General features: G+C 71.8%; 46 protein-coding genes and 1 tRNA gene (2 of these 47 only partly in view). 23 read left to right on the forward strand and 24 right to left on the reverse strand.

The features are described 5' to 3' along the window. From ACO2TI_RS15780 to ACO2TI_RS15820, 9 genes are all read right to left on the reverse strand, one after another. On the reverse strand, window positions 1–887 hold the start of the coding sequence (locus tag ACO2TI_RS15780) for a hypothetical protein (RefSeq protein WP_423285766.1). Its footprint begins 1,141 nt before the window's first position; the window shows 887 of its 2,028 coding nt (coding positions 1–887); its start codon is at window positions 885–887; its stop codon lies beyond the left edge, outside the window. Then, window positions 887–10,714, reverse strand: a complete 9,828-nt coding sequence (locus tag ACO2TI_RS15785) for a DUF6603 domain-containing protein (protein ID WP_423285767.1) — start codon at window positions 10,712–10,714, stop codon at window positions 887–889. The genes ACO2TI_RS15780 and ACO2TI_RS15785 overlap by 1 nt, the downstream gene beginning before the upstream one ends. After that, on the reverse strand, window positions 10,711–11,313 hold the full coding sequence (locus tag ACO2TI_RS15790) for a hypothetical protein (RefSeq protein WP_423285769.1): 603 nt from the start codon (window positions 11,311–11,313) through the stop codon (window positions 10,711–10,713). Before ACO2TI_RS15790 ends, ACO2TI_RS15785 begins: the two co-directional genes overlap by 4 nt. Before the next feature lie 10 nt (window positions 11,314–11,323). Further along, window positions 11,324–11,542, reverse strand: a complete 219-nt coding sequence (locus ACO2TI_RS15795) for a hypothetical protein (protein ID WP_423285770.1) — start codon at window positions 11,540–11,542, stop codon at window positions 11,324–11,326. 174 nt (window positions 11,543–11,716) lie between these two features. Beyond that, window positions 11,717–11,792 (reverse strand) — tRNA-Thr (locus ACO2TI_RS15800). Window positions 11,793–11,832: 40 nt separating this feature from the next. Next, a complete protein-coding gene (locus ACO2TI_RS15805; protein WP_423285772.1) occupies window positions 11,833–12,843 on the reverse strand; it encodes a class 1 fructose-bisphosphatase in 1,011 nt (336 codons plus the stop codon). 102 nt (window positions 12,844–12,945) lie between these two features. After that, window positions 12,946–15,621, reverse strand: coding sequence for an aminopeptidase N (gene pepN, locus ACO2TI_RS15810; RefSeq protein ID WP_423285894.1), 2,676 nt, complete (start codon window positions 15,619–15,621; stop codon window positions 12,946–12,948). 43 nt (window positions 15,622–15,664) lie between these two features. After that, window positions 15,665–16,769 (reverse strand): peptide chain release factor 2 gene (prfB, locus tag ACO2TI_RS15815; RefSeq protein ID WP_423285774.1). Its coding sequence is split into 2 segments (ribosomal slippage): window positions 15,665–16,687 and window positions 16,689–16,769, totalling 1,104 coding nucleotides; the frame shifts between segments, so codons are not numbered across the junction. An 81-nt stretch (window positions 16,770–16,850) separates the two neighbouring features. Beyond that, complete coding sequence (locus ACO2TI_RS15820; protein ID WP_423285776.1) at window positions 16,851–17,765, reverse strand: alpha/beta fold hydrolase; 915 nt, start codon at window positions 17,763–17,765, stop codon at window positions 16,851–16,853. Between the two features lie 68 nt (window positions 17,766–17,833). On the opposite strand from ACO2TI_RS15820, the gene ACO2TI_RS15825 reads away from it, so the two are divergent. From ACO2TI_RS15825 to ACO2TI_RS15865, 9 genes are all read left to right on the forward strand, one after another. Beyond that, entirely contained in the window at window positions 17,834–18,334 is a 501-nt protein-coding gene (locus tag ACO2TI_RS15825) for a GNAT family N-acetyltransferase (protein ID WP_423285778.1), read from the forward strand. Continuing rightward, on the forward strand, window positions 18,331–19,212 hold the full coding sequence (locus ACO2TI_RS15830; RefSeq protein WP_423285780.1) for a tetratricopeptide repeat protein: 882 nt from the start codon (window positions 18,331–18,333) through the stop codon (window positions 19,210–19,212). The genes ACO2TI_RS15825 and ACO2TI_RS15830 overlap by 4 nt, the downstream gene beginning before the upstream one ends. A 188-nt stretch (window positions 19,213–19,400) precedes the next feature. Continuing rightward, complete coding sequence (locus tag ACO2TI_RS15835; RefSeq protein ID WP_423285782.1) at window positions 19,401–20,174, forward strand: hypothetical protein; 774 nt, start codon at window positions 19,401–19,403, stop codon at window positions 20,172–20,174. A 43-nt stretch (window positions 20,175–20,217) separates the two neighbouring features. Further along, window positions 20,218–22,434 (forward strand): TIR domain-containing protein, encoded by a 2,217-nt coding sequence (locus ACO2TI_RS15840; RefSeq protein ID WP_423285784.1) that lies wholly within the window; start codon window positions 20,218–20,220, stop codon window positions 22,432–22,434. Then, the gene (locus tag ACO2TI_RS15845) at window positions 22,431–22,790 is read left to right on the forward strand and encodes a hypothetical protein (RefSeq protein ID WP_423285785.1); all 360 of its coding nucleotides are present in this window, start codon (window positions 22,431–22,433) and stop codon (window positions 22,788–22,790) included. Before ACO2TI_RS15840 ends, ACO2TI_RS15845 begins: the two co-directional genes overlap by 4 nt. Before the next feature lie 119 nt (window positions 22,791–22,909). Further along, window positions 22,910–25,099, forward strand: coding sequence for a TIR domain-containing protein (locus ACO2TI_RS15850; RefSeq protein ID WP_423285787.1), 2,190 nt, complete (start codon window positions 22,910–22,912; stop codon window positions 25,097–25,099). 3 nt (window positions 25,100–25,102) lie between these two features. Further along, entirely contained in the window at window positions 25,103–25,435 is a 333-nt protein-coding gene (locus ACO2TI_RS15855) for a hypothetical protein (protein WP_423285789.1), read from the forward strand. A 148-nt stretch (window positions 25,436–25,583) separates the two neighbouring features. Next, window positions 25,584–25,916: a hypothetical protein gene (locus ACO2TI_RS15860; RefSeq protein WP_423285791.1), complete on the forward strand. Its 333-nt coding sequence runs from the start codon at window positions 25,584–25,586 to the stop codon at window positions 25,914–25,916. A gap of 155 nt (window positions 25,917–26,071) precedes the next feature. Beyond that, the gene (locus ACO2TI_RS15865; RefSeq protein WP_423285793.1) at window positions 26,072–26,509 is read left to right on the forward strand and encodes a hypothetical protein; all 438 of its coding nucleotides are present in this window, start codon (window positions 26,072–26,074) and stop codon (window positions 26,507–26,509) included. A gap of 88 nt (window positions 26,510–26,597) precedes the next feature. Here the strand turns inward: ACO2TI_RS15865 and ACO2TI_RS15870 are convergent, their stop codons facing one another. After that, complete coding sequence (locus tag ACO2TI_RS15870; protein WP_423285795.1) at window positions 26,598–29,072, reverse strand: ATP-binding protein; 2,475 nt, start codon at window positions 29,070–29,072, stop codon at window positions 26,598–26,600. Between the two features lie 251 nt (window positions 29,073–29,323). Further along, window positions 29,324–30,163 carry a 2OG-Fe dioxygenase family protein gene (locus tag ACO2TI_RS15875; RefSeq protein ID WP_423285797.1) on the reverse strand — a complete coding sequence of 280 codons (840 nt, stop codon included), beginning with the start codon at window positions 30,161–30,163 and terminating at the stop codon, window positions 29,324–29,326. 50 nt (window positions 30,164–30,213) lie between these two features. Here ACO2TI_RS15875 and ACO2TI_RS15880 point away from each other — a divergent pair, with 50 nt between their 5' ends. From ACO2TI_RS15880 to ACO2TI_RS15900, 5 genes are all read left to right on the forward strand, one after another. Next, window positions 30,214–31,941 carry an acyl-CoA synthetase gene (locus tag ACO2TI_RS15880; RefSeq protein ID WP_423285799.1) on the forward strand — a complete coding sequence of 576 codons (1,728 nt, stop codon included), beginning with the start codon at window positions 30,214–30,216 and terminating at the stop codon, window positions 31,939–31,941. 114 nt (window positions 31,942–32,055) lie between these two features. After that, the gene (locus tag ACO2TI_RS15885; RefSeq protein WP_423285801.1) at window positions 32,056–32,604 is read left to right on the forward strand and encodes a hypothetical protein; all 549 of its coding nucleotides are present in this window, start codon (window positions 32,056–32,058) and stop codon (window positions 32,602–32,604) included. 196 nt (window positions 32,605–32,800) lie between these two features. After that, a complete protein-coding gene (ahpC, locus tag ACO2TI_RS15890; RefSeq protein WP_423285802.1) occupies window positions 32,801–33,364 on the forward strand; it encodes an alkyl hydroperoxide reductase subunit C in 564 nt (187 codons plus the stop codon). 145 nt (window positions 33,365–33,509) lie between these two features. Further along, window positions 33,510–35,069 carry an alkyl hydroperoxide reductase subunit F gene (ahpF, locus tag ACO2TI_RS15895; protein ID WP_423285804.1) on the forward strand — a complete coding sequence of 520 codons (1,560 nt, stop codon included), beginning with the start codon at window positions 33,510–33,512 and terminating at the stop codon, window positions 35,067–35,069. A 185-nt stretch (window positions 35,070–35,254) separates the two neighbouring features. After that, on the forward strand, window positions 35,255–36,058 hold the full coding sequence (locus ACO2TI_RS15900; RefSeq protein ID WP_423285805.1) for a TenA family transcriptional regulator: 804 nt from the start codon (window positions 35,255–35,257) through the stop codon (window positions 36,056–36,058). 63 nt (window positions 36,059–36,121) lie between these two features. Here ACO2TI_RS15900 and ACO2TI_RS15905 read toward each other — a convergent pair whose 3' ends face one another. Genes ACO2TI_RS15905 through ACO2TI_RS15915 form a run of 3 tightly spaced genes read right to left on the reverse strand, consistent with a single transcriptional unit; the run spans window position 36,122 to window position 38,578 of the window. After that, window positions 36,122–36,550, reverse strand: a complete 429-nt coding sequence (locus tag ACO2TI_RS15905; RefSeq protein WP_423285806.1) for a hypothetical protein — start codon at window positions 36,548–36,550, stop codon at window positions 36,122–36,124. 38 nt (window positions 36,551–36,588) lie between these two features. After that, a complete protein-coding gene (locus ACO2TI_RS15910; protein WP_423285808.1) occupies window positions 36,589–37,584 on the reverse strand; it encodes an alpha-ketoacid dehydrogenase subunit beta in 996 nt (331 codons plus the stop codon). Window positions 37,585–37,612: 28 nt separating this feature from the next. Beyond that, window positions 37,613–38,578 carry a thiamine pyrophosphate-dependent dehydrogenase E1 component subunit alpha gene (locus tag ACO2TI_RS15915; protein ID WP_423285810.1) on the reverse strand — a complete coding sequence of 322 codons (966 nt, stop codon included), beginning with the start codon at window positions 38,576–38,578 and terminating at the stop codon, window positions 37,613–37,615. A gap of 221 nt (window positions 38,579–38,799) precedes the next feature. Between ACO2TI_RS15915 and ACO2TI_RS15920 the strand changes: the two genes are divergently transcribed. Genes ACO2TI_RS15920 through ACO2TI_RS15940 form a run of 5 tightly spaced genes read left to right on the forward strand, consistent with a single transcriptional unit; the run spans window position 38,800 to window position 41,442 of the window. Further along, window positions 38,800–39,288: an aminoacyl-tRNA deacylase gene (locus ACO2TI_RS15920; protein ID WP_423285812.1), complete on the forward strand. Its 489-nt coding sequence runs from the start codon at window positions 38,800–38,802 to the stop codon at window positions 39,286–39,288. A gap of 23 nt (window positions 39,289–39,311) precedes the next feature. Continuing rightward, window positions 39,312–39,974, forward strand: a complete 663-nt coding sequence (gene plsY, locus ACO2TI_RS15925; protein ID WP_423285814.1) for a glycerol-3-phosphate 1-O-acyltransferase PlsY — start codon at window positions 39,312–39,314, stop codon at window positions 39,972–39,974. A gap of 48 nt (window positions 39,975–40,022) precedes the next feature. Further along, entirely contained in the window at window positions 40,023–40,376 is a 354-nt protein-coding gene (locus ACO2TI_RS15930) for a RidA family protein (RefSeq protein ID WP_423285816.1), read from the forward strand. 31 nt (window positions 40,377–40,407) lie between these two features. Beyond that, entirely contained in the window at window positions 40,408–40,803 is a 396-nt protein-coding gene (locus ACO2TI_RS15935; RefSeq protein ID WP_423285818.1) for a glutaredoxin family protein, read from the forward strand. A gap of 3 nt (window positions 40,804–40,806) precedes the next feature. Continuing rightward, on the forward strand, window positions 40,807–41,442 hold the full coding sequence (locus ACO2TI_RS15940; protein WP_423285820.1) for a GDSL-type esterase/lipase family protein: 636 nt from the start codon (window positions 40,807–40,809) through the stop codon (window positions 41,440–41,442). 28 nt (window positions 41,443–41,470) lie between these two features. Here ACO2TI_RS15940 and ACO2TI_RS15945 read toward each other — a convergent pair whose 3' ends face one another. From ACO2TI_RS15945 to ACO2TI_RS15965, 5 genes are all read right to left on the reverse strand, one after another. Next, on the reverse strand, window positions 41,471–42,100 hold the full coding sequence (locus ACO2TI_RS15945; protein WP_423285822.1) for an L-threonylcarbamoyladenylate synthase: 630 nt from the start codon (window positions 42,098–42,100) through the stop codon (window positions 41,471–41,473). 9 nt (window positions 42,101–42,109) lie between these two features. Next, a complete protein-coding gene (locus ACO2TI_RS15950; protein WP_423285824.1) occupies window positions 42,110–43,069 on the reverse strand; it encodes a DMT family transporter in 960 nt (319 codons plus the stop codon). After that, the gene (locus ACO2TI_RS15955; RefSeq protein WP_423285826.1) at window positions 43,066–43,926 is read right to left on the reverse strand and encodes a 3',5'-nucleoside bisphosphate phosphatase; all 861 of its coding nucleotides are present in this window, start codon (window positions 43,924–43,926) and stop codon (window positions 43,066–43,068) included. The genes ACO2TI_RS15950 and ACO2TI_RS15955 overlap by 4 nt, the downstream gene beginning before the upstream one ends. A gap of 114 nt (window positions 43,927–44,040) precedes the next feature. Beyond that, entirely contained in the window at window positions 44,041–45,450 is a 1,410-nt protein-coding gene (locus ACO2TI_RS15960; RefSeq protein ID WP_423285828.1) for an ATP-binding protein, read from the reverse strand. Beyond that, window positions 45,450–46,121: a response regulator gene (locus ACO2TI_RS15965; RefSeq protein WP_423285830.1), complete on the reverse strand. Its 672-nt coding sequence runs from the start codon at window positions 46,119–46,121 to the stop codon at window positions 45,450–45,452. Before ACO2TI_RS15965 ends, ACO2TI_RS15960 begins: the two co-directional genes overlap by 1 nt. A gap of 213 nt (window positions 46,122–46,334) precedes the next feature. Between ACO2TI_RS15965 and ACO2TI_RS15970 the strand changes: the two genes are divergently transcribed. Next, window positions 46,335–47,402, forward strand: a complete 1,068-nt coding sequence (locus tag ACO2TI_RS15970) for a hypothetical protein (protein ID WP_423285831.1) — start codon at window positions 46,335–46,337, stop codon at window positions 47,400–47,402. 8 nt (window positions 47,403–47,410) lie between these two features. Here ACO2TI_RS15970 and ACO2TI_RS15975 read toward each other — a convergent pair whose 3' ends face one another. The 4 genes from ACO2TI_RS15975 to ACO2TI_RS15990 are packed head-to-tail and all read right to left on the reverse strand — an operon-like array spanning window position 47,411 to window position 52,295. After that, window positions 47,411–48,562, reverse strand: a complete 1,152-nt coding sequence (locus tag ACO2TI_RS15975; protein ID WP_423285833.1) for a PQQ-dependent sugar dehydrogenase — start codon at window positions 48,560–48,562, stop codon at window positions 47,411–47,413. A gap of 35 nt (window positions 48,563–48,597) precedes the next feature. Then, window positions 48,598–50,322, reverse strand: coding sequence for a single-stranded-DNA-specific exonuclease RecJ (gene recJ / locus ACO2TI_RS15980; RefSeq protein WP_423285835.1), 1,725 nt, complete (start codon window positions 50,320–50,322; stop codon window positions 48,598–48,600). Between the two features lie 17 nt (window positions 50,323–50,339). Beyond that, window positions 50,340–51,308, reverse strand: coding sequence for a hypothetical protein (locus ACO2TI_RS15985; RefSeq protein WP_423285837.1), 969 nt, complete (start codon window positions 51,306–51,308; stop codon window positions 50,340–50,342). Window positions 51,309–51,353: 45 nt separating this feature from the next. Beyond that, window positions 51,354–52,295 (reverse strand): hypothetical protein, encoded by a 942-nt coding sequence (locus ACO2TI_RS15990; RefSeq protein ID WP_423285838.1) that lies wholly within the window; start codon window positions 52,293–52,295, stop codon window positions 51,354–51,356. Window positions 52,296–52,402: 107 nt separating this feature from the next. Between ACO2TI_RS15990 and ACO2TI_RS15995 the strand changes: the two genes are divergently transcribed. Together ACO2TI_RS15995 and ACO2TI_RS16000 are read left to right on the forward strand one after the other, a co-directional pair. Next, window positions 52,403–53,680, forward strand: a complete 1,278-nt coding sequence (locus ACO2TI_RS15995; protein ID WP_423285840.1) for a lipoprotein-releasing ABC transporter permease subunit — start codon at window positions 52,403–52,405, stop codon at window positions 53,678–53,680. Further along, entirely contained in the window at window positions 53,673–54,359 is a 687-nt protein-coding gene (locus ACO2TI_RS16000) for an ABC transporter ATP-binding protein (RefSeq protein ID WP_423285842.1), read from the forward strand. The genes ACO2TI_RS15995 and ACO2TI_RS16000 overlap by 8 nt, the downstream gene beginning before the upstream one ends. Window positions 54,360–54,400: 41 nt before the next feature. Here ACO2TI_RS16000 and ACO2TI_RS16005 read toward each other — a convergent pair whose 3' ends face one another. Beyond that, window positions 54,401–55,225, reverse strand: a complete 825-nt coding sequence (locus tag ACO2TI_RS16005; RefSeq protein ID WP_423285843.1) for an alpha/beta fold hydrolase — start codon at window positions 55,223–55,225, stop codon at window positions 54,401–54,403. A 178-nt stretch (window positions 55,226–55,403) separates the two neighbouring features. On the opposite strand from ACO2TI_RS16005, the gene ACO2TI_RS16010 reads away from it, so the two are divergent. Continuing rightward, window positions 55,404–56,073: the 5' portion of a hydrolase gene (locus ACO2TI_RS16010; protein ID WP_423285845.1), read on the forward strand. It continues 14 nt past the right edge of the window; the window shows 670 of its 684 coding nt (coding positions 1–670); the start codon lies at window positions 55,404–55,406; its stop codon lies off the right edge, out of view.

Genomic DNA, 56,073 nt, shown 5'->3' on the forward strand with positions numbered 1-56,073 from the left:
CCGTCGAGCGCGCCGGCCACGCGCGTCACGCTCGCGGCGGCCAGCGTGCCGGGCGCAAGGCCGTCGCGCGGCGCGGCGCGCAGGCCTTGCGCGAAGGCCACGTTCTGCAGCGCGGCGTTGCCGGCGACGAGCGCATCGGCGCCGGCCGCGCTCCCCAGCGCGGCGAGGCCGCGCCAGTCCTGCGCGCGCTCCCAGACGAACTTGTCGATCGGCGGCGGCGGCTTCGGCAGCGCTGCCAGCTGGCCCTCGACGTTGACGAGGCAGGCCATGTAGCGCACCGGCCTGCCGTTGGCCTGGTCGTAGACCGGCAGACGGTTCGCCAGCACCACCGCCAGCCAGCCGTCGTCGTCGCCGTTGGCCAGCTCGGTGTCGTCGACGTCGACCTGGCGCACGTGCGCGAGCAGCGGCAGGTCCTGTTCGGTGGGGAAGATCTTCTTCACCACCGTTTCGGTGACCGACAGGTACAAGCCCTGCTCGACGTCTCGGTCGTCGGCATCGAGCAGCGTCGTGCCGGGGGTCACGCAGTCCTTGACCGGCGCGGCCGTCGACAGCTCGGCCTCGCCTTCGGCGACCACCACCAGCGCGAGCCACGGCGTGTCCGAGGTGACGGGCTGGCCGGCCGGGTTGCGCTCCCACGGCAGCGTGCGCCGCTTCAGCACGATCTGCGGCAGCCGGTCGCTGAACGCGCCTTCGGCATTGGCCGGCGGAAAGCTCGACAGGATCTGCTCGGTCGGCATCGTGTAGCGCGGCGCCGCGACGTGCACGTGCGTGGTCTCGGGGGCCACCGTGAACGGCAGCCCGGTCTGCGTGCTCAGCAGCTCGTAGCGGCCTGCCGTGAGTTGCGGCTTGAAGTTGCTGTGCAGCACGAAGTGGCCGGTCTTGGGCATCAGCGCCTCCTCGTCGTCTTGCGCGCCGGCGCGGCCGCCGACAAGGGCCGGGGCGCGCGCGCCACGGCGACGCCGGCGGCGCGCGCATGCGCCGCACGGCGCTGCTCGGGCGTGCGCACCGGTCCGACCCAGGCGATGCGCGCGTCGCCGGTCGCGTCCGCAGGCGCCAGCGGCAACAGCGCCGCGTCGAGTCCGCGCGCGGCCAGCACCAGGGCCGAACGCGCGTCGACCGCTGCGCTGCCCATCACGGCAACCAGCGACCAGCCCTGCTGGCTTGCCACCGTGACCACCACCGGCTGCGGCACGCGCGACGATGCGTCGGGCACCACCTCGTAGGCGAGCACGCTGCGGTTGTCCATCGTCAGCAGCGCGGGCGGCTTGTCGTGGCCGCTGGCGTCGCGCGCGCGCACCGCGCCGTCGATCGCCAGCACGAGGCGGCGGCCGTCGAGCGCGCGGCCGGCGGCCGCCGGGTCGTCGAGCGCGATCAGCACCGTGCGCAGCGGCTCGGCGAAGGTGGTGACGACCGTGGTCTCGCCCTGCGCCAGTTCGGCGCCGTGCACCCAGCCCGCATCGGCGCGCTCGCGGTGCAGCGCGAGCCGGTCGGTGCTCGAGCGCACGACGCAACCCGGCGCGATGGCGCTGCCGTGGCCGACGTAGGGCATGCGCAGGCCCGCGTGCCAGCCGAGCAGCCCGGCCGGCGCGGCGAGCGCGGTGGCATCGCGCGGCGCGCCGAGGCCGATGGCGACGATGCGCTCGCAGCCTTGCGGGATCTCGATCGGCTCGGCACGCGAGTTCGTGCCGACATCCGCGCCGACCAAGCGATCGGCCAGCCGCGCGCCGCCGAGGCCCAGCAGCACCACGCGCAGCGCGGCGCCCGCCACCGCAAGCCGCGGCCGCGTGCCGGCCGAGGCCGCGTCGGCCTGCGCGTTGGGCAGCTTCAGCACCGCCACCTGTCCCGGTGCGAGCGCCGCGCCCGCCGCGCCGCGCGAGCGCTCGACCAGCGCGCGCTCGAAGGCCTGCAGCGGCTCGGCCAGCGCCGCGCCGCTGCGTGCGACGAGCGCGACCGGCGCCTGCGCCTGCGCGGTCGGCGGCACCTCGGCCGCGCCGATCAGCGTGATCGCGCGCATGGCCCGCACGGCGCGCGCACCGGACGGCCCCGCGCCCGCGGCCGGGGCCTCGGCGACGACGAGCCGCGCAGCGATCGAGCGGCTGCGCTCGGCGGTCACCGATGCCAGCGTTGGCGGCGCGACGCGCCAGGCGCGCGCCGAGTCGCGCACGCTGGTGCGCGCGCGCGGCGCGACGCTCGCCGCCGCGCTCGCGCCGAGCAGGCCGACCGCGAGCGGCGCATCGACGACGTGGTCGTAGACCTTCGGCGCGGTCTTGGCGCCGACCGCCGGCACCACGGTGCTCGTCGGCGCCTCGAGGCCTTCGGCCAGCGTGCCGATGCGCGGCGGTGCCTGGCGCTCGCCGCGCAGCGCGGCCAGCGCGGTCGGCGTGGCGCTGCGAGCGAGGAAGCGCAGCGCGGTGCCGAACGCGTCGTCGACCGTGGCCGGCTCGCCGAGCAGCGCGGCGATCGACTGCGCGGTGGTGCGCAGCTCGGCAATGCTGCCGGCGCTGCGCGAGAACGGCAGCGGCTTGCGCGGGCCGATCTCCACCTGGTGATACGGGATCTCGGGCCCGCCGCCCGAGGCCGTGGCCTCGCACACGAGCTCCAGCTCGTGCAGCGCCTCGACCATCTCGGCCTTCGGAACCTTGCGGTTGTTGATGTCCTGGGGCGGTCCCCACACGCCGAGCGGGAAGGCGCCGAAAGCGCGCGGGCGCACCGCGAACGGCAGCGGCTGCGTGGCGCCGCCGCGCAACCGCCATTCGAGCGCGATCTCGGGGTGGACATCGCTTGCGCCCATCGGCGCGACGCCGAGCGCCTTGCCCGGGTCGTGCGACGTCAGCAGCGGCTCGCCGGCCTTGGGCTGCACGCGCCGCACGTGCTGTGCCGGCACCGTGCTGGTCAGGATCATCGAGAACTCGACGACGACGACGAACGGCCGCTGCGACGAGCCGTCGGGCGTCGCGCTCTCGGCCTTGGCCGGCAGCGCGCCGGCCGACGTGATCAGCGCATGCGCGAGCGCGCCGCCGTCGCCGGCCTCGAGGTACTTGGCGATGAAGGCGTCGGCGGGAATGGTGGTCTTCTGGGCGCGATCCGAGCCGCCGAAGCCGAACGTCAGCTCGACGGGACCGACCTCGAAGGTCACGCGGCCGCGGAAGTCGGGCCCTTCGACCATCAGCCGGCAGCCCTTGCTGAGGCTGAACGTGACCTCGCCGAACAGCCAGGTGTCGATGGTCACGCCGGCGGCGATGCGCGCGTAGGCGTCGACGCGGTAGTAGAACGGGTCGAAGTAGACGATGCCGTGCGCGCCGAACTTCACCTCGGCCCAGCCGGGCCCGAGCGTGGCCGAGCATTCGAAGTCGCCGCCGGCCATCAGCGCCTCGGAGGTCAGCGCGAAGTACACGCCGGCCTTGATGACGATGTTCGAGCCGATGCTCCAGCGCATGCCCAGGCGCGGCACCTGCGGGTAGCCGGGGCGGCTGAAGGTCGGGTGGTAGCCGCCGAGCGTCAGCACGAACTCGCCGGCGTGCTCGCCCTTGAACCAGATCACGTAGGCAAAGCCGCCGGTGAGCTTGATGTCGGGGTAGAGCAGCCACGAGTTGTCGGTGAGCTGGCCCTGCACCCACACCACGCCTTCGCGCGAGGACACGCGCGCGACCAGCGCGATCTCGATCGACACCAGCGCGACCTGCGGCCGCGGCAGCGCCATGCGCGCGAGGCCGAGCAGGTTCACGTCGAGGCCGTCGCCGACCTGCACGCCGACCACCGCGATGCCGTCGACCAGCGCGAAGCTGGTGAACGACAGCCCGCCGGCAAACCAGAACGTGCCGCGCTGCATCGGGAAGTAATCGCGCAGCTGGCGCAGCTGCTGCATCGGCTCGACCGGCTTGGCGGCGATGTCGAGCGCCTGGATCAGCGGGTAGTTCCCGAAGGTGGACAGGTCGGTCGGCAGCACCAGGCGGCGGTTGATGCCGAATCCGCCGCCGACGCCGGTGACGAAGAACGCCGGCGGCCCGCCGATCGGGCCGTTGATCGCGCCGACCGCGAAGAACGAGGTGAACCGGGTGCCGCCGGTATCGACGCCTTCGCCGTAGCCGCCGTACACCGTGAGGCCGTAGACCGCGAAGCGGCCGAGCAGCATGCCGAGGTACTCGATGCTCTGCTGCGCGGTGCCGGCGTTCGAGACCTGCTTGAGCAGGCCGCCGGCGAGGCTCACGCCGGCGATGTCGGCCGACACCGCGAGGCCGGCGAGATCGGCCTTCCAGTTGGCCGCCTCGAACGGGTCGCCGTCGGTGGTGAAGTAGGTGATCTGCAGGTCGTCGACCGCGCAGCTCAGGCCGAACATCGCGACCTTGCCGTCGAGCAGCAGCGACACGCGCTCGAGCCGCCCGTCGGCGAGCATGCGCGCGTCGAAGCCGACCTGCTCCACGTACAGCGGCCCGAAGCCCTTCTGGACCGCCACCCACCACGGGCCGGGCGGCGTGCCGGCGCGCAGGCTGACCGCGACGCCGCCGCTGCCGTGCTGCTGCACCGCCAGCGCCGGCGAGAACGCCGGGCGCGGCGGCGTCGGCCCGGTGTCGCGCAGGATGCCCTGCGCGATCGCGTTCGAGCCGCCGACGCCCGAGGCGCTCACCGCGAGGTTGGCGAACTGCAGCTGCACGCCGGCGCCGTCGACGCCGCCCGCGCCGATCGACGCGAACACGTGCAGGGCCACCGACTCGATCGCGATGCCGGCGTCGAGCAGCGGCCCGCTGGCGCGGCCGATGCGCAGGCCGAGCCCGTCGACGACGAGCTTGGGCGTGAAGCTCGTGAGACCCGCGTCGATGAAGCCGACGAACAGGCCGCCGTCGCCCGGCTCGTTCGGCGTGATCCACGAGTCGTCGTTCTCGATCCACAGCTGCACATCGCTGTCGAGCACCTGCTGGCGCTGCGTCAGCGATGCCTTCAGGCCGAGCGTGCCCGCGGCGTCGGCGAAGCGCAGCGTCAGGGCGTCGAGCGTCACGCCGGCGCCCGCACTCGCCAGGTTGGCGACCAGGCGCTTGACGCGCGCCGGCAGCGCAGCGGCGTCGAAAGGCTGGGCGATCAGCGCGTCGGGGTCGGCCGTGTCGGCGAGCAGCACGCCGCGCAGCAGGTTGCGCACGCTCATCGTCGGCGAGACCGCCTGGTCGAGCAGCGCGTCGACCGCAGGCTGAGCGAGCGCAACCGCGGCGGCGATGTCGACCAGCGCCTCGGCGAGCCGGCGCGCCACCGCGACGGGGTCGGCATCGTCGAGCAGGCCGTCGCTGGCGACGAGGTCGAAGCCGCCCGGCCGCCAGCGCAGCGCGACGCGCGCGTCGCCGCCCGTCGAAAGGCCGACGAGCACGCGCACGCCGCCCGCCGGCGCGGTGCCGGCGGCCACGCTCGCGAACGGGCGCAGCACGACGCCACCGGCATCGAGCTCGGCCGGCCCGACGCTCGCGCGCAGTTCGCGCAGGCCGTCGCTGTCGAGCGCCACGCTGAAGTCGAGTCGCTGGATGCCGGGCACCGCGAGCTCGACGGCGGCGAGCGAGACGCGCCGCTCGGCCGGCCGCCAGGCCGCGCTGAAGGCGCCGATCGCGACCTTGAGCTCGCCGCCGGCCGATGCGACGTTCACGCCGGCCGGCACCAGCGCCGCCACGCGCGGCGCCAGCGTGTCGAGCATGGCGTTGCCGATCGACGCGGCGGCATCGCGCAGGCTCTCGGACGGATGCGCGGCCCAGGCGCGCAGCCGGGCGATGTCGAAGGCCGCCGGCGCGCCGGCGCGCAACTGCAGCGCATCACCGAGCGCGGCGACCAGCGGGCCCACCGGCGCCGGCCGGGCGGCGAGGCGATCGAGCAGGAACGGCAGCGCCTGCACCGCGTTGCCGGCGAGCGAGCCGAGGCCGGCGAACGGCACGAGCGCAATGTCGGGGCCGCTCGCCGGGCGCAGGAACACGGCCAGCCCCGCGGGCCCCAGCGTCGCGTGCACCGCCTGCCGGCCTTCGGGCGTCAGGCCGACGCCGGCGTGCACGTGCAAGGACGGCTGCGCCACCGCACCCGCGCGCAACTGCAGGCCGGCAATGACGCCGGTGCCGAGCCGCGACGCGACGCCGGCCGGCGCGGTCCACGCCGACGCATCGAGCGCGAGCTGCAGCCGCACGCCATCGCCGTGCGGTGCCACCGACAGCGTCGTGCCGGTCGTGAGAGCCAGCGCCTCGCCCGCCGCGCCGGGTCGTTGCATGAGTGGCCTCAGCGCGTCGAGCAGCGCCTGCAGCCGCGGCGCGGACGCCGCCTCGGCGAACCAGCGCGCCGGATCGCGCAGCAGCGGTGCGAGCGGCTTGAGCGCGCGCCCGGCATCGCCGGCGGCGCCGTGCAGGAAGCCGAGCGCGTCGAGCAGCGCATCGATGGTGGGGCGCGCGGCCTCGTCGGCGCTGCGCAGCAGTTCGAGCGCGGCGTGCGCGGCCAGCGCCGGCGCGGCGCGGGCGAGCATGCGCGCGAGCGCCTGCGCGTCGGGTGCCGGCCACAGCGCGGCCGTGTCGTCGCGCCAGTGCAGGCTGGCGGCGAACGGCTGCAGCGACACGCGCAGCTGCAGTTCGTCGGCCGGCCCGATGTGCAGGCGGCCCGCCACGCCGGCCGGCGACACGCTCACGTCGGCGTCCCAGCCGAAGCGCCCGCGCGCGGCATCGCCGCCTTGCAGCCGCACGCTGCGCGCGGCGAAGTCGATGTCGAGCGCGAGCGGGCCCAGCAGCGCGGCGAGCGCGGCGGCGAGATCGCCGCCGGCCGCCGCGAGCCGCTCGCGCAGCAGACCGCCCGGGTCGTGGATGAGCTGCTCGAGCGCGCTGGCGACCACGCCGCCCTCGGCGGCCACCAGCCCGAGCGCCTGCAGCACGTCGGCCAGCGCGACCGACGACGCGCCGCCCACGTCGGCCACGAGCCGCTGCACGAGCGCCGAGACGAGCACACGCGCCTCGGGCAGCACCGCGTCGACGGCGAGGCCCGGCAGCGCGCCGATGCGCAGGCGCTCCCACGACTGGCCGAAGGCGAGCGCATCGTGCAGCGTAAGCCGGCACGCGCCGCTCGAGGCGCCGTCGAGCGGCAGCGTGAGGTCGAGCGAGGCGGCGCGCAGCGCGAGCGTGGGCGTCGCCGTGAGCCAGCCGCTGCGGTCGGCCACCGACAGGCGCACGCGCAGGACGCGCTGCGCTGTGGTGGCGCCGCCGAGGTCGGCGGCCAGCAAGGCGAGATCGGCGCTGCCCTCGATCGCCAGCAGCCCGCCGGCGCGCGCCGGCAGCATCCAGTGCAGGCCGGCCTGCACGCCGCTCGGCCGGGCCGCGTCGATGCGCTCGGCGACGCGCGTGCGCGCACGCAGCGCGAGGCCGGCGGCGACGATGGCGGTGATCGCCGCGCGCACCTGCTCGGCGTCGACGCTGCCGAACAGCGCGCTCACCGCGAGGCCGGCGCGCGGCAGCGGCAGCGCAGCGGCCGGCAGCCGCAGGTCGGCGCCGGCGTCGGCGAGCGGCGCGAGTTCCATCAGCGCGCCGACCAGCGCGCGGCCGAGCGCGAGGTCGTTGTCCTCGGGCTCGTCGTCGCCGGCATCGGGCGGCGGCAGCAGGCGATGCAGCAGGCGCAGCGCATCGGCGGTCGGCTGCGTGTCGAGCGCGGTCAGCGAGAGCGCGGCCAGCGGCGTGCCGAGCAGCACCAGGTCGGCGACGCCGGTCACCGCGTCGGCGGCCGCGCGCGCGGCATGCCCGGCACCGGCAACCGCGACGACGGCGAGCTGCGCATCGACCGCGGTCAGCGCGGCGAGCCAGCTGCGCAGCCGCTCGGCCTGCTCGGCGTGGCCGTCGCCGGGCGCACCGGCGGGCCGGCATTCGGCGCGGCGGCCGAGCGCGACGAACCACTCGCCGGTGGCCGCGGCCGGCAGCGCGAGCATCTCCGGCGCGAGGCCGACGGCGGTGAGGTCGACGCGACGGCCTGCCGGCGCGTCGGGCCAGGCTTCGGCGCCGAGCGCGACGTGCACGACGGTGGCCGGCGTGCGGCCGGTGGCGTCCGCCAGATCGAGGTGCGGCCACAGCTGGCCGGCGCCCAGGCCGATGGTGGCGATGTCGATGCCGGCGGGCGGTGCGGCCGGCGGCGCGATGCGGCCGTCGCTGCCGGCCCAGCGCAGCACCAGCGCGTCGAGGCCGGGCAGCAGCGGTACGCGCATGCGCAGCAGGTCGGCGACGTCATCGGCCACTTCGGCCTCGGCGAGCAAGGCGGCCTCGAGCACGTCGAACGGCAGCGCCGGCTGGCCCGGCCGCCAGTCGCGCAGCGCCTGCGGCGCGGCGACGAGCCGGGGCGCCGGCCCGGCGGGCGGGAACCACACCGCCAGCTGCGGCAGGTCGTCGGCCAGCACGATGCGCCACGGGTCGTCCGGGTGGCCGCGCCCGCGGAACATCGCGCGCCTGGCGCCGCTGCCGCCGAACAGGTCGGCGACGAGCGCGAAGGCGCGCGGCCCGATGTGGTCGAGCAGCAGCTTCGGCAGCCACGCGCGCAGCGCGGCGGCGGGGTCGTCGAGCAGCTCGGCCAGTCGCAGCACGGCGTGCGTTTCGTCGCCGCGGCCGGGCTCGAACTCGGGCGCGTTCCAGCCGAACGCGGCGACCAGCTCGCCGACGAAGCTGCGTTGCAGGCTGCCGAGCGCGGCGAGCCGACCGATGAGCAGCTGCACGCCGTCCCAGGCGGGCGGCGGCAGGTCGACGCGGCCGTCGGCGCCGATGGTCGGCACCGCCAGCGCCACGGTCTCGCCATCGAAGCGCAGGCGCGGGTTCGGCGCGCTCAAGGCCACCCGCAGCCCGCCGGCGGCGCTCCAGCCGAGGCTAAGGCCGACGTGGTCGGCGAGCAGCTCGGTCGCCTCGTCGAACGCCAGCACGGCCTGCGGCGGATCGACGCCGCGCTCGCGCGCGAGCAGCGACGCCTCGGCCGACGGCAGCAGCTCGGCGCGGCGGGCCGTGAAGTCCAGGCGTGCGAGCGTTGCCGCGAGGCGCGTCGTCACCACCGTGCAGCGCTGGCCGAGCGTGTCGACGCTGGTCTTGGCGGCCAGCGAGACGCTGAGCACGCCGGCGTCAAAGGCGGCTTCGAGCGCCAGTGCGTCGGCCAGCGGCAGGCGCCACGGATCGGCCGGCGTGCCGGCGCCGAGCACGGCCGCGGCCGACTGGCTGACGTCGGCGAGCGCCTCGCGCAGCGTGCCGAGCACGTCGGCGGCCGCCGCCGGCACGCCGAGCAGCGCCTGCCAGTAGCCGCGCACCGCGGCCAGCGGGTCGGTGGCGAGGGCGGGCAGGCTGACCGCGGCGACGCCGGGCGGCGGCGCGAGCCCGAGCAGCTTCTGCACCGCGGGCAGCGCGCCGCCGAGCGCACCGAGCAGCCCGGCGGCGATGTCGCCGGCGGCCGCGCCGGCGGCGTCCATCAGCGCGTCGGGCGACGCGAGGTCGAGGCTGTCGTACTCGCGCGCGCCGATCTTCACCGTGTCGGCGGCGAGCACGAAGGTCGGCTTGCGCGCGGCGTCGAGCGCAAAGCCGACGCGCAGTGTCTCGGCGCGCACGGCAGGCGTGGGCCCGGCGGCCGGCAGGTCGAGCACCGGTTGCGCGGCACGCCCGGTGGCGGCCCACAGCGCGAGGCTCGGCAGCGCGAGCGCGGTGCCGCCGGCCAGGTCGATGCGGCACAGCTGGGCGGTGGCCTGTACGCGCGTGTCGGCATTGCCGAAGCGCACCGACAGCTGCGGCGCGAGCCGCACGCCGCCGTCGGGGCCGGCGTCCACCGCGAGCGACAGCGCGACGGCGCTGCCGCCGAGCGCGAGCTGCACCTCGTTGCCGACACGCGTGCCGCCGAGCAGCGCGGCCGCGTGGCCCAGCCAGTCGGCACGCGCCGCCGCGTCGGACAACACGCCGCGCAGCCAGTCGGCGAGGGCGGCCGCGCCGCGCCCGGCGACGGCCGCGAGCGGGAAGTCGGGCACGCCGTCGCCGGCGCGCAGGCCGAGCAGCCCGGCGAAGCCGGCCAGCGCCGCGTTCGCGCCGGCCGCGTCGGCGCGCGACTTCAGCAGCGCCAGCACGAACTCGAGCACGGCGTCGTCGAGCTCGTCGGCGGCATCGGCGGCGATGCGCACGTCGCGCGGCTGCGCTGCGCCGGGCAGCTGCAGGCCGCGCAGCAGCAGCGCGAAGCCGGGCGCGGCGTCGCCCGGCGCGGTCGGCACGTCGAGCTCGAGGCCGATGGCGTCGAGCCGCACTGCGCCCGGTGCGCCGGCGCCGAGCGTCACATCGCTGCCCAGGCGGATGCGCCCACCCGCCGCGCCGAGCAGCAGCAGCGAACCGCTCGAGGCCGCGCCATCGCGGTCGGCGCGAAACAGCGGCACGGCGAGCCGCGAGGTCGAGGCCGGCGCGTGCGTGCGCACCTCGAGGCCGATGCCGACATGCACGCCGTCGGGCTGCTGCGCGTCGAGCGTCACCGCGACGCGCAGCGCACCGGCCTCGACGATCGGCAGCCACACGACGCCGTTGCTGGTGCTGCGTTCGGCGCCGCCGAGCGCCTCGTCGACGAAGCCGATCAACGCGTCGCGCTGCGCCGCGTTGCGCAGCATGCGCTTCAGGTAGGTCTCGGGGTGGGCCAGCCAGTCGGCGTTCGGCGCACCGCCGCTGAACAGGCCGAGCGCCTCGGCGAGGTTGGCCAGCAGGCCGAGGTCGGCTTTGGCGAGGCTCATCGCGGCCTCAGCCCGGAGCTGCCGGCGAAGCGATGCCGCGCCATCGGGAACACCTGCAGGCCGCGCTCGCTCGCCACCAGTTCGACCGGCACCAGCAGGTTGCCGCGCGTGTCCTTGCCGGCCGCGGCCGCGATGCCGGTGACGAGGCCGAGCAGGCACTGCCACGCGAACGCCACCAGCGCGTCGCCCCACACCGAGACGACCAGCTCCGGCCCCTGCGGGCGCCGCAGCGTGGAGGCATAAAGGCCGGCCGGCCGGTCGGGCGCGCCGCAGGCGAAGCTCACGCGCACCAGCGCCGCGCCGGTCTGGTCGCAGCGCACCGGCAGCGCGATCTCGACGAAACCGGTGCCCAGGTGCAGGTCGATGTCATTGAGCACGACCGCCAGCTCGCTGTCGCCGTCGACCCACACGACCTCGTTGCGCCGGCTCGGCCGCACGAGCCCGCTGGCGCGGCGCGCCGCGACCTGCAGCAACGGCCGCGCGTGTTCGCGGTCGATGACGAGCGGCTCGCCGAGCTCGCCTTCGGCCATCGGCCGCGGCGGCGCACGGCGCAGCGCCGCGACGAAGCGCGTGAACTCGGGCGCGACGGTCGAGGCCACGGCCGTGGCGTCAACGTTCGACGGAGACGGCGGTGGCGTGCCCGGCGAGCCGGCGCAGCCCCTGGATCAGCGCATCAAGCGCGAACCAGGTGGCGAGGAACGCCGCCGTCTCGAGGGAGAAGCTGTGGAACTTGTAGAACAGCTCGGCGAGCAGCCAGGACAGCGCAAGCGCCGGCAACTGGTCGCCGAGGAGACGTCGCATGGGCAGCAGCCGACACAAGGTGAACATGCGAACCTCCCCTGGACTTCACGCGGGCGAGGCCGCGCGAGGGGCACCTTTTACGGGCGAGGGGCGACCGGTTCATATCCCTAGGTCGCCCTTGCGGTGGCCGCTTGTCCGTGCCCGCGGCGGGGCTGGCAAAAAGAAAAGGGCCCGCACTTGCGTGCGGGCCCTCTTGGAGTCTGGTGCCGGAGAAGAGATTCGAACTCCCGACCTTCGCATTACGAATGCGCTGCTCTACCAGCTGAGCTACACCGGCCAGAGCCCGCGATTATACGCAGAACCAAACCGGTTTCGGCTCAGCCCTGCTCGGCGTGGTAGGCCGTGACGCGGTCGACCTCGTTCTTCGAGCCGAGGATCACGCTGACGCGCTCGTGCAGCTGCTTGGGCTTGAGGTCGAGGATGCGTTCGCGGCCGTTGGTGGCGGCGCCGCCGGCCTGCTCGACGATGAAGCCCATCGGGTTGGCCTCGTACATCAGGCGCAGCTTGCCGGGCTTGTTGGGCTCGCGCGCGTCCCAGGGGTACATGAAGACGCCGCCGCGGCACAGGATGCGGTGCACGTCGGCCACCATGCTGGCGATCCAGCGCATGTTGAAGTCCTTGCCGCGCGGGCCGGTGCTGCCGGCGAGGCACTCGTCGATGTAGCGCTTCACCGGCGGGGCCCAGTGGCGCATGTTCGACATGTTGATCGCGAACTCCTTGGTGTCCTCGGGGATGCGCACGTCGTCTTGCGTGAGCACGAAGGAGCCGGTCTCGCGGTCGAGCGTGAACATCGCGACGCCATCGCCCACCGTCAGCACCAGCGTGGTCTGCGGGCCGTAGATGCAGTAGCCGGCCGCGGCCTGCGCGCTGCCGGGCTGCAGGAAGTCGTCGACGCTCACGCCGGCGTGGCCCTCGGGCTTCTTCAGCACCGAGAAGATGGTGCCGATGCTGACGTTGACGTCGATGTTCGACGAGCCGTCGAGCGGGTCGAACAGCAGCAGGTACTCGCCCTGGGGATAGCGGTTCGGCACGACGTAGATGCTGTCCATCTCCTCGGAAGCCATCGCGGCGAGCGCGCCGCCCCATTCGTTGGCCTCGATCAGCACCTCGTTGGCGATGATGTCGAGCTTCTTCTGGACCTCGCCTTGCACGTTCTCGCTGCCGGCGGAGCCGAGCACGCCGCCGAGCGCGCCCTTGTTCACGCTGATCGCGATGCCCTTGCAGGCACGGGCCACCACCTCGAGCAGCAGCCGCAGCTGCGCGGGGATGTGGCCGTGCGCGCGCTGCTGTTCGACGAGGTACTGGGTCAGGCTGACGCGTCGGCTCATGGTGCTTTCCTCGGTCGGGTGGTTCGGTCGCCGCAGGGCCGCCCCAAGGCGACTGGGCCCCCTCGGGGGGCAGCGAACAAAGTGAGCGTGGGGGCGGACATCTCAGTCGGCGAGTGCGTGCGTGACGATCTCGCGCGTGTCGTCGCTCAGCTCGGGCCTCGCGGCCACGCGCGCGATCGCTTCGCGCGCGGCCGAGCGCAGCGGCTCGGCCAGCGTGCGCCAGCGGTCCATCGCGCGCGCCAGGCGCGACGCGAGCTGCGGATTGAAGGCGTCGACCTCGACCACCTTGTCGGCCCAGAACACGTAGCCGGCCGCGTCGGTGCGGTGGAAGGCCGCCGGGTTCCACATGAACAGCATCATCAGCAGGCTGCGCGCGCGGTTGGGGTTGCGCAGCGTGAAGTCGGGGTGCTGCGTGAGCGCCTTGACGCGCTCGAACACGCGCCCGTTGTGCTCGCAGGCCGTGGCCTGCATCGCGAACCACTTGTCGAGCACCAGCGGCTCGTCCTTGAACAGCGCGTGGAAGCGCTCCAGCGCCGGCTGCGCGAGCTCCGCGTTCGCGTGCAGCAGTGCCGAGAGCGCGCCGGCGCGGTCGGTCATGTTGCCGGCGTCCTTGACGCGCTGGTAGGCGCGGCCCGGCCAGACGGTGTCGCCGCGCACGGTGGCGTCGAGCACCAGGGCCGAGAGCGCATGGTTGACCAGGGCCCGCTGGCCCGACGAATACGGGTCGGGCCGGTAGCCGCCCGAGGGCTGCTGCGTCTCCCAGACCCAGACCCAGTCGTCGTGCAGCGCGCGGGCGAGCTGGCGACGCATCGACTCGCGCGCCGCGTGGATGCGCTGCGGATCGACGTCGTGGCCGATCTGCTCGGCCACGTAGCCTTCGCTGGGCAGCGTGAGCACCAGCTCCTTGAAGGCGGGGTCGAGCGTTGCGTGGCGCAGCACCGCGCGCAGCGCGCCGACGAAGGCCTCGTCGAGCGGCTGGTCGAGTTCGCCGCGCACGCGTGCCAGCAGCCGATGCAGGCCGAGCTGCTGGGCGGCCTCCCAGCGGTTGAACGGGTCGCTGTCGTGCGCGAGCAGCGTGAACAGCGCGGCCTCGTCGAGACCGTCGTCGAGCACCACCGGCGCGGAGAAGCCGCGCAGCAGCGAGGGCACCGGCGCCGCCGGCACGTTGACGAAGACGAAGCGCTGCTGCGCCTCGTGCAGCACCAGCACGCGCTCGGTGCCCGAGGGCTGGGCCTCGCCTTCGAGCTGCAGCGCGATCTGGTGGCCCGCCGCGTCGACCAGGCCCATGGCCACCGGGATCACCCACGGCGCCTTGTTCGGCTGGCCGGCGGTCGGCAGGCCGTGCTGCAAGAGCTCGAGCGTGTAGGTCTGCGAGGCGAGGTCGTAGTGGCCGCGCGCCGTCACGCGCGGCGTGCCGGCCTGCGAGTACCAGCGCTTGAACTGCTCGAGCCGCGCGCTCAGCTCGCTGTGCGGATTGGCGTCCGCGATCGCCTGCGCGAAGTCGTCGCAGGTCACGGCCTGGCCGTCATGGCGCTGGAAGTACAGCGTCATGCCGCGCGCGAAGCCTTCGCGGCCGACGAGCTTGGCCATCATGCGCACCACCTCGGCGCCCTTCTCGTAGACGGTGGCGGTGTAGAAGTTGTCGATCGCCTGGTAGGCGTCGGGGCGCACCGGGTGTGCCATCGGGCCCGCGTCCTCGGGGAACTGGACCTGGCGCAGGCCGCGCACATCCTCGATGCGCTTGACCGCGCGCGCCGAAGCGTCGCCGGCCATGTCCATCGAGAACTCCTGGTCGCGGTAGACGGTGAGGCCTTCCTTGAGCGAGAGCTGGAACCAGTCGCGGCAGGTGATGCGGTTGCCGGTCCAGTTGTGGAAGTACTCGTGGCCGACCACGCTCTCGATGCCGGCGAAGTCGACGTCGGTGGCGGTGGCCGGGTTGGCCAGCACGTACTTGGTGTTGAACAGGTTCAGGCCCTTGTTCTCCATCGCACCCATGTTGAAGTCGCTGACCGCGACGATCATGAAGCGCTCCAGGTCCAGCGCCAGGCCGAAGCGAGCCTCGTCCCACGCGACCGAGGCGATCAGCGAGCGCATCGCGTGCTCGGTCTTGTCGAGGTCGCCGGCGCGCACGTAGACCTGCAGCAGGTGCTCGCGGCCGTTGCGCGCCTTGATCTTCTGCTCGCGGCACACGAGATCCGCGGCGACCAGCGCGAACAGGTAGCTGGGCTTGGGGAACGGGTCGTGCCACTTCGCGAAGTGCTTGCCCTCGGGCAGCTCGCCTTGCTCGAGCAGGTTGCCGTTGGACAGCAGCACCGGGTACTTCTTGGCGTTGCCCTTGAGCGTGACGGTGTAGACCGCCATCACGTCGGGACGGTCGAGGAAGTAGGTGATGCGCCGGAAACCCTGCGCCTCGCACTGCGTGAAGAAGCCGCCGCCCGAGGTGTAGAGGCCCGAGAGCTCCAGGTTCTTCTCGGGGCAGCAGGTGTTGCGCACCTCCAGCGCGAACTCGCCGGCCGGCAGGTTTTCGAGCACCAGGCAATCGTCCTCGACGCGAAAGGTCGCCGGCTCGCCGTTGACCATCACGCGCGTGAGATTGAGCTTCTCGCCGTTGAGCCTGAGCGGCTGTTCCGGCAGGTCGGCGTTGCGCTCGACGGTCATCTTGTTGATGACCAGGGTCTTGGCCGGGTCGAGGTCGAACGTGAGGTCGACGGTCTTGATCCAGTAGGCCGGGGCCAGGTAGTCCTCGCGGCGCACGAGCGGTGCGTTGCCTTCGCGCATGGTGGTCATGGTTGTTGTCCTTGTGGGGGCGATCAGGCGGCGATCAGACGCCTTGCTTCAGGCTGGCCTGGATGAAGGGATCGAGGTCGCCGTCGAGCACCTTCTGGGTGTTCGAGATCTCGACGTTGGTGCGCAGGTCCTTGATGCGGCTTTGGTCGAGCACGTAGCTGCGGATCTGGTGGCCCCAGCCGACGTCGGTCTTGGAGTCCTCGAGCTTCTGCTGCTCGGCCATCTGCTTGCGCATCTCGTGCTCGTAGAGGCGCGCGCGCAGCATCTGCCAGGCCTCGTCGCGGTTGCGGTGCTGGGAGCGGTCGTTCTGGCACTGCACGACGATGCCGGTCGGGATGTGCGTGAGGCGCACGGCCGAGTCGGTCTTGTTGATGTGCTGGCCGCCCGCGCCGCTGGCGCGGAAGGTGTCGGTGCGCACGTCGGCCGGGTTGATCTCGATCTCGATCGAGTCGTCGACCTCGGGGTAGACGAAGACGCTCGCGAACGAGGTGTGGCGACCGCCCGCGGAGTCGAACGGGCTCTTTCGCACCAGGCGATGCACGCCGGTCTCGGTGCGCAGGTGGCCGAAGGCGTAGTCGCCCTCGATCTTGAGCGTGGCCGAGCGGATGCCTGCGACGTCGCCTTCCGACTCTTCCATCACCTCGGCCTTGAAGCCCTTGCGCTCGCAGTAACGCAGGTACTGGCGCAGGAGCATCGAGGCCCAGTCGCAGGCCTCGGTGCCGCCGGCGCCGGCCTGGATGTCGAGGAAGCAGTTGCTCGGATCGGCCGGGTTGTTGAACATGCGGCGGAACTCGAGCTGCTCGATCTCGCCGGCCAGCGCCGCAGCGTCGGATTCGATGGCTTGCAGCGAGGCGAAGTCGTCCTCGGCCTTGACCATCTCGTAGAGTTCGGCGTTGTCGGCCAGCGAGGAGCCGACGCGCTCGAGCACCTCGACCACGGTCTCGAGCGATTTCTTCTCGCGGCCCAGGGCCTGCGCGTTCTTGGGGTCGTTCCAGACCGCCGGGTCTTCGAGCGCGGCGTTGACCTCGCTCAGGCGCCGGGACTTCTGGTCGAAGTCAAAGATACCTCCGAAGGTCCTGCGCGCGCTGCGTCAGGTCCGCGAGGGTGGCGCCGATGGTGTTGATGCGTTCGATGTCCATGGGGCTTCCTGTGTTCGTGTCGCCGCTGCAATGGGTGTGCCGCGGGCGGAAGCCGGGATTTTCGCACCGTCGCAGTGCGGGTCAGGCACGGTCCAGGAAGGCCTCGATCAGCGCCGCCACCTGCTGCGGCTGGTCGTGGTGCAGCATGTGGCCGCAGTCGGCCAGCGCATGGCGCTCCACGTTCTTCACGACCGCCAGCCGCTCGTGGAACTCGGCCAGCGTGTAGCGATCGCCCCACCACTTCACGAGGTCGGTATTGCGGCCCTCGATCCACAGCAGCGGCGCCTCGATCTGCTGCCAGCAGGCCAGCGCTTCATCCACCTGGTAGAGGTTGGCGCTGGTGCGCTTGTGGGCCGGGTCGCCCTGGATCACCCAGCGTCCGCTGGCGGCGTCCTCGCGCGCCCAGTGCGGCGCGAGCCAGCGCGCGAAGGCCGGCGCGAGGCGCGGGTTGTTCTGGCGCAGCCGATCGGCCACCTCGTCGAGGCTTTCGTAGTCGCGCAGGCGCTGCGGCGTCTTGAGCTCGTCGAGCCACTGGCGGTAGCGCTTGGGCGCGTGCTGCGGCTTCGTGCGCGGCAGGCCGAAGCCTTCCAGGTTGACCAGGCGGCGCACGCGCTCGGGCCGCACGCCGGCATAGAGCATCACGACATTGCCGCCCATGCTGTGGCCGCAGAGGTCGACCGGCGCGTCGGGCGAGAGCGCGTCGAGCAGGGCGTCGAGGTCGCCGAGGTAGTCGGCAAAGGTGTAGCTGTCGGTCGGCTGCGGCGCGGCGCTGGCGCCGAAGCCTCGCCAGTCGGCCGCGAAGACCTGGCGCTCCTGCGCCAGCGCGTCGACGACGAACTGGAACGACGCGGCCACGTCCATCCAGCCGTGCATCATCACCAGCGGGGGCACGCCGGCGCGCGGCGCGCCCCAGGCGAGCACGTGGTAGTCGAGGCCGCGCACCGGCACGCTCATCGAGCGCGCGACGCGGCGCGGAAGGTAGGCGGACGAAGGCATGCGGCCACTGTACGCAGCCGGCGACCGGTCTGCCGTCGCGGCCGGGACAAGCCCCGACAATGGGCCGCATGAGCCACCCCCACACCGCCTCGCGCGGCTTCGCGCTGCGCCCCGCCACCCCCGCCGACGTGCCCGACCTCGTGCGCCTGATCTGCGCGCTGGCCGAGTACGAGAAGCTCACCCACCTGCTCGAGATCACGCCCGAGGCGCTGCAGGCGCAGCTGTTCGGCGCGCGCCCGCCGGCCGAGGCGCTGGTCGCCCAGCTCGACGATGGCCGCGTGGTCGGGTTCGCGCTGTTCTTCACCAACTTCTCGACCTTCCTGTGCAAGCCGGGGCTGTACCTGGAAGACCTGTTCGTCGAGCCGGCCCATCGCGGCCTGGGCATCGGCCGTGCGCTGATGCAGGCGCTGGCGGGGCTGGCGGTGGAGCGCGGCTATGGCCGCTTCGAATGGTGCGTGCTCGACTGGAACGAGCCCGCGATCCGCTTCTACGAGTCGCTGGGCGCGAGCATCCTGCCTGACTGGCGCTTGTGCCGCGTCACCGGCTCGGCGATGGAGCGCATCGCGTGAAGCGCTGGCGGCATGCGGTGACGACCGCGTTGACGGCCGCATTGACGGCAGCCGCCGTGGCCGCGAGCATGCCGGCCATGGCCGAGATCGATGTCTACGCCCTGTGGGACTACGGGCAGCCCGCCGCCAGCGAGCAGCGCTTTCGTGCTGCGCTGGCCGGCGCCAGCGGCGACGACGAGCTGATCCTGCGCACACAGATCGCGCGCAGCTACAGCCTGCGCAAGCGCTTCGACGAGGCGAACGCCGAGCTCGACGCGATCGCGCCCCGGCTGGCCGCTGCCGGCCCCGCGGCGCGCGTGCATGCGCTGCTGGAGCGCGGCCGCACGCTGCGCTCGGGCGGGGGCGCGGCGGACGCGCGGCCGCTGTTCGTCGAGGCCTTCGAACTCGCGCAAGGTCATGGCCTGGAGTTCCTGGCCGCCGACGCGCTGCACATGGTCGCGCTGGTCGAGACCGGCCTGGACGGCCAGATCGAGTGGAACCGGCGCACCGCCGAGTACGCGCGCGCCGCGCGCGATCCGCGCGCCCAGGGCTGGGCCGCCGCGGCCTACAACAACCTCGGCGTCGCGCTCAACGAGGCCGGGCGCCATGAGGAGGCGCTGGCCGCCTTGGAGCAGGCGCTGGCCGCCCACGAGCGCAAGGGCAAGGCACCCGAGATCCGCATCGCCCGGTGGATGGTGGCCCACACCCAGCGCCTGCTGGGCCGCGCCGACGAGGCGCTCGCCGGCCAGCTCGCGCTCGAGCGCGAATGCGCCGATGCCGGCGAGCCCGACCCCTATGTCTTCGAGGAGCTCGCGCTGCTCTACGCGGCGCGCGGCGACGAGGCCAGGGCGGCGCACTACCGCACGCTGCAACGCCAATCGCAGCCAGCGCCGAACTGACGCACGCGATGCGCCGCAGGCGCTTCGCGAGGGGGTGGTTTCAGGACGCTTAAGCTTCTTCAAGGACGCTCGCCGCCGGCCGCGGCGAGCATGCGCGACATGCGGCGGCGAGGTTGGCCGCCGGGAGTGCTTGTCCATGAAATTCCTCTCCACCAAGCGCCTGCCGCCCGTGCGGCGGCCCTGCTGACGTGAAGTCCGCCTGGTCCGCGTCGGGTTGGCCCGCGCACGCCGCGATGCCGCCGTTCGACGCGGCCGCCGAGACCCTCGCGCCGCGCGGCGACGGCGGCACCGCGATGCATTCGTACTGGGCCGGCACCGGCCATTCGGGCCTCGCGGTCGGCGTCACCGGCCACCGGCCGCCGCATCTGGCGCCCGAGCACCTGGCGCGCCTGCGCGCCCAGGCGCAGCAGCTGCTGCGCGGTCTGCGCGAGGCCCAGGGTCCGACGGTGCGCCCGCGCCTGGTCTCGGCGCTCGCCGAGGGGGCCGACCGCCATCTGGCCGAGCTGGCCCTGGCCGATGGCTACACGCTGCACGCGGTGCTGCCCTTCCTGAAGGCGCAGTACGCGGCCGACTTCGGCACGCCCGCCTCGGTGCACGAGTTCGAGCGCCTGTTGCTGCGCGCCTGGTCGGTGCTGGAGCTGCCCGGCGACCGCGCCCACGGCGACCATGCCTACGAGGCGGCCGGCCATGCCGTGCTGGAGCAGTCGGACGTGTTGATCGCCGTGTGGGACGGCGCTCCGGCGCGCGGGCGCGGCGGCACGGCCGCGATGGTCGTCGAGGCCTGGCGCCGCCGCGTGCCGGTGCTGCACCTGTCGGCGCGCTGCGACGCGGCGCCGACGCTGCTGTGGGCGGCGGACGAGGACGCGGCGAATGCGCCGCTGGACCTGGAGCGCCTGCCGGACCAGCCGTGCGACCACGACGTGCTGTGTCGCATCGTGGCATCGCGCACGGCGCGCAGGTAAGGAAGCGACGACACTGCGCGGCGTCCCGTCCATCGCAGTGCCCATGAGCGCCGACGCGCATTCCGTTTCCTCACCGCCCGCCGCACCCGCGCGCCGCTACGGCGCCTTCCTGAGCTACAGCCACCGCGACGCGGCGCTGGCGACGTGGCTGCAGCGCGGGCTGGAGACCTACCGGCTGCCGCCGCGGCTGGCCGGCCGCGAGACGGCGGTGGGTCCGGTGCCGCGCACGGTCGGGCCGGTGTTCCGCGACCGCGACGAGCTGCCCGCCGGTGCCGACCTGGCCACGCACGTGCGCGAGGGCCTGGCGGCCAGCCGCTGGCTGATCGTGGTGTGCTCGCCGGCGGCCGCAGCGTCGCCTTGGGTCGAGCGCGAGATCCTTGAGTTCAAGCGCCTGCACGGCGAAGAGCGCGTGCTGGCGGTGATTGCCGCGGGCGAGCCGTACGCGAGCCGGCGGCCGGGGCGAGAGCAAGAGGAGTGCTTCCCCCAGGCGCTGCGCCATGCGCGCGCGGCCGACGGCACGCCCACCGGCGCCGAGCTCGAGCCGATCGCGGTCGATCTGCGCAAGCAAGGCGACGGCAAGCGCATGGCGCTGCTCAAGCTGATCGCAGGCATGACCGGCGTGGGCGTCGACGAGCTGGCGCAGCGCGACGCGCAGCGCCGGGCGCGAAGGCTCGCGTGGCTGGCCGTGGGCGCGACGGTGGGCATGCTGGTAATGGGCGTGATGGCGGTCATGGCCCTTCAGGCACGCAACGAGGCGCGCGAGCAGCGCGCGCAGGCGGAGGACCTGATTGAGTTCATGCTGGGTGACTTGCGCAAGAAGCTCGAACCGGTGGGGCGGCTGGAGGTGCTCGATGCGGTGGGCGAGAAGGCATTGGGCTACTACGACCGGCAGGACGCGGCCAAGCTCGATGCGACCTCGCTGGGGCATCGCTCGCGGGCGATGCATCTGATCGGTGAGATCCGCGACCTGCGGGGGCAGCGAGATCAAGCGCTGGAGGCCTTTCGCAGCGCGGCGGAGACCACCGCTCAGTTGCTGAAGCGCTTCCCCAACGATCCGCAGCGCATCTTCGATCACGCGCAGAGCGTGTTCTGGGTCGGCTACATGGTGTGGCGACGCGGCGACGCCATGGCCGCCGAGCAGGCCTTTGGCGAATACCTTGCCCTGGCGCGTCGCCTCGTGTCGATCGATCCGGCCAAGCACGAGTGGCAGCTGGAAGTCGCGATGGCGGCCACGAATCTCGGCATAGTGCAAAGCGACACCGGCCGGATGACTGGAGCGCTGGCCCTGTTCGACGAGTCGCGGCGCATTTACGAGCCGATCGTCAAGGCCAAGCCCATGCTTGGTTTCGAGCTGGCTCAGACCTGGGGCTGGATGGCCCAGGCCCACGAGCGTCTAGGCGACTATGAACGCGCCTCGGGAGCGCAGCGCGCCAAGCTGCCGCTGTATGACGCGATCCCGGGCGCGGACAAGGATCGGCGCGTTCTTCAGGGCCGGCTCAACGTAGCCACCTTGCTTTCTCGATACGCGCTTACGCTCGGGCGCTGGCACGAGGCTGAGTCGCACGGCAGGGAAGCGCTGATGCGAGCAAGCGAGCTCGTCGACGCCGACCCCAGCAACTTGCTGTGGCGCCGGGACCGCTGCTATGCGCGCCTTGATCTCGCAGCGGCTTTGCTTGCCAACGGTCGGACCACGGATGCGCGCAGCACGCTGGCTCCGATGGGCAATGAACTGCCCCGTCTGCTGGCTGCCGATCCCGCCGACCTGGACGTCGCGGTGAACCTGCGAGGCCGCTGGCTCTCGCTGGCGGCTCGCAGTGCGCTGCTCACACCGCAGGCAGCTATCGATGCGCTGCGAACCCTGCTCGCGGATGTTGACGAGCTTGCCGGTCGCGGTGCGCGGGTGAGCCTGGTCAGCGGGCCAGTGCCGGCCGCCCGTGCCGAATTGGGGCGGCTGCTATCCGAGGCAGGCGAACTGGCGGAGGCTCGCGCGCTCTGGCGCCGGACCTTGGACCAATTGCCCGTACACGAAGGCGCTTCCTCGCGCAGCGGGGCCGAACGGGGGCTCATTCTTCGTGCGCAACTCCTGCGTCGCCTCGGCCATGATGAGGCGGCCCGACCGCTCGTCGAGCAACTGCGTACGAGTTCGGTGCGCAGTCCCGATGCCCGTGAACTGCTAGCGGGCGGGCCCCCAGCGGCCGGAATGCCGGGACCCGCCCCTTCGATTCCTTCTCACACCAGAGCCAACAGGAGTACGCGATGAGCCGAGTCACTGTCGAAGTCAACGTTGTCAACGGCAAGATCGAGGTCGAGCAGACCCTCGACCTGCGCAGCAAACCCAACAACGTCAGGATCTTCTGGACCCTGGGCACAACCGATTGGAACTTCGACGACAAAGGTATCGACATCGTCGAAATCACGAACCAGTTCCGCGACGCCAAGCGCATCAATGGCGGACAGGCCTATCGCTGGAAGGACATGAACAGTGATGGCAAGACCTATAAGTACGACATCAACCTCGTCGCCGCCGATGGCTCGGGACGTAAGCTGGCGCTGGATCCCGTGATCGTCAACGGCGGTGGTGGGGGCGACATGGACGGCGGCAAGAGCGGCGCCTGAACATCTGCCCGGACACTTGTTTGCGACGCGGCCTGCCGCGTCGCATCGCGACAACTGACACACCGGGAATGTAAAGAAGCGGCGACACTGTTATTTACCTTTCGTAACTAGCAGTGCCCATGAGCGCTGATGCGCTTCGCAGTCCTTCCTCCGGTGGCGCCACCGAAGCGCCGCCCGCGCGCCGCTACGGCGCCTTCCTGAGCTACAGCCACCGCGATGCGGCGCTGGCGACGTGGCTGCAGCGCGGGCTGGAGACCTACCGGCTGCCGCCGCGGCTGGCCGGGCGCGAGACGGCGGTCGGGCCGGTGCCGCGCACGGTCGGGCCGGTGTTCCGCGACCGCGACGAGCTGCCCGCCGGTGCCGACCTGGCCACGCACGTGCGCGAGGGCCTGGCGGCCAGCCGCTGGCTGATCGTGGTGTGCTCGCCGGCGGCCGCAGCGTCGCCTTGGGTCGAGCGCGAGATCCTTGAGTTCAAGCGCCTGCACGGCGAAGAGCGCGTGCTGGCGGTGATTGCCGCGGGCGAGCCGTACGCGAGCCGGCGGCCGGGGCGAGAGCAAGAGGAGTGCTTCCCCCAGGCGCTGCGCCATGCGCGCGCGGCCGACGGCACGCCCACCGGCGCCGAGCTCGAGCCGATCGCGGTCGATCTGCGCAAGCAAGGCGACGGCAAGCGCATGGCGCTGCTCAAGCTGATCGCAGGCATGACCGGCGTGGGCGTCGACGAGCTGGCGCAGCGCGACGCGCAGCGCCGGGCGCGAAGGCTCGCGTGGCTGGCCGTGGGCGCGACGGTGGGCATGCTGGTAATGGGCGTGATGGCGGTCATGGCCCTTCAGGCACGCAACGAGGCGCGCGAGCAGCGCGCGCAGGCGGAGGACCTGATTGAGTTCATGCTGGGTGACTTGCGCAAGAAGCTCGAACCGGTGGGGCGGCTGGAGGTGCTCGATGCGGTGGGCGAGAAGGCATTGGGCTACTACGGCCGGCAGGACGCGGCCAAGCTCGATGCGACCTCGCTGGGGCATCGCTCGCGGGCGATGCATCTGATCGGTGAGATCCGCGGTTTGCGCGGTCAACGTGATCTCGCCGAGAAGGCGTTCCGAAGCGCTGCCGAAACGACCGCTCAGATGCTCGCGCGTGCACCTAACGACCCGCAGCGCATCTTCGACCACGCGCAAAGCGAGTACTGGGTCGGCCTCGTTGCTTGGCAAAGCGGCGATCTTCCCGTTGCTGCACAGCGTTTCGGCGAGTACCTCCGGCTCGCACGGCGGCTGGTGGTCATCGATTCGGCGAAGCCCGACTGGCAGATCGAGTTGGCGATGGCATCGACGAATCTCGGTGCCGTGTACATCCGCCAAGGGCGCGTTCACGAAGCACTTGCGCTGTTCGATGAGACGCTCAGGCTCTATGAGCCGTTGACAGCCCAACGGCCTGAGCTGCGCGTTGAGCAGGCAAAGACGCTCGGATGGAAGTCGGATGCTTACGAAACCCTGGGCGACTATGGGCGCGCCGCCGAGGCCCAGCGGGCGAAGGTGTCGCTGTTCGACGCCATGCCCGATGCGACCAGGAACCGAATCGCGTTGATGGGGCGTGTCAATGTCGCCTACACGTTGGCGCGACTGGAACTGCAGATGGGGCACTTCGACCGGGCGCGAGCCGAGGCACTCGATGCGGTGGAGAAGGCCAACACGCTGACCAGTGTCGACTCGACGAACAAGTTCTGGCTCCAGGAATCGACGCGGGCTCAACTTGCACTGGCCGATGCCTTGGCGGCTCTGAACCGGTGCACGGAGGCCTTGGAACCGATCGAGGCTGCCTCGAAGGCATTGCCGGCGCTTCGCTCCGGGAATGCCTCCAACCTGGATGTCAATGTGCTGCTCCCCAGCCAATGGCTGGACCTCGCCATCCGCTGCAAGGCGAGGCCAGACGCGCAGCTGCTGGCGCAGGCGCGGGAGTACCTGACTCAGGCGCGACGCCTGATCGCCGAGCCGGGCCATCTCACGCCCGCGCGGGCTCGCTCAATCGCCCTCGTCGAGTTCCTGGTCGGTCGCAAGCTGGCGACCAGCGGCAACGCTGAGGCTGCGCAGGCACATTGGCGCAGCGCCTTGTCGATGCTGGACGCCTCCGCGCTGGCAATCGAAGCCGACTCGGTTGCTGCATTGAAGGCCCAGATTCTTCTGCATCTCGATCGGGCGAGCGAAGCACGTCCGATCGTGCAACGCCTGCAGACGAGGTCACTACGAAGCCCGATCGTGCTGGAGCTGTTCGGCTCGCCAACACCGGGCGAATCGGTTTCCCAACCACGACCTAAGGAGTAAGGCATGAATCAAGTGGAGGTTCCAGTCACCGTCGTCGACGGCAGGATCCTGGTCCAGGACGAGATCGACCTGACCAGGAAGCCCAAGGACGTGAAGATCCGTTGGGTTCTATCGACCCCCGGTTGGGAGTTCACCGAGAACGGCATCGTCATCGATGACTCGTCGAGCCAGTTCTCAGACCCCAAGCGGACGGCCGGCGGCAGCGAGTTCCAGTGGAAGGACAAGAACGACGACAGCAGGAGGTACAAGTACGACGTCAACGTTCAGGCCACGGACACGTTGGGTCGGACGCTCAGTCTCGATCCGACGATCAACAACGGGGACGGCGGCGGCTGAGTCGACTGTCTTCTACCAATCACGCCGGCGAGAGAAGCACGCTTGGTCGTGCGAGGCCCGCGTGAGCCGAGGAAGCCTGGTTGTTCAGAGCTCAATTCCGAGCAGGCCGGGCGGCCGATTCTCCAAGCGAGCCAACAAGGAGTAAGGGATGAACGAAGTGCAGGTTCCAGTCGCCGTCGTCGACGGTCAGATCCAGGTGCAAGAAGTCGTTGACCTGACCAAGAAACCCAAGGACGTCAAGATCCGCTGGATCCTGTCGACGCCAGGGTGGGAATTCACCGCCAACGGGATCGTCATCGAAAACCCGTCACCCCAATTCTCGGAGTCGCAACGCACGGCAAGCGGCAGCGAGTTCCAGTGGAAGGATAAGAACGACGACAGCAAGACGTACAAGTACGACGTCAATGTCCAGGCCGCGGGTGGGTCGGGGCCGGTGATCAGCCTCGATCCGACGATCAACAACGGAGACGGTGGAGGCTGAGTCGCCTCATCTCCAAAGGGGCATGCCGCATCCGTGCGTGTGATCCGTCACGCGCACGTCGCGCGCAACTGCGCAAACGTCGGGGCACACCGTCGGGTCCACCGCTGCGTGCTAGCGTCGTTGCGATCGTCTACGGCGATCGCAACAACAAACGTATGGAGGTTCATCGAGTGAACGCTTTCGAATTCGCGGCTTCTCATCGCCGCGCCTCGCGGCTGGCCATTGCCGCGAGCCTGACCGTTCTGCTTGCCGCCTGTGGCGGAGGCAGCGAAGGCACGGCGAGCCGTGCTTCATCGACCCGCGTCGCCAGCGCCGCGGCGGCTACCCAGACCGAGTCGGCCAACGAGATCGTCATCCCGGTGACGGTGGTCGATGGCGTGATCCAGGTTCAGGAGAGCATCGACCTGCGCGGCAAACCCGAGAACCTCAAACTGCGCTGGGTGCTCAACACGTCCGGCTGGGCATTTGCGGACGACGGCATCGCGATCGGCGGCAGCGATCCGACGTTTTCCGAAGGCCAGGTCGTGAACGGCGGCTCGGCGTTCGAGTGGAAAACAAGAACAATGACAGCCGCGAGTACAAGTACGACGTGAACCTGAAGGCGACCGACGGGTCCGGCCGCACGCTCGAACTGGATCCAACGATCAGCAACGCCCCGTGACCCGCGGCGGGCTTTAGCGATCAGTCACGAGTCGCGCCGCTCGCAGCAACAAGCAGCGCTTCGATCTGCTCGTCAAGCGTGACGGCAACGCTCTTGGCATCCGTCGACTCGATCAGTGCGGCCGTGGTCGCCAGGCGCGCCGGCGAAAAGCCCGGCGCGCCGCCCGACGAATCGCTTGTCCCTGCCCAAGCGTGCAGCCGCTGAGCGATATCGCGTTGTCCACGCTGTACCGCCAGCCACGCGAACACCTCGGCCGCACGCACCAGCGCGCCGCCATCCCGCGCGAGCCGCACGACGTCGGCCGCCATGCCTGCCGCCTGGTCCGCCTGCGACTGCGCGAGCAAGGCCTCCATCTGCAGCAACAGCGCGCGGCACAGCGTCAGGCTCGCGCGTTCGCGGCGCAGCCGCTCGACCAGCGCGCCGGCCTGCATCTCGGCCGCCTTGGCATCGCCCAATGCCAGTGACAACTCGGCCAGATGCAGCTCGGCACGCAGCGCGCCGCGCTCGTCGCCGGCCGCCCGCCGCAGCGCGAGTTCCTGCGCACGCGCTTCGCGGCTTGCAGCCCAGTCCTGCGCGATGCGCGCAACGTCGGCGCGCGCGCGCCAGCCCCACGCGCGTACGCGCAAGGGCCAGTCGGGTCGCTCCAGTTGCAGCGCTTCGTCGAGCGCGGCCTTGGCCGTCTCGGCATCGCTTTGCCCGGCGATCGCGGTCAGCTCGGCATACAGGCCCAGCGCGTCGCCCAGTTCGCGGTACAGCGCCTGCGCACGCTCGCCGGCCTCGCGCGAGCGTGCGGCGTCCTGCTCGGCCCAGGCCCACTGCGCGGCCCGCCACCAGCGTGCGGCGATCGGCTTGGGCAGCTCGCCCTGCGCGGCCGAGGCGCTTGCATCGATCCAGCGCCGCGCCTCGTCGTCGAGCGAGAGGTAGCGCCAAAGCGGCGCGGCGGCGCCGATCAGCGCGGCGGCCGTCGCCGGTTCTTTCACGATGGCCCAGCCCAGCGCCGCGCGCAAGTCTTCGAGCTCGGGCTCGAAGCGCGCGAGCCAGTCGCGGTCGGTGCTGACGAGAAAGGTGTCCGGCGCGGCCTCGAAGGTCTCGCGCACGATGGCCGCGTGGCGCGCCTTCAGCGCGTCGGCCTCGCCGGCCTCTCGGGCCTTGGCCCGTGCATAGGCGCGGCCGGTCTCGCTGAGCGCATAGCGCGGCGGATCGCGCGTGTCCGCGCTCACCAGCGAGCGCTCGACCAGCGTGGCGAGCCGTTCCGCCGCGGCCCAGGGTTCGGCCGACTCGTCGGCCAGCACCGCCTGCGCCGCCTCCAGCGAGAAGCTGGCCTCGAACACGCCGAGCCGGTGCCAGGCGCGCTGCTCGTCGGGCGCGAGCAGGGCGTGGCTCCAGTCGATCACTGCCTGCAGAGAAAGATGACGCGGCGCGGCGTCGCGCGCGCCGGCGGCGGCCAGCAGTTTGAAGCGCTCGTCGAGATGGCGCGCGACGCCGTGCGCGCCGAGCATCGGCAGGCGCGCGGCGGCGAGCTGCAGCGCCAGCGGCAGGCCGTCGAGGCGGCGGCAGATCTCGATCAGCGCGCCGCGGTTGTCCTCGCCGAGCGCGAAGCGGCGGTCGAGCGCGCGCGCACGCTCGACGAGCAGCGCCAGTGCGGGGCAGCGAGCGGCCTCCGCCAGCGGGGCGTCGGGCGCGGGCAGGCCCAGCGCGTCGAGCCGCAGCACCACTTCGCCGTCGATGCGCAGCGGCGCCTGGCTGGTCACCAGCAGGCGCAGGCCGGGGGCCGCGCGCATCAGGCTGGCGGCGGTCGCGGCGACGGACTCCAGCAGGTGCTCGGCGTTGTCGAGCACCAGCAGCATCGACAGCGGGCGCAGCGCGGCGGCCACCGCGGCGAGGCTCGCCGTGCCCTGCAGCTCGAGGCCGATCGCCGCGGCGATCGCACCGGGCAGCAAGGCGGCGTCGCCCAGCGGCGCGAGCTCGACCCAGGCCGCGCCGTGCGCCTGCGCCGCGGCATGGCGGTGCGCGGCCTCGATCGCCAGCCGCGTCTTGCCCATGCCGCCGGGGCCCACCACCGTGAGCAGGCGCTCGCTCGCCAGGGCCTGCTCCAGCATGGCCAGCTCGGCCTCGCGCCCGAGCATGGTGCTGGCCGGCTCGGGCAGCGCGTGCAGCGGCGCGGTCACCGCCGTGGCGGCCGGCGGGGCGGCGGCGGGCCGGTCCTCGACCAGCGTGAACTGGTAGCCGCGCCCCGGCACGGTGGCGATGGCCCCGGCACCCAGCGCCTTGCGCAGCGCGCTGATCTGCACCTGCAGGTTGTTCTCCTCGACCACCAGGCCGGGCCAGGCGAGGTCGAGCAGCTCGGCCTTGGTGACCACGCGCTCGCGCCGCTCCACGAGCGCCAGCAGCACGTCGAAGGCACGCGCCCCCAGCGCCTGCGGCTGGCCATCGACCAGCAGCTGGCGCTGCGCGGGGCGGATCTCGCAGGAGGCGAAGCGAAGCGAGGCGGTCAAGGCTGTCGAAACGGCTGAAAGCGGCCGATTGTCGCCGCGCCGCCGGCGACGCTTCAGAACCCTTCAGCTTGCCAAAGGACGCTGCGGCGGCGGCCGAGCAGACTGGCCACTCGAACCGACCCGGAGCCCGCCATGCCGATCGCCGCGCTGTCCTCGCCGCAAACTGCAGCACAAGGTTCTGCCGCCGCGATGCCGTGCGGCGGGCCGGTCGGTTTCGCCGGGCTGCCGATGCACGCCGGCTTTCGGTCCGCTCAGCCCGGCGGCGCCTGGAAGCCGCCGGCGCGGTAGGTCAGCACCAGGGTGTCGCGCCAGCCTTCGCTTTGGCCGCCGACTTGGCCATCCACCAGGGGCTGGATCGGAGTGCTCTCGTGAATCACGCGTGCGTCATCGAGCAGCAGCGCGCTCCACGGCGCGTCGAGCGTGAAGCGCACGCCGTGCGGGCCGTCGGCCTCGAACACGCGCGTCTCGCCGCCGCGCACGCCGTGGCGTTCGACCAGCAGCACGGCCACGTAATCCACGCCGTCGCGGTGCGCGCCTTCGGGCGTGGGCCGGCCGACGCCGTCGCGCGTGTCGATGCGAAACGGATGCGCCTCGATGAACCAGGCCTCGGGCCGCCGTGCGGCGGCCTGCGCGAACAGCAGGCCGAGCGCGGCGACGAGGTCGCGCCACGCGGCGCTGGCGGCCATCGCCGCGTCGAGCGGCTCGAACCAGCGCTCGATGCCGCCGTGCAGCGCGTTGTAGGTGGTGGGTTGCCAATGCGCCCGGTGCGGCTGCGCCTCGAGCGGGGCGCCGGACTGCGCGAGCTGCTGCACGTAGCAGCCGTGGCGGCGGTGGCGGTAGCGGCCGCCGTCCTTCAGGTGGGCATCGGCGGGTAGGTCGCGCCAGAACGGGTGCAGCGTGGCGTCGAGTTCGCGCGGCGCGTGGCCGACCAGGGCGCCGAGCGTGTCGGGCGCCAGCACCGCGTAGCCGCTGGCGCGCAGCTGGGTCGCCAGCGTCTCGCGCGGCGCGGGCTGGGGAAAGTGCGCGGCCGCCGGCGGGCGCAGATCGGACGCCGGGACCGAGGACGGTGCGGGGATGCTCGGGTGTGTCATGGCGGCGGTCAGCCTAGCATGCGGCCTCCCGTCGAATGGAGACATGACGAATGGCCCTGCGCACCGGCGCCGATGACGACCACTACGAAGCGCTGCACCGTGGTTTCCGCTGGCGCGTGCCGGCGCTGTTCAACATCGCCGAGGCCTGCTGCGGGCGCTGGGCGCGTGATGCGCGCCATGCCGAGCGCGCCGCGGTGCTCTACGAGCGCGAGGACGGCCGCACGGCGACCTTGACCTACGCCGCGCTGCAGGCGCAGGCCAACCGCCTGTCCCATGCGCTCGAGCGCCTGGGTGTCGAGCGCGGCGAGCGCGTCGCGATCGTGATGCCGCAGCGCCCCGAGACGGCGATCGCGCACATCGCGATCCAGCAGCTCGGCGCGGTGGCGATGCCGCTGTCGATGCTGTTCGGCCCCGAGGCGCTGGAGTACCGCCTCAAGGACAGCGAGGCGCGCGTCGCGATCGCCGACGAGACCGGCATCGCAAGCTTGCGCGCCGCGGCCGGGGCCTGCCCGGCGCTCGAGCACATCGTCGCGGTCGGCGACGCGCAAGGGCAGGGCAGCCTCGACTGGGACGCGGCGCTGGCGCGCGAGTCGGCGCTCTTCAACGCGCTGGCCACGCATGCCGACGAGGCCGCGGTGCTGATCTACACCAGCGGCACGACCGGCCCGCCCAAGGGCGCGCTGATCCCGCAGCGCGCGCTGATCGGCAACCTGCCGGGCTTCGTCTGCTCGCAGAACTGGTTCCCTCAGGACGACGCGGTGTTCTGGAGCCCGGCCGACTGGGCCTGGACCGGCGGGCTGATGGATGCGCTGCTGCCCTCGCTGTACTTCGGCCGCCCGATCGTCGGCTTCCAGGGCCGCTTCGGGCCCGAGCGCGCGTTCGAGCTGATCGAGCGCCACCGCGTGACCCACAGCTTCCTGTTCCCGACCGCGCTGAAGGCGATGATGAAGGCGGTGCCGCATCCGCGCGAGCGCTACGCGCTGAACCTGCGCGCGATCATGAGCGCCGGCGAGGCGGTCGGCGACGCGGTGTTCGCCTACGGCCGCGAACAGCTGGGCCTGACGATCAACGAGATGTTCGGCCAGACCGAGATCAACTACATCGTCGGCAACTGCTCGCGGCATGTCGATGCGCAGGGCCGCGAACAGGCCGGCTGGCCGGCGCGCCCCGGCAGCATGGGCCGCGCCTATCCCGGCCACCGCATCGCGGTGGTCGACGACGAGGGCCAGGAGCTTCCGCCCGGCACGCCGGGCGACGTCGCGCTGCACCGGCGTGACCGCCACGGCGACCTCGATCCGATCTTCTTCCTCGGCTACTGGCGCAACGAGGACGCCACGCGTGCCAAGTTCACCGGCGATCCCGGCGACTCATGGTGCCGCACCGGCGACACGGCCATGATGGACGAGGCCGGCTACCTCTGGTACCAGGGCCGCAGCGACGATGTCTTCAAGGCCGCGGGCTACCGCATCGGCCCGAGCGAGATCGAGAACTGCCTGGTCAAGCACGCGGCCGTGGCCAACGCCGCGGTCGTGCCCAAGCCCGACGCCGAGCGCGGCGCGCTGGTCAAGGCCTATGTCGTGCTCGCGCCCGGCCATGCCGCGTCGCCGGGCCTGGTGGAGGAACTGCAGCGCCATGTGCGCGGGCGGCTGGCGCCCTACGAGTACCCGAAGGAGATCGAGTTCATCGAGGCCTTGCCGATGACCACCACCGGCAAGGTGCAGCGCCGCGTGCTGCGGCTGCAGGAGGAAGCGCGCGCCCGCGAGGCGGCCGGCCGCTGAGCCTGAGGCCGCCCGCGCGTAGGCGCGGTCCTACATGCGGTCACGGCGTCGGCCGGCGAAGCCTGCCCGCGTGGATCACGAGACTGAATGCATCACCCAACCAAAGGAGATGCCATGTCTCGCTTCACCCACTCACTGATGGCACTGGCGCTTGGCGCCGCCTTCGCCGGCGGCCTGCAGGCCCAGACGGTCGGCACCGGCGACCACAAGGCGGCCAAGGACCAGATCGAGGCCAGCTACAAGGCCGCGCGCGAGGCCTGCGACCAGCAGTCCGGCAACGCCAAGGATGTGTGCGTCGAGCAGGCCAAGGGCCAGCGCAAGGTCGAGGAAGCGCAGCTCGAATACCGCCGCAGCGGCCGCCCGGCTGACCAGCAAAAGATCGCCATCGCGCGCGCCGAGGCCGACTACGCGGTGGCCAAGGAGCGCTGCGACGACTTGTCGGGCAACGCCAAGGACGTCTGCGTCAAGGACGCCAAGGCCGCCGAAACGCGCGCCAAGGCGGACGCCAAGATGGCGATGGCCAACACCGAGAACCGCCAAGACGCGGCGAGCGACAAGCGCAAGGCCGAGTACAAGGCCGCGGTCGAACGCTGCGACAGCCTGGCCGGCGACGCCAAGGACAGCTGCGTCGCGGCGGCGAAGCAGCGCTACGACAAGCGTTGACCCACGCCCCCGGCGGCGGCCCGGGCGTCCCGAGCGGACGCCCGGGCCGCCTTGGCTTTTTGGCATTGCCTATCGGGTGGCTTGTAATGCTCAATCGATAGGTGGTACTGAATAGCCGTAAACTATGCTGCGTTGCGACAGGAAAGGCCTTCCCGGTCGCAGCCAGGTTCTTCAACCCACTGACCACCCGAAAGACATGTCTCTCATCAACACCACCGTCCAGCCCTTCAAGGTTCAGGCCTTCCACAACGGCAAGTTCGTCGAAGTCACCGAGCAGACGCTCAAGGGCAAGTGGTCGACGCTGATCTTCATGCCGGCCGCCTTCACCTTCAACTGCCCGACCGAAGTCGAAGACGCCGCCGAGCACTACGCCGAGTTCAAGAAGCTCGAGGCCGAGGTCTACATCGTCACCACCGACACGCACTTCGCGCACAAGGTGTGGCACGAGACCTCGCCGGCCGTGGGCAAGGCGCAGTTCCCGCTGATCGGCGACCCGACGCACCAGCTGACCCGCCAGTTCGGCGTGCACATCGAGGAAGAAGGCCTGGCCCTGCGCGGCACCTTCGTGATCAACCCCGAGGGCGTGATCAAGACCGCCGAGATCCACGACAACGCGATCGCGCGTGACGTCAAGGAAACACTGCGCAAGCTCAAGGCCGCGCAGTACGTCGCCAAGAACCCCGGCCAGGTCTGCCCGGCCAAGTGGAACGAAGGCGCGAAGACGCTGACCCCGTCGCTGGACCTCGTCGGCAAGATCTGACGCGTTCCACCTGATGCCCGCCCGCGCGGCTTGCCGCGCATCCCGGATCCCGGGCGGGCATCCCCCCACGACACGGACCCTCGGGTCCTGTCGACTGTGCCTTGCGGGTGCGGTCGAGAGGACTTGCCTTGCCCGGAGTAACGCCATGCTCGACACCAATCTGCAGAACCAGCTTCGCGCCTACCTCGAGCGGCTCACGCAGCCGGTCGAGCTGATCGCCTCGCTCGACGAGAGCGATGCCGCCAACGAGATGCGCGAGCTGCTCGGCGAGATCGCGGCGCTCAGCGACAAGGTGACCGCCCGCTTCGACGGCACCGACGCACGCCAGCCCTCGTTCCAGATCACCCGCGCCGGTGAAGACATGGGCCTGCGCTTCGCGGCCGTGCCGATGGGCCACGAGTTCACCTCGCTGGTGCTGGCGCTGCTGCAGGCCGGCGGCCATCCGCCCAAGGTCGACGACGAGACGATCGAGCGCATCAAGTCGCTCGACGGCGAGTTCCGCTTCGAGACCTGGATGAGCCTGACCTGCCACAACTGCCCGGACGTCGTGCAGGCGCTCAACCTGATGGCCGTGCTGAACCCGAAGATCCGCCACGTGGCGATCGACGGCGGCCTGTTCCAGCAGGAGGTCGAGCAGCGCCAGATCATGGCGGTGCCGATGGTCTTCCTCAACGGCGAGCCGTTTGCATCGGGCCGCATGGAGCTGGCCGAGATCGTTGCCAAGCTGGACACCGGCGCGGCCGCGCGCGACGCCGAAAAGCTCTCGGCCAAGCCGACCTTCGACGTGCTGATCGTCGGCGGCGGCCCGGCCGGCGCGGCCGCTGCGGTCTATGCGGCGCGCAAGGGCATCCGCACCGGCATCGTCGCCGAGCGCTTCGGCGGCCAGACGCAGGACACGCTGGGCATCGAGAACTACCCCTCGGTGCTCGAGACGCAAGGGCCCCAGTTCTCGGCCGCGCTGGAGTCGCATGCGCGCGCCTACGACGTGGACATCATGAACCTGCAGCGCGTGGCTTCGATCGAGCCGGCGAACGGCGAGCGCAAGACCATCGGCGTCACGCTCGAGAACGGCGCCCAGCTTTCGACGCGCTCGCTGATCCTGGCCACCGGCGCGCGCTGGCGCAACGTCAACGTGCCCGGCGAAGCCGAGTACAAGAACCGCGGCGTGGCCTATTGCCCGCACTGCGACGGCCCGCTATTCAAGGGCAAGAAAGTCGCGGTGATCGGCGGCGGCAACTCGGGCGTCGAGGCGGCGATCGACCTGGCCGGCATCGTCGAGCACGTCACGCTGATCGAGTTCGCGCCCGAGCTCAAGGCCGATGCGGTGCTGGTCAACAAGCTCAAGAGCCTGCCCAACGTGACCATCCACGTGAACGCGCAGACCACCGAGATCACCGGCGACGGCCAGAAGGTCGACGGCCTGCGCTTCAAGGACCGCGCCAGCGGCGAGGAGCGCCGCATCGAGCTGGCCGGCGTGTTCGTGCAGATCGGCCTGGTGCCCAACACCGAGTGGCTGCGCGGCACGGTCGAGCTCAGCAAGTACGGCGAGATCATCGTCGACGCCAAGTGCGCGACCAGCGTGCCGGGCGTGTTCGCGGCGGGCGACGCGACGACCGTGCCCTACAAGCAGATCGTCATCGCGGCCGGCGAGGGCTCGAAGGCGGCGCTGTCGGCCTTCGATCACCTGATCCGCATGCCGGCTTGAGGGCGCTTCGCTCGCTGTCTTGCAGGGGCGGGCGGCGACTGGCGTGACGTCAGCCACGGCAAGGCGCGTTAATAGCGCGCCTTGCCGCAACTCGATACCGACGTTTCCCCCTGGATCGTTGTTGCGGCGCCGTCCCTACGATATTCCTTGGTGCCTCACAATCCGCCAACCAAGGGAGGCGTCGTATGCAGGAATTCCGTCGCACCGGAGAGCTCAAGGACATCACCAGCTACCCCGTGTGGCTGCAGCAGGTGGTGCGCGACACGGCGCTGGCCAAGGCGCGCGTCGTCGATCACGAGCTCTTCGCGCTGATGCGCGACGCCCAGCTGCCGCTGGCCGTGATGCAGCGCTTCCTCGTCGGCGTGTGGCCGACGATCGAGCAGTTCCCGCGCTTCATGGCCATGAACCTCAAGAAGACGGGCTACGGCGGCGGGCGCGGCCAGGAGATGGCGCGCAGCTACCTGATGCACAACATCCGCGTCGAGCAAAGCCACGCCAAGCACTGGGTCGAATGGGCACGGGCCGCCGGCCTGACGCTCGAGGACCTTCAACGCGGCGAGGACATGGAGAGCCTGCACGCGCTGGCGCACTGGTGCTGGCACGTCAGCGACCACGCCAGCCTGCCGGTGGCGATCGCGGCCACCAACTACGCGGTCGAGGGCGCGACGGGCGAATGGTCCTGCGTCGTCTGTTCCAAGCCCGACTACGCCGCCTCGCTGCCCGAGGCCGTGCGCGGGCCGGCGACGCGCTGGCTGCGCGTGCATGCCGAGTACGACGACACGCACCCGTGGGAGGCGCTGGACATCGTCGCGACGCTGCTGGGCCATGCGCCCTCGGCGGCTGACATCGACGCGGTGCGCCGCGCGGTGCGCAGCAGCTACGGCTACATGGCAATGGCGCTCGACGGCGCGATGCGCGCGCTCGAGCACGGCGTGTTCGACGAGACCGCCTGCAACGCCTCGACGCTGGGCGAACTGGCCGCAGCCTGATCGGCCCGTCAAGCACAAGGGCGCCCCGCGGGGCGCCCTTGTCGTTTGCGCCATCGCCGCGGATCAGGCGGCGGCCGGCGCGCGCGGCCCGCGCAGGTTGATGAAGGCGTTGACCGTCAGCGCGACGATCGCGCCGGCCATGCCGAACTCGGACGCCACCAGCGCCGGGGCCACCTGCGGCTTGCCGAGCAGCAGCATCGCCAGCGAGCCCATCATCACCGGCAGCGAGAGGTTGTGCAGCCAGAACTGCACGGCGGCCAGGCGGCTGGCGGCGAGCGCCGGGAACACGCCGTAGGTCAGGCCGGCCAGGGCCAGCGTGGTCCAGCCCAGCAGGTTGATGTGGGCGTGCACCGGGCGCAGCGTGAAGTCCTGCGTCGCGCCCATGCCGATGCCGATCGCGATGCCGACGATCAGGTAGACGAGCGCGAGCTGCAGGCAGCGGCGTGCGATGGCCGGCACACGTTCGGAGCCGGCGAGCGAGATGGTGTTCATGGTGTTTCCTCGGGTTCGTTCAGTTCAGGGAAAAGGGTTCACGCCCCGACCGCTTGCGCGACGCGCTCGCCGCCGAGCAGAGCCGCGGCCGTGTCGGCGATGAGCCCCGCCGACGGGACGCCCGCCTGTTCGAGCGCCCATGCCGCCGGCGCGGGCGCGTCGGGCCCGCCGAGCCGGCGCACCGGCGACCTGAGGCGGCCGTGGCACTGCTCGGCCACCTCGGCGGCGATCTCGGCGCCGATGCCGGCGAAGCGGTTGGCCTCGTGCACGACGACCAGCCGCCCGGTCTTGCGCACCGAGGCGATCACGCTCGCCATGTCCAGCGGCTTGATGCTGCGCAGGTCGATCACCTCGGCCGAGATGCCGGCCTCGCCGAGCTGCTGCGCCGCGGCCAGGCAATGGCCCACGGTCTTCGCGTAGCTCACCAGCGTGAGGTCGCGGCCCTCGCGCACGACCTTGGCGCGGCCCAGCGGCACCAGGTGCTCGGCGCTGTCGGGCACTTCGCCGTGCGCGAGGCCCAGCGCGAGGTCGGTGAAGAACAGCACCGGGTTGTCGTCGCGGATCGCGGCCTTGAGCAGGCCCTTCGCATCGGCAGGGTTCGACGGCATCGCGATCTTCAGCCCCGGGCAGTGGGCGAACAGCGCCTCGAGGTTGTGATGATGCTGCGCGCCGACGCCCCAGCCGGCGCCGGTGCTGGCCAGCGCGACCATCGGGAACGCGAACTGGCCGCCCGAGAGGTAGCGCAGCTTGCCGGCGCTGTTGATCAGCTCGTCCATCGCCAGCGTCATGAAGGGCGCGTAGAGCAGGTCGATCACCGGGCGCAGGCCGCTTGCCGCGGCGCCGACCGCGGTGCCGGCGATGATGCCTTCGGCCAGTGGCGTGTCGCGGATGCGCGTCGCATCGAAGCGCGGCGCGATGTCCTCCAGCCGGTGGCGAACGCCTTCGCCCATCACCAGCACGCGCGCGTCGCGCTGCATCTCCTCGGCCAGCGCTTGCGTGATCGCGGCCTGCATCGTCATCGAGGTGGTCGTCATCTGAATCTCCTTCGATCGGCCGGGCCGGTCATGCGTAGACATCGGTGGTGAGTTCGGCGAGGTCGGCGGCCGGTGCCGCCAGGGCCTGGGCCAGCGCTGCCTCCAGCACGTCGGCGACGCGCTGCTTCAGGCTCGCGAACTCGCCGTCGCCGAGCACGCGCTGCGCCACCAGCTGCGAGCGCAGGCGCTCGATCGGGTCGCGCGCCTTCCAGTGCGCGAGCTCGGCGGCGTCGACGTAGTGCTGGTCATCCGGGCCGTAGTGGCCGCGCAGGCGGTAGGTCGAGACCTCCAGGAAGTAGGGTCGGCCGGTCTCGCGGATGTGCGTGACCGCGCGTTGCGCTGCGTGCGAGACGGAGACGATGTCGTTTCCGTCGACGGTCAGGGTCTCGATCTGGTGCGAGGCGGCCCAGGCGGCGATGGTCTCGCCGGGCATCGTGACGCTGCGCGACACGAAGGCCTGCCACTGGTTGTTCTCGCACACGAACAGCACCGGCAGGCGCCAGGTCGCGGCCAGGTTCAGCGCCTCGTGGAAACGCCCCTCGCAGGCCGCGCCGTCGCCGAAGAACACGCACACGATGCCGGGCTCGCCGAGCTGCTGCTTGGCCAGCGCGACGCCGGGTGCCATGGCCAGCTCGCCGCCGACGATGGTCGAGGTCAGCACCACGCCGAGCTCCTTGGCGCTGATGTGCAGCGAGCCGCTCTTGCCCTTGCAGTAGCCGCTGGCCTTGCCCAGCACCTCGGCGAACAGCCGCGCGGGGTCGGCGCCGCGCGCCAGCAGGTGGCCGGCGCTGCGGTGGTTGGTGAGGATGCGGTCATCGGGCCCAAGCGCGCGCACCACCCCCACGGCGCTGGCCTCCTGGCCGACGGAGGTGCAGGTGCCGGGCGCCTGGCCGGCGGCGAACAGGGTGGACAGGCGTTCCTCGTAGCCGCGGATCAGCAGCATGGCCTCGAGCAGGGCGAGCGACTCGTGGGCGTTCTTGGGGGCAATCGACATGGTCAGTCCTCAGCGTCAATCGGGTACCGGGGGACGCCCGGTCGCCGTTCGAGGCGGCGCCAAGCGTTGGACAGGACTGTAGGAACCGTCTCGCCGCGGCGCATGAACCGAAGGAGCCATTGGCCCCGGCGAATCGGGCCATGGCTCCCCTCGCGGGGGGAGGGTGGCACTGCGCAAGCCGGTACAAGCCGGGCCGCCCCGCGGCGCGGCACACTGCGCCGATGTCCAGGAAAGACCACGCCAGCGAGACCCCGGCGACCGCCTTGCTGCGGCGCGAGAAGGTGACGTTCACGGAACACCTCTACGACTACGTCGACCGCGGCGGCACCGCGGAGTCGTCGCGCCAGCTCGGCGTGCCCGAGCACGAGGTGGTCAAGACGCTGGTGATGCAAGACGAGGCGGCGCGGCCGCTGATCGTGCTGATGCACGGCGACCGCCACGTCAGCCTCAAGGCGCTGGCGCGCGAGATCGGCTGCAAGAAGGTCGAGCCCTGCGCGCCCGAAGTGGCGCAGCGCCACAGCGGCTTCCTGGTCGGCGGCACCTCGCCGTTCGGCACGCGCAAGGCGATGCCGGTCTACGTGGAGGCCTCAGTGCTCGAGCTGCCCAAGATCCTGATCAACGGCGGGCGGCGCGGCTACCTGGTCGGCATCGAGCCGGCCGTGCTGACGCAGCTGCTGCAGGCGCGGCCGGTGAACTGCGCGATGGCCTGAATCGGGGCGGCACAATCCGGGCCATGGATTTCCTGGCTCCCCTGCTGGCGGTGATCGCCGCCTACCTGATCGGATCGCTGTCGTTCGCGGTCATCGTCAGCCGCGCGTTTGGCCTCGCCGACCCGCGCAGCTACGGCTCCAAGAACCCGGGCGCGACCAACGTGCTGCGCTCGGGCCACAAGCACGCCGCGCTTCTCACGCTGGCCTTCGACGCGCTCAAGGGCTACCTGCCGGTGCTGCTGGTGCTGCTGTTCGGCGAGCGCTTCGGGCTGGGCGAGGGCACGGCCGCGGCGGTCGGGCTGGCGGCCTTCGTCGGCCACCTGTGGCCGGTGTTCTTCCGCTTCCAGGGCGGCAAGGGCGTGGCCACCGCCGCCGGGGTGCTGTTCGCGTTCAACCCCTGGCTGGGCCTGGCCACGCTGGCAAGCTTTGCGATCGTGGTGGCGTTCTCGCGCTACGTTTCGCTGGGCTCGATGGTTGCCGCGGCTTTCGCGCCCTTCTACCAGTTGCTGATCTGGGGCGGCGGCGCGATCGCGCTGGCCACCGGCGCGATGGGGCTGCTGCTGATCTGGCGCCACCAGGCCAACATCCGCAAGCTCTTGGCCGGCACCGAGAGCAAGCTCGGCCAGAAGGCGGCGCCGGGCGACGCCACCCCCCACAAGGCGGCGGGCAAGCCTCACCATCGCTGAACTTTGCCGGCCGCGACGATTCGTTCACTTCACCACTCGACTGACACCATGAGCTCTTCGATCCAGCGCTTCGACGTCGGCGCGCGACTGTCCGAGATGGCCGTGCACAACGGCACCGTCTACCTCGCCGGCCAGGTGGCCGGCGACGACAGCAAGGACATCCGCGGCCAGACCCAGGAGGTGCTCGCCGCGATCGACGCGCTGCTCGCGCGCGCCGGCACCGACAAGTCGCGCCTGCTGATGGTGCAGATCTTCATCAAGGACCTGGCCGACTTCCCGGCCATGAACGAGGTCTGGGAAGCCTGGCTGCCGGCCGGCGCCGCGCCGCCGCGCGCGACCGTGCAGGCCAACCTCGCCAAGCCGGGCTGGCGCGTCGAGATGGTGGTCACCGCGGCGCTGTGAATTCAGGCGGCGCGCGGCAAGGAGACAGCCCATGAGTACGTTCTTCTCCCGCCACCGCCGCGCGCTGCAGTGGGCCATCGCGGCCGTGCTGCTGCTCGTGGGCGCCACCGCCTATGGCCTGTGGCAGGCGAGCGGCCGGCCCCACGACCTCGGCCGCGAGGCCGCGGCCCATGCGCAGCCGGGCGACATCTACGTCTACTCGGCCACGACCTGCGGCACCTGCCGCAAGGCCAAGCTGTGGATGACGTACCACGGCATCCCTTATGAGTCCTGCGAGATCGACCGCGATGCCGACTGCCGTCGACGTTTCGACGCGCTGGGCGGCATCGGCACGCCGACCATGGTGGTGCGCGGCCAGACCCTGACCGGCTTTCGCACCGAGCTGATCGCCGAGCTCGTGGCCCGGCCGCGCGTCGCCTCGCGCTGAACGATGCATCGCCGGCAGCTGCTGCTGAGCGCCGCGGCCGGGCTCGCGCTGGCCGCCTGCAAGCCGGTTCCGCGCGACCCGCGACAGCCGCCCCTGCCGCGCACCGCGCGCGTGCTGGCGCTGGGCGACAGCCTGACCGCCGGCGTCGGCGCCGACGCGGCGGCCGCCTGGCCGGCGGTGCTGGCCTCGCTGACCGGCTGGGAACTCGTCAACGAGGGCCGCAGCGGCGACACCACGGCCGGCGGCCTCGAGCGCTTGCGCGAGTTGCTCGCCGGCGCGCGTTTCGACGCCGTGATCGTCGGCCTTGGCGGCAACGACATGCTGCGTCGCCTGCCCGAACGCGACACGATCGCCAACCTCGAGACCCTGGCCGCGGCCGCCAAGGCGCACACCGCGCACACCGCGCTGATCGCGACGCCGCGACCGACGCTCGCCGGGCGCCTGGTCGGCTCGCTGTCGGATGCCGAGTTCTACGCGGAGGTGGCCGAGCGCAGCGGCGTCGCGCTGATCCCGGGCGCGTATGCCGAGGTCCTGTCCAGGCCCGAGCTGCGTTCCGACGAGATCCACGCCAACGCGGCGGGCTACGCGCAGGTGGCACGCGCGATCCACGCGCGGCTGGCGAAGCTGGGCTGGGTCTAGGCGTCTGCGCGCAGACTCCTAGCGCCCGCTATTCGAGGCCGAGCAGCGCAGGGTTGCCGCGCCCGCGCCGCACCAGCACCGGCTGCTCGCTGTCGGTGAGGTCCACCACCGTGGTCGGCTGGCGCGGGCAGGCGCCGGCGCAGACCACGGCCTGGATCTGCTTCTCGAAGCGCGCGCGGATCTCGCGCGAGTCGTTCAGCGGCTCGGTCTCGCCGGGTGGGATCAGCGTGGTGCCCAGCAGCGGCTCGCCGAAGGTCTCGAGCAGCGACTGCGTGACCAGATGGTCGGGCACGCGCAGGCCCACGGTGCGGCGCGACGGATGGCTGACGCGGCGCGGCACTTCCTTGGTCGCTTCGAGCAGGAAGGTGAAGGGTCCCGGCGTCGCGGCCTTGAGCCAGCGGTACTGGCGGTTGTCGACGCGCGCATAGCTCGCGAGCTCGCTGAGGTCGCGGCACAGCAGCGTCAGGTGGTGCTTGTCGTCGACGCCGCGGATGCGCCGCAGCTGCTCGGCCGCGGCCTTGTCGTCGAGGTGGCACACCAGCGCGTAGCTGGAGTCGGTGGGGATCGCCGCGATGCCGCCGGCATGCAGGATCTGCGCGGCCTGCTTCAGCAGCCGGCCCTGCGGGTTGTCGGGGTGGACCTCGAAGAACTGGGCCATCGCCCGATGCTATTCGGTGGTGGCCGTGTTCGCATTGGCACAAGCCGCCGAAACCGACGCTTCGCGGAAATTCAGCCACACCGCCGCGGCGCCGCAGGCCGCGACGACCGCCATGCCGACGAAGGCAATGCCGTCGGGCACGTGGCCGAAGGCGATCCAGCCGGTGAAGCTGGCAAACGCGATCTGCGCATAGGTGAAGGGCATCAGCACCGCCATCGGCGCGCGTGCGACCGCGAGGATGAACAGCAGGTGACCGGCCGTGCCCATGAAGCCGGCGAGCACGATCAGCGCCCAGGTCGCCGCGCCGGCTTCGGCCAGCGGCTGCGCCACCGGCACCGGCGCGAGCCACAGCGCCAGGCTCGCGATCGCGGTGCCGACCCCGCCGGTGTAGAAATGCGTCGTCAGCGGATGCTCCAGCCCCGACATGCGGCGCGTGAGCAGCTGGTAGGCCGCGTAGACGAAGGCCATCGCCAGCGGGATCAGCGCATACCAGCCGAACAGGCCCGAGCCGGGGCGGATCACGATCAGCGCGCCGACAAAGCCGCCGGCGATCAGCGCCAGGCGCCGCCGCGAGACGTGCTCGTGCAGGAACAGCGCGGCGAGCACGGTCGTGATCACCGGCGTGAGCATGCCCACCGCGGTGTACTCCGCCACCGGCATGAACTGGATGCCCCAGAACAGCAGCGCGCTGGTCACCAGCAGCAGCGTGCCGCGCAGCGCCTGAAAGCGCGGGTGCGCGGTGCGAAACAGGTTGCCGCGCCCGCTCGCCGCGCGCAGACCCAGCCACAGCGTCATCGCCAACGCCTGGAACGCGTAGCGCACCCACAGCACCAGCAGCACCGGCAGCACCTGGCCGAGCTTCTTCGCGGTGGTGTCCAGCGTCGCGAAGCACAGGCCCATCGCGAGGATGAGCGCGATGCCCGCCACCGGATGCTCGACCTGCCCGCCCGGACGCGCGGGCGAGCTCAAGCGCCGACCACCCGGTCTTCGAGAGCGGCCCAGACCGGCGTGAGGTCTGCGGGCAGCGAGGGCAGGGCGCCGAGGTCGGTGCGGCTTTCGTCGGGCGCGTGGAAATCCGAGCCGCGCGAGGCCAGCAGGCCGAACTCGCGCGCCATGGCGGCGTACTTGAGCTGCTCGGCATCGTTGTGGCTGGAGGTCACGACCTCGACGCCGCGCCCGCCGTGGGCGACGAACTCGCTGAACAGCGCGTACTCCTCGGTGGGCGTGAACCGGTAGCGCGCCGGATGCGCGATCACCGCGATGCCGCCGGCGCCGGTGATCCAGCGCACCGCGTCGGCGAGCGCGGCCCAGCGGTGCGCAACGAAGCCGGGCTTGCCCTCGGTGAGGTAGCGGCGGAACACGCTCGCGGTGTCCGGGCAGCAGCCGGTCTCGACCAGATAGCGCGCGAAGTGCGTGCGCGAGATCAGCTCCGGGTTGCCGACGTACCGCAGCGCGCCCTCGTAGGCATCGGGGATGCCGGCCTGCGCGAGTTGAGCGGCCATCTCGCGCGCGCGCCGCTCGCGCCCGCCGCGCGTCGCGGCCAGGCCCTCGGCGAGCGCGGCGTCGTCGATGTCGAAGCCCAGGCCGACGATGTGCACCGTCTCGCCGGCGAAGCTGACCGAGATCTCGCAGCCGCTGAGCCACGGCAGGCCCAGCGCGCGCGCGGCATCGCGGGCGCGCGCCAGACCGCCGAGTTCGTCATGGTCGGTCAGCGCCCACAGCTCGACGCCGTTGGCATGCGCGCGCGTGGCCAGGGCCTCGGGCGAAAGCGTGCCGTCGGAGACGTCGGAGTGGCAGTGCAGGTCTGCGTTGAGTGGGGCGGGCATCTGGAGGCCATTCTAGGAAGCGGCCATCCCCGCGTCGGTCGCGCGGGTGACGGGCCTTCAGCCCGGACCTCCCCCGCACGCGGGAGAGCGGGTGGGTCGGCTCCCTCGCCCTCGTCAGGGGGAAAGGGCGGGCGGTGAGGGGAGGCGCTGCAGCATCGCCTGAAACCCCCGCTGACCATCCTCGCGCGGGCCGAAGCGCGGTGCGAGCCCGTGCAGCGCGGCGATGCGCGCAACGATCGACAGCCCCAGGCCGCTGCCGATGCCGTGGCTCCCCGGGGCGCGCCAGTAGCGGTCACCCAGGCGCGGCAGGTGCTCGGGCGCGACGCCCGGGCCTTCGTCGACCACGGTGACGCGGTCGTGCGCGAAGCGCAGCGTGACCGTGCTGCCGCGCGCGCTCATGCGCAGCGCGTTGTCGACCAGGTTGCGCAGCATCACCTGCACCAATGCCGGCTCGCCGCTGAGCGGCAAGGGCGCGCGTGCGTCGGCCGGCCACTCGACCGCCAACTCGACGCCCGTCTCGTGCGCCAGGGCCATCGTGTCGCTCAGGACCTCGGCCACGACGCTGTGCCAGTCGATCGGCTGGCGGTTGGTCAGTGCCGCGCGCGGCTCCAGGCGCGCGAGCATCAGCATCTGCGTGACCAGGCGCGACAGGCGCTCGAGGCCGAGACCCAGCTGCGCCAGCGCCTGCGGATCGTTCTGGCCGGCCGGCGCGAGCTGTAGCGCGTCCCATTGCGCGCGCAGCGCCGCGATCGGCGTGCGCAGCTCGTGCGCGGCATCGGCGGTGAAGCGGCGCTCGCGCTCTAGCGCCGCGCGAATGCGCTCGAACAGCCCGTTCATCGATGCGGCCAGCGGCCGCAGGTCGCTGGGCAGGCGCTCGACGGGCAGCGCGGCCAGATCGTCCGGCGCGCGGCGGTGCAGGTCCGCGCCCAGTGCCGCGAGCGGACGCAGCGCGCCGGTGACTGCGGCGGCCATCGCCATCAGGAGCAGCGGCAGCATCAGCAGCCACGGCAGCATCTGGCTGGCGATGAAGTCGCGCACGACCTCGTCGCGCTCGTGGGCGATCTGCCCCACGGCGACCAGCCAGCTGCCATCGGCCGCCTGCAGGTAGTAGGTGCGCCACTCGGCACCATCGAGCTGCATGTCGACGAAGCCGGCGGCCTGCGGCCGGTAGGGCAGCTGTGTGCCCTCGCGGTCGACCAGCAGCAGTTCGCCGCGCCGGTTCCACACCGCCACGGCAACATCCTGCAGATCGGCCGCGCCCTGCGGTCCGCTGGCCATCGCCGTGCTCGGGCGCGGCTCGATCGCGTCGATCGAGGCGCCGGGCAGCGTGGCCTGCAGCTGGCGCGCGAGTCGGATCAGCTCGGTATCGAACAGCTCGTTGATCTCATGGCGCGCGCGGTCCACGCTGAACAGCAGCACCACGCTCCACACCGCCGGCGCCGCGAGCGCGATCAGCCACAGCAGGCGCTGGCGCAGCGTGAGCCCGGCGAGCCAGCGGCGCATCGTCGACAGCGGGCCCCTCATCAGCCGAGGTCCCGCGCGTCGCCGAGCGCATAGCCCACGCCGCGCACGGTGCGCACGAGCTTGGGATGCAGCTTGCGGCGCAGATGGTGGACATGCACCTCGAGCGCGTTGCTCTCGATCTCATGGCCGAAGGCGTAGAGCTTGTCCTCGATCAGGCGGCGCGGCAGCACGCGCTGCGCATTGGCCAGCAGCAGCTCGAGCAGCGCGGCCTCGCGCGCGGTGAGCTCCACGGGACGATCGCGCCACACGGCGGTCTTGGCCTCGGGCCGGTAGGTGAGCGGGCCGTGCTGCCAGACCGGGTCGGTGCGGCCGGCGCTTCGGCGGCGCATCGCGCGCAGTCGCGCGGCGATTTCGGCGGTGTCGCAGGGCTTGATGAGGTAGTCGTCGGCGCCGCTGTCCAGGCCCTCGATGCGCTGCTCCAGCGCGTCGCGCGCGGTCAGCACCAGCACCGGCATCGCGAGGCCGCTCGCGCGCCAGCGCTTGAGCCACTCGATGCCGTCGCGCCCCGGCAGGCCGAGGTCGAGCATCACCGCGTCGTAGTCGGTGCCGGCCAGCGCGGCGTCGGCCTGCTGGCCGTCGCGGAACCAGTCGACCGCGAAGCCGAGCGCGGCCAGGCCGCGCGCGAGGCCGTCGCCGAGCAGGGGGTCGTCTTCGACGATCAGTACGCGCATCGTTCGTGATGAAGGTCGGTGTAGTGGTTCGTGCAGGCCCGGCAACTGTAGCGAGACGGGCGTGCCGTCTCGCACCGGCGCGGCGGCCTTGTCTTGTTTGGGCACCGAGCGTTCATTCTCCTCTCAGTCACCGTCGCACACCCTGAAGTGGGATGCCGCGAGACGCGGTGTCTTCTCAGCATGGCATGACCAACAACGAGGAGGAGAGGGTGCATGACGCAAGGTGACGAGCGAGTCGCAAGGTGCTTGCGACGCGTCGATGGCACGCCCATCGCCTCCGACACTCTGGGTCAGGAGGTGAAGCCGGGGTTGCTCAAGGCCAGGCGTGCGATCGCGCTCGCATGCCTCGCGGCTTGCCTTGGCCTGGCAGCGTGCGGCGTCGGTGACGCCGTGAAGCCGCGACAAGATCGGCTTGCCGTCGCTGGATCGAGCGCCACGGCGATCGACGCCACGGGCATCCGGCCGGACGTGTTGTCGTTTCTCGACGGGCTCGGCGTGAGCGGTGCGCCGCGGGCCATCTTGTATGGCGCGGCCCGTGCCATGCAGGCGACCTTGACGGTCGACCTGACCCGCCGCGCCGACCTGCAGTTGGTGGTGGACAAGCTTGCGCAAGCTCGCGCTTGCATGCGCGTCCACTTTCAGGACGCGGCTTCGCAATGGACGCTGCTGGAAGCGCTCACCTACAACACCTTCCCCAGACGTATTCGTCACGGGCTGTTCGTCATCGCCAGCTACTTGCTCGACCTCTGGCCCGACAACACCGCTTGTTCGACAGCGCCGCCGCCACCGCCACCGCCACCGCCACCGCCGCCTCCCCCACCTCCACCTCCCTCTGCCGGTCAGCTGCTTCGCCAGGAGTTTTCTCGGCTGGAGCAGCAGGGCGTGCTACCGGTCCTGGACCGCGGCACGGACCTTCGCGGACCGGATGCCAACGACAACGGCGTGCGCGACGACATCGAGGCCTACATCGCGTCACTGCCGATCAGTGACGCGCAAAAGCGGGCCTCGATGCAGACCGCTCGGGTGCAGCAGAAGTCGTTGCTGATCGACCTGAGCGACCGGGCGGCGGTAAGAGCTCTAGGCGATGCCAGCATGGCAGCTACGGCATGCATGGGATCTGTCTTTGAAGACAGCCCAGAGGATCGGTCTGACGAACTGAGCCTCAAGATCGAAGCCATCACCGCCAACACGCCCGAGCGCGCCAAGCGATACATCAAGTACATGGCCGCCCTGTCAGGCACGTCGTCCGCGTACCCGGAGCACGACACCTGCGAGCCCTGACGCGTCTCTCAACCCAGCCGCTCGACGCGCAGGATGCGACCGTCCTCGCGATCGTCGGTGGCCAGCAGCAGCCAGCCGTCGGGTGACTGGCGCACGTCGCGCACGCGCTCGTCGAGCGCGTAGCGCGTCTCTCGCAGCACGCGCCGGCCGTCGAGATCCAGCCGTACCAGCGCGCGAGCCTTGAGCGCGCCGACGAAGGCGCTGGCCTGCGGCGCCCGTGGCGTGGGACCGTAGCGGTCGCTGGTCAGGAAGGCCAGGCCGCTCGGGGCGATCGAGGGCACCCAGGTGTGGACGGCGGGCTCGACGTCGGCGCGCGAGGTGCCTTCGCCGATGCGCAGGCCGCTCACGTACTCGCGGCCCCAGGTCACCTGCGGCCAGCCGTAGTTGCGCCCGGCGAGGTCGGCGTTGAGCTCGTCGCCGCCTTGCGGACCGTGCTCGTGCGTCCACAGCTCGCCGGTGTGCGGATGCAGCGCGGCGCCTTGCACGTTGCGGTGGCCGTGGCTCCACAGCACGGCGCGCTCCTTGTAGGGGTTGCCGGGCGCGGCGCGGCCGTCGCTGTCCAGCCGCAGCACCTTGCCGAGATCGTTGTCGAGGCGCTGCGCATCGTCGCGGCGCGAGCCGCGGTCGCCCAGCGTGACCCACAGCCGGCCGTCGGGCGCGAACACCAGGCGCGAGCCGAAGTGCAGGCTCGAATCGACGCGCGGCTGCTGGCGAAAAAGCACCTGCACGTCGCGCAGCGCGAGCGCGCCGAGGTCGAGCCGGCTGCGCGCGACGCTGGTGCCGTTGGGGCCGCCGGGGCCGTCGTTGCCGGCCTCGGCGAAGCTCCAGTAGATCCAGCCGCTGCTGGCGAAGTCGGGCGCGAGCACGACGTCGAGCAGGCCGCCCTGGCCGCGTTCGAGCACCGGCGGCAGACCCGTGACCGGGCGCGACAGCGCGCCGTCGCTGGCGACCACGCGCAGCCGGCCGGGGCGCTCGGTCACGAGCAGGCGGCCGTCGGGCAGGCAGGCGATCGACCACGGGTTCGCGAGACCGCGCGCCAGCGTGCGGGTTTCGATGCGCGCTTCGGTCGGCGCCGGGCCGTCAGGGCGCTGCGCGCGTGCGGGCGTCGGGCCGAGGGCCGCGGCGCCCAGCGCGAGAAGGAGTTGGCGTCGTCTCGTCACGGCGCGACTCTAGCTGCTGAACGCCCGCCTGTGGGTCAGCGCTCCTCGATGCCCTCGATCACCATCTGCACGCGCTCGCGGCCCTGCCATTCGTCGACGCTGAGCCGGTAGGCGACGCGCGCCCGATCGGGCAGGGGCTCGGTGCGGCCGAACCAGATCGCGTCGCGCGGCTGGCCCGCGAGTTTCAGGGCCAGCTTGAGGTGGCGCTCGCCGACCAGGCGCTGCGAAACGATCTCGACCTCATCGCAGAAGGTCGGCGGCTCGAAGGCCGAGCCCCACACCTGCGCATCGAGCGCGTGCACCGTCTCGGGTGCAAACCACTGCGCGTCGAGCGGGCCGTCGGTGGCGAGCTTGCGCGCCAGCGTCGCTGCGTCGAGCAGCTCGGCGGCCACCTGCGCGAAGGCCTGTTCGAAGACGTCGAAGTCCTCTTCGGCCAGCGTGGCGCCGGCGGCCATGGCGTGGCCGCCGAACTTGCGCAGTACGCCGGGATGGCGCTTGGCGACGAGGTCCAGCGCGTCGCGCAGGTGAAAGCCCGGGATCGAGCGCCCCGAGCCCTTGAGCAGGCCGTCCTGGCCGAGCGCAAAGACGAAGGTCGGGCGGTGCAGCCGGTCCTTGACGCGCGAGGCGACGATGCCGACCACGCCCTCGTGGAACTCCGGGTCGTAGATCGCCACCGCCGGCGGCGGCTCGTCCTCGGGCATCAGCATCTCGACCATGGCCTCGGCCTGCTCGCGCATGCCGGCCTCGATGTCGCGGCGCTCGCGGTTGATCGCGTCGAGTGTCTTGGCCAGCTCGGCGGCGCGTGCTGCGTCGTCGGTCAGCAGGCACTCGATGCCCAGCGTCATGTTCTGCAGCCGCCCGGCGGCGTTGAGGCGCGGGCCCAGCGCGAAGCCGAAATCGAAGCCGCTGGCGCGTCGCGCATCGCGCGCGGCCGCTGCAAACAGCGCCGCGACGCCCGGCTGCATGCGCCCGGCGCGAATGCGCTTGAGGCCTTGCGCGACGAGACGGCGGTTGTTGGCGTCGAGCTTCACCACGTCGGCCACGGTGCCCAGCGCGACGAGGTCGAGCAGCGCATCGAGCTTGGGCTGCGTGGCGGCGTCGAAGCGACCGCGCGCGCGCAGCTCGGCGCGCGCGGCGAGCAGCACGTAGAACATCACGCCGACGCCGGCGATGGACTTGCTCGCGAAGCCGCAGCCCGGCTGGTTGGGGTTCACGATCACGTCGGCCGCGGGCAGCTTGACGCTGCCGTCGACCAGCGCCGGCAGGTGGTGGTCGGTCACCAGCACCTTGAGTCCGCGCGCCTTGGCGTGCGCCACGCCGTCGAGGCTGGCGATGCCGTTGTCGACCGTGACCAGCCAGTCGGGTGCCGGCTGCTGCGCACAGGCGAGGTCGACGATGGCCGGCGTCAGGCCGTAGCCGTGCACCGCGCGGTCGGGCACCACGTAGCCGAGCTGCTGCGGCTTCGCGCCGAGCATCGCGAGGCCGCGCAGCGCGACCGCGCAGGCGGTCGCGCCGTCGCAGTCGTAGTCGGCGACGACGACCAGGCGCTCGCCGCGCTCGATCGCGTCGGCCAGGGCACGCGCGGCGGCGTCGGCGCCGAGCAGGCCCGACGGCGGCAGCAGCTTCGCGAGCGAGTCGTCGAGCTCGTCGGCCTGCGTGATGCCGCGCGCGGCATAGAGCCGCGCGAGCAGCGGATGCACGCCGGCCTGTTCGAGCGACCAGGCGGTACGGGGCGGGACGTCGCGGACGATGATCTGCATGGATGACAAGGCGGAAATCAGAGCGACGCGAGCAGCGCGCCAAGGTCGGCCCGCGGCGCGGCCAGGCGCGCGCGCAGGCGCTGCCACCACGAGCCGCCGGCGGATGCGCCCAGGTGCACGGCCGAGCGTTCGCCGCACAGCGTGAGCGTGACGGCCTCGCCGCGCTGGGCGCGTGAGAGCAGTTCGGCGAGCGGGCCGGCGTCGAGGGCGCGCCAGGCGTCGAGCCAGGCGGGCGCGTCGCTGCGCAATGCCGGCGTGCGCAGCGCGTCGAGCATGGTGATCGGCGCCGGCTCGCGCACCGGCTGGCGCAGGCCGCAGCCGCTGAGCCAGAAGCTGTTGACCGGATCGAGGCCGCGCGCCTCGCGCTCGTCGTTGAGCGGGTGGGTGTACAGCAGCATCTGCACCTCGGCCTGCAGCCGGCGCAGCGTGCGCGCGGCGGGATGGTCGGGCATCCACAGGTCGGGGTTGCGGCCGATCACGCGGTCGGGGGAGGCGCAGGCGAGATCGGTCAGCGACTCGTGCGCGACGTACCAGCGCGTCGGCGCGCCCCAGGCGACCAGCCAGCCTTCGCTCTCGAACAGGCCACGCACGGCGTCGAGGAAGGCGCGCGAGGCGGCCTCGTCGAGGCCCAGCGCGTCGGGGTCGCCCATCGTCAGGTGCTCTCGCCCGACCTGCCAGTGCACCGGGCTCAGCAGCCCCCAGGCGAGGTCGCCGGTGTCGATGCCGTCGGCCGCCGCGGCATGGGCCGCGAACGGCAGGCCGCCGTCGGGGCCCTCGAAGCCGAGGCTGCGCGCGAGCGCGCGTTCGTGCGGGGGCGAGAGGCTGTATTCGTCGCCCTCGTCGCGCTGCTGCACGGGCAGCCGCTCGAGCAGCCGGGCGAGGTTGGGCAGCGGCGGCAGCGCGGGCGCGCGTTCGTCGTCCGGCCAGCGCGCGAAGGGCAGGAGGAAGTCGTGGGCGGGAGCGTCGCGGCGCGGCGTGGCGGACATGGCCCGCGATTATCCCGGCCCGCGCGAAGCGGGCCGGGCACGCGCTCAGAGCGTGAAGACCAGGCTGCCGAGTTCGGTCAGCGTGCTGTCGACCTCGAGGTCGACGCTGCCGTTCTTGCCGTTGTCGACGTCGATCGCCACCGGGTTGCCCGAGCCGAGCAAGAGCGTGAGCGTCTGGGTGCTCGAGGTCATGCGGAACTCCCCGCCGGTGGCCGTGATCGGCTGCGGCAGCGACAGCGTGTACTGCACGTTGCCGAGGCCGGCGATCGTCGTGTCCACGGTGCCGCTGAACGCGTTGGTGGTAGTCGTGGTGCTCGTGTAGACGTTGCGCGCGGTGACGTTGGTGTAGCTCGCGTTGGCGCCCGAGGTCGCGCTCACGGCCATCGCGGCCAGCGTGACGTCTTCGGTCACTGCGCCGCCCGCGGTGGCGGCCGACTGGTCGAGCCGGTAGCTGCCGTTGTAGGTGGCGCCGACCGACGTGAAGGCGAGGTTGCCCAGCGTCAGCAGCAGGTCGAGGCTGCCGGCCTGGTCGTTGAGGTAGAAGTTCGCGGCATTGGTCGCCTCCTGCACGCTCAGGCTGACCTGGCCCGTCGCGGCCACGAGGTTGCCGACGGCGCAGCCGTTCAGCGTGGCGGTGGCGGTGTCGCCGGTGGTGAGCGTGCCGCTGCCGTCCTGGTCGGTGTAGCCGAAGACCAGCGTGCCGGTGCCGCCCACGCAGGTGTAGGTGGCGGTGGCCGATCCGCCGCCGGGGATCGCGAAGATGATCGTCAGCAGCTGGTCGGTGATGCCGAAGCCCACTTCGTCCGCCGAGCGGAAGCCGCCGTAGCCGCGCGCGAGCGCCTTCTTGGCCTGCAGGGCCTGCGTGCTGTCGCCGCTGTCGTCGTCATCGCCGCCGCCGCCGCAGGCGCTCAGCAGTGCGGCGCAGGTGACGGCCAGGGCGTGGAATCGAAGGCTCCTCGGACTCATGATCATGAACTTCCCTTGCATGGTTGGCGGCCGCGGTGACGGCCGCTGCAATGTTGCCAGAGCCTTCGCGGCGCTGCCGCAGGGGATTGGGCCCCTCAGGTAGCATCCGGCGCCTTCCCCTGCGGTGCATGCCGGCGATCGTGTTCAAAGAGCTTCCCTACGAATGGCGCGTCGGCTGGCGCTACACGCGCGCCGGCCGCGCCGGCCGGCGCAACGGCTTCATCTCCTTCATCTCCGGCGTCTCGATGCTCGGCATCGCGCTCGGCGTCGCGGCGCTGATCATCGTGCTCAGCGTGATGAACGGCTTCCAGAAGGAAGTGCGCGACCGCATGCTCAGCGTGATTCCGCACGTCGAGGTGATGTCGGCCGACGGCGGCGCGCTGCCCGACTGGCAGGCCGTGGCCGAACAGGCGATGCGCCACCCCGAGGTGCGCGGCGCCGCGCCCTTCGTCGGCGCGCAGGCGTTGGTGGCGCGCGGCGAGACCATGCGCGGCGCGCTGGTGCGCGGCATCGATCCGGCGCGCGAACCCGAGGTCACGCCGCTGGCGGCGCAGCTCGCGCGCGACGGCACGCTCGCCAAGCTGCAACCCGGCGGCTGGAAGCTCCTGGCCGGCGGCGAGCTGGCGCGCCAGCTCGGCCTGCGGCCCGGCGACCCGGTCACCCTGGTCACGCCCAACGGCCAGATGACGCCGGCCGGCGTGGTGCCGCGGCTCAAGCAGATGGAGCTGGCCGGGCGCTTCGAAGCCGGCCACTACGAGTACGACAGCGGCCTGGTGCTGATGCACATCGACGACGCGGCCAAGCTGTTTCGCACCGAAGGCCCGACCGGCATCCAGCTGCGCCTGGGCGACCAGCAGCGCGCGCGCGAGGTGGCCGACGAGCTCGCGCGCACGCTCGGGCCGCAGGTGATCGTGCGCGACTGGACGCGCAGCAACCAGAACTGGTTCGCGGCGGTGCAGCTCGAGAAACGCATGATGTTCATCATCCTCACGCTGATCGTCGCGGTCGCGGCCTTCAACCTGGTCTCGACGCTGGTGATGACGGTCACCGACAAGCGCGCCGACATCGCCATCCTGCGCACGCTGGGCGCGAGCCCGCGCTCGGTGATGGGCATCTTCGTCGTGCAGGGCGCGACGGCCGGCGTGATCGGCACGCTTGGCGGCCTGGCGCTCGGCCTGCTGGTCGCCTTCAACATCGACGTCATCGTGCCGGCGCTCGAGCGGCTGTTCAACGCCAGCTTCCTGCCCGGCAGCATCTACCTGATCACGCGCATGCCCAGCGACCCGCAGGCCGGCGACATCGTGCCAATCGCGCTGATCTCGCTGGTGCTCGCCTTCCTGGCGACCCTCTACCCGAGCTGGCGCGCCAGCCGCGTCCAGCCGGCCGAGGCCTTGCGCTATGAGTGAACCGGTGATCGACGCGCGCGCGCTGGCGCGCCGCTACCACGAGGGTGACCTCGACGTGCCCGTGCTGACCCACGTGGACCTCGCGGTCGCGCGCGGCGAGACGGTGGCCATCGTCGGCGCCTCGGGCTCGGGCAAGAGCACGCTGCTGCACCTACTCGGCGGGCTCGACGCGCCGAGCGCCGGCAGCGTCACGCTGGCCGGCAAGCCCTTCAACGGCGCCGGCTGCCGCATGAGCGCGGCCGAGCAGGGCGAGTGGCGCAACCGGCAGCTCGGTTTCATCTACCAGTTCCACCACCTGCTGCCCGAGTTCAGCGCGCTCGACAACGTCGCGATGCCGCTGTGGATCCGCCGCGAGTCCAAGCAGGCGGCGCGCGAGCGCGCGCAGGAGGTGCTGGCCGCGGTGGGGCTGGCGGGCCGCGTGCGGCATCGGCCCTCGGAGCTGTCGGGCGGCGAGCGCCAGCGCGTCGCGGTCGCGCGCGCGCTGGTCACGCACCCCGCCTGCGTGCTGGCCGACGAGCCGACCGGCAACCTCGACCGCGGCACTGCCGACGGCGTGCTGCGCCTGATGCTCGACCTGGCAAAGGCGCAGGGCACGGCCTTCGTGGTCGTGACGCACGACGAGTCGCTGGCGGCGCGCTGCGATCGGCAGCTGAGGCTGGAGCGCGGGACGCTGAACTAGCGTTCGCCCCGCGCCGCCGCCGTGCGGGCAGCGCTGCTTCGTCAGCCCTTGATGAAGCTCAGCAGGTCCTGGTTCAGCCGGTCCTTGTGCGTGTCGGTGATGCCGTGCGGCGCGCCGGCGTAGACGATCAGCTTCGCGCCCTTGACCAGCTCGGCCGACGCGCGGCCCGAGAGGTCGATCGGCACGATCTGGTCGTCGTCGCCGTGGATCACCAGCGTGGGCACGTCGAACTTCTTCAGGTCGGCGCGGAAGTCGGTCTCCGAGAAGGCCTTGATCGAGTCGAGCGTGTTCTTGTGCCCGCCCATCATCCCTTGCGCCCACCACGCGTCGATGAGGCCTTGCGAGACCTTGGCGCCGGGGCGGTTGAAGCCGTAGAACGGCCCGCTGGGGATGTCCTTGTAGAGCTGCGAGCGGTTGGCGATCTGCGCGTTGCGGATGCCGTCGAAGACCTCGATCGGCAGGCCCTTGGGGTTGTCGGCGGTCTTCACCATCAGCGGCGGCACGGCCGAGACCAGCACCGCCTTGGCGATGCGCTTGGTGCCGTGGCGGCCGATGTAGCGCGCGACTTCGCCGCCGCCGGTGGAGAAGCCCACCAGCGTGGCCCCTTTGACGTCGAGCTTGTCGAGCAGCTGCGCCAGGTCGTCGGCGTAGTGGTCCATGTCGTTGCCGTCCCAGGGCTGGCTCGAGCGCCCGTGGCCGCGACGGTCGTGAGCGATGCAGCGCAGGCCGTTCGAGGCCAGGAACAGCATCTGCGATTCCCAGCTGTCCGAGTTCAGCGGCCAGCCGTGGCAAAGCACGACGGCCGGGCCCGAGCCCCAGTCCTTGAAGTAGATCTCGGTGCCGTCGCGGGTCGTGAACGTGCTCATCGCAGCTTTCCTTTGCAGTGGGGTTGTGGAACGAGAGACGGGGTCGTAAACCAGTCTCGGCGACGCACCGGCCCGCCGGGACGCCCAAGCTGACGTCTGTGGGCTCTGTCCAAAGACGGAGCCGCTGCGCCGCCGCGCACTCCACACTGCCGACGATGCATGGCGCCGGCGACGGCAGATGCATCGCCCGCAACCGATTTCGCGAAAGGACCTCATCGTGGCCACGCCTACTCCCGGCTCCCTCCTGCTCACCCCCAAGGATCACGCGCTGGTGCTGATCGACTTTCAGTCGCAGATGGCCTTCGCGACGCACTCGATCGACGCCGTCTCGCTGCGCAACAACGCCGCGCTGATCGCGCACGCCGCCGCCGGCTTCAAGGTGCCGACCGTGCTGACCACCGTCGCCGAGAAGAGCTTCTCGGGCCCGATGTTCGACGAGATCACCGCGGCCTTTCCCGGCCAGGAACTGCTCGACCGCACCTCGATGAACACCTGGGAGGACGCCAACGTCATCAAGACGATCAACGCGATCGGCAAGAAGCGCCTGGTGTTCGCCGGCCTGTGGACCTCGGTGTGCATCGTCGGCCCGACGCTGTCGGCGCTCGACCAGGGCTTTGAGGTCTACGTGATCACCGACGCCTGCGGCGACGTCTCCGCCGAGGCGCACGAGCGCGCGATCGACCGCATGGTCCAGGCCGGCGTGCGGCCGATGACCTCGCTGCAGTACATGCTCGAGCTGCAGCGCGACTGGGCGCGCACCGAGACCTACGACATGACCACCGGTATCGCCAAGAAGTACGGCGGGGCCTACGGCCTGGGGATCATCTACGCGAAGACGATGTTCGGCG

Source organism: Caldimonas sp. KR1-144, assembly GCF_049446155.1.
Lineage (GTDB): Bacteria > Pseudomonadota > Gammaproteobacteria > Burkholderiales > Burkholderiaceae_C > Rivibacter.

What these genes read in the sequence shown, in the direction of transcription:
- ACO2TI_RS15970 (WP_423285831.1), top strand. Translation starts at nt 46,335, where the DNA reads ATGACGCAAGGTGACGAGCGAGTCGCAAGGTGCTTGCGACGCGTCGAT.
- ACO2TI_RS15910 (WP_423285808.1), bottom strand. Translation starts at nt 37,584, where the DNA reads ATGACGACCACCTCGATGACGATGCAGGCCGCGATCACGCAAGCGCTG.
- ACO2TI_RS15920 (WP_423285812.1), top strand. Translation starts at nt 38,800, where the DNA reads ATGTCCAGGAAAGACCACGCCAGCGAGACCCCGGCGACCGCCTTGCTG.
- ACO2TI_RS15850 (WP_423285787.1), top strand. Translation starts at nt 22,910, where the DNA reads ATGAGCGCTGATGCGCTTCGCAGTCCTTCCTCCGGTGGCGCCACCGAA.
- plsY (WP_423285814.1), top strand. Translation starts at nt 39,312, where the DNA reads ATGGATTTCCTGGCTCCCCTGCTGGCGGTGATCGCCGCCTACCTGATC.
- ACO2TI_RS15955 (WP_423285826.1), bottom strand. Translation starts at nt 43,926, where the DNA reads ATGCCCGCCCCACTCAACGCAGACCTGCACTGCCACTCCGACGTCTCC.
- ACO2TI_RS15795 (WP_423285770.1), bottom strand. Translation starts at nt 11,542, where the DNA reads ATGTTCACCTTGTGTCGGCTGCTGCCCATGCGACGTCTCCTCGGCGAC.
- ACO2TI_RS15965 (WP_423285830.1), bottom strand. Translation starts at nt 46,121, where the DNA reads ATGCGCGTACTGATCGTCGAAGACGACCCCCTGCTCGGCGACGGCCTC.
- ACO2TI_RS15805 (WP_423285772.1), bottom strand. Translation starts at nt 12,843, where the DNA reads ATGAGCCGACGCGTCAGCCTGACCCAGTACCTCGTCGAACAGCAGCGC.
- ACO2TI_RS15940 (WP_423285820.1), top strand. Translation starts at nt 40,807, where the DNA reads ATGCATCGCCGGCAGCTGCTGCTGAGCGCCGCGGCCGGGCTCGCGCTG.
- ACO2TI_RS15900 (WP_423285805.1), top strand. Translation starts at nt 35,255, where the DNA reads ATGCAGGAATTCCGTCGCACCGGAGAGCTCAAGGACATCACCAGCTAC.
- ACO2TI_RS15840 (WP_423285784.1), top strand. Translation starts at nt 20,218, where the DNA reads ATGAGCGCCGACGCGCATTCCGTTTCCTCACCGCCCGCCGCACCCGCG.
- ahpC (WP_423285802.1), top strand. Translation starts at nt 32,801, where the DNA reads ATGTCTCTCATCAACACCACCGTCCAGCCCTTCAAGGTTCAGGCCTTC.
- ACO2TI_RS15930 (WP_423285816.1), top strand. Translation starts at nt 40,023, where the DNA reads ATGAGCTCTTCGATCCAGCGCTTCGACGTCGGCGCGCGACTGTCCGAG.
- ACO2TI_RS15855 (WP_423285789.1), top strand. Translation starts at nt 25,103, where the DNA reads ATGAATCAAGTGGAGGTTCCAGTCACCGTCGTCGACGGCAGGATCCTG.
- ACO2TI_RS15825 (WP_423285778.1), top strand. Translation starts at nt 17,834, where the DNA reads ATGAGCCACCCCCACACCGCCTCGCGCGGCTTCGCGCTGCGCCCCGCC.
- recJ (WP_423285835.1), bottom strand. Translation starts at nt 50,322, where the DNA reads ATGCAGATCATCGTCCGCGACGTCCCGCCCCGTACCGCCTGGTCGCTC.
- ahpF (WP_423285804.1), top strand. Translation starts at nt 33,510, where the DNA reads ATGCTCGACACCAATCTGCAGAACCAGCTTCGCGCCTACCTCGAGCGG.
- ACO2TI_RS16000 (WP_423285842.1), top strand. Translation starts at nt 53,673, where the DNA reads ATGAGTGAACCGGTGATCGACGCGCGCGCGCTGGCGCGCCGCTACCAC.
- ACO2TI_RS15985 (WP_423285837.1), bottom strand. Translation starts at nt 51,308, where the DNA reads ATGTCCGCCACGCCGCGCCGCGACGCTCCCGCCCACGACTTCCTCCTG.
- ACO2TI_RS15785 (WP_423285767.1), bottom strand. Translation starts at nt 10,714, where the DNA reads ATGAGCCTCGCCAAAGCCGACCTCGGCCTGCTGGCCAACCTCGCCGAG.
- pepN (WP_423285894.1), bottom strand. Translation starts at nt 15,621, where the DNA reads ATGCGCGAAGGCAACGCACCGCTCGTGCGCCGCGAGGACTACCTGGCC.
- ACO2TI_RS15905 (WP_423285806.1), bottom strand. Translation starts at nt 36,550, where the DNA reads ATGAACACCATCTCGCTCGCCGGCTCCGAACGTGTGCCGGCCATCGCA.
- ACO2TI_RS15845 (WP_423285785.1), top strand. Translation starts at nt 22,431, where the DNA reads ATGAGCCGAGTCACTGTCGAAGTCAACGTTGTCAACGGCAAGATCGAG.
- ACO2TI_RS15960 (WP_423285828.1), bottom strand. Translation starts at nt 45,450, where the DNA reads ATGAGGGGCCCGCTGTCGACGATGCGCCGCTGGCTCGCCGGGCTCACG.
- ACO2TI_RS15820 (WP_423285776.1), bottom strand. Translation starts at nt 17,765, where the DNA reads ATGCCTTCGTCCGCCTACCTTCCGCGCCGCGTCGCGCGCTCGATGAGC.
- ACO2TI_RS15915 (WP_423285810.1), bottom strand. Translation starts at nt 38,578, where the DNA reads ATGTCGATTGCCCCCAAGAACGCCCACGAGTCGCTCGCCCTGCTCGAG.
- ACO2TI_RS15860 (WP_423285791.1), top strand. Translation starts at nt 25,584, where the DNA reads ATGAACGAAGTGCAGGTTCCAGTCGCCGTCGTCGACGGTCAGATCCAG.
- ACO2TI_RS15885 (WP_423285801.1), top strand. Translation starts at nt 32,056, where the DNA reads ATGTCTCGCTTCACCCACTCACTGATGGCACTGGCGCTTGGCGCCGCC.
- ACO2TI_RS15935 (WP_423285818.1), top strand. Translation starts at nt 40,408, where the DNA reads ATGAGTACGTTCTTCTCCCGCCACCGCCGCGCGCTGCAGTGGGCCATC.
- ACO2TI_RS15865 (WP_423285793.1), top strand. Translation starts at nt 26,072, where the DNA reads ATGGAGGTTCATCGAGTGAACGCTTTCGAATTCGCGGCTTCTCATCGC.
- ACO2TI_RS15880 (WP_423285799.1), top strand. Translation starts at nt 30,214, where the DNA reads ATGGCCCTGCGCACCGGCGCCGATGACGACCACTACGAAGCGCTGCAC.
- ACO2TI_RS15875 (WP_423285797.1), bottom strand. Translation starts at nt 30,163, where the DNA reads ATGACACACCCGAGCATCCCCGCACCGTCCTCGGTCCCGGCGTCCGAT.
- ACO2TI_RS15945 (WP_423285822.1), bottom strand. Translation starts at nt 42,100, where the DNA reads ATGGCCCAGTTCTTCGAGGTCCACCCCGACAACCCGCAGGGCCGGCTG.
- ACO2TI_RS16005 (WP_423285843.1), bottom strand. Translation starts at nt 55,225, where the DNA reads ATGAGCACGTTCACGACCCGCGACGGCACCGAGATCTACTTCAAGGAC.
- ACO2TI_RS15995 (WP_423285840.1), top strand. Translation starts at nt 52,403, where the DNA reads ATGCCGGCGATCGTGTTCAAAGAGCTTCCCTACGAATGGCGCGTCGGC.
- ACO2TI_RS15990 (WP_423285838.1), bottom strand. Translation starts at nt 52,295, where the DNA reads ATGCAAGGGAAGTTCATGATCATGAGTCCGAGGAGCCTTCGATTCCAC.